Source organism: Stenotrophomonas sp. 2201_Sma, assembly GCF_056486685.1.
Map to the genome: position 1 here is coordinate 2,250,233 of NZ_CM151329.1, position 55,193 is coordinate 2,305,425.

The 55,193-nt window shown below is 62.5% G+C and carries 56 protein-coding genes (1 of these 56 cut by a window edge); 24 read left to right on the forward strand and 32 right to left on the reverse strand.

What is annotated here, in order from left to right:
- Positions 1-17: 17 nt before the first annotated feature.
- The 5 genes from merD (at position 18) to ACZLIF_RS10545 (ending at position 5,308) form a co-directional block, all read left to right on the forward strand.
- On the forward strand, positions 18-383 hold the full coding sequence (gene merD / locus ACZLIF_RS10525; RefSeq protein ID WP_000995360.1) for a mercury resistance co-regulator MerD: 366 nt from the start codon (positions 18-20) through the stop codon (positions 381-383).
- Entirely contained in the window at positions 380-616 is a 237-nt protein-coding gene (gene merE / locus ACZLIF_RS10530; RefSeq protein WP_003132004.1) for a broad-spectrum mercury transporter MerE, read from the forward strand. Before merD ends, merE begins: the two co-directional genes overlap by 4 nt.
- Positions 613-1,602: a DUF3330 domain-containing protein gene (locus ACZLIF_RS10535; protein ID WP_003132006.1), complete on the forward strand. Its 990-nt coding sequence runs from the start codon at positions 613-615 to the stop codon at positions 1,600-1,602. Before merE ends, ACZLIF_RS10535 begins: the two co-directional genes overlap by 4 nt.
- Before the next feature lie 175 nt (positions 1,603-1,777).
- Entirely contained in the window at positions 1,778-2,338 is a 561-nt protein-coding gene (locus ACZLIF_RS10540) for a recombinase family protein (RefSeq protein ID WP_010921730.1), read from the forward strand.
- A gap of 3 nt (positions 2,339-2,341) precedes the next feature.
- Positions 2,342-5,308, forward strand: a complete 2,967-nt coding sequence (locus ACZLIF_RS10545; RefSeq protein ID WP_128989310.1) for a Tn3-like element TnAs1 family transposase — start codon at positions 2,342-2,344, stop codon at positions 5,306-5,308.
- Here the strand turns inward: ACZLIF_RS10545 and ACZLIF_RS10550 are convergent.
- A complete protein-coding gene (locus tag ACZLIF_RS10550; RefSeq protein WP_032966765.1) occupies positions 5,305-5,505 on the reverse strand; it encodes a hypothetical protein in 201 nt (66 codons plus the stop codon). The genes ACZLIF_RS10545 and ACZLIF_RS10550 overlap by 4 nt on opposite strands.
- Before the next feature lie 61 nt (positions 5,506-5,566).
- Between ACZLIF_RS10550 and ACZLIF_RS10555 the strand changes: the two genes are divergently transcribed.
- The 3 genes from ACZLIF_RS10555 to ACZLIF_RS10565 all read left to right on the forward strand — a co-directional run bounded on the left by ACZLIF_RS10555 (position 5,567) and on the right by ACZLIF_RS10565 (position 7,708).
- Entirely contained in the window at positions 5,567-5,827 is a 261-nt protein-coding gene (locus tag ACZLIF_RS10555) for a hypothetical protein (protein WP_049401600.1), read from the forward strand.
- 436 nt (positions 5,828-6,263) lie between these two features.
- Complete coding sequence (locus tag ACZLIF_RS10560; protein ID WP_395760189.1) at positions 6,264-6,791, forward strand: DUF6988 family protein; 528 nt, start codon at positions 6,264-6,266, stop codon at positions 6,789-6,791.
- Positions 6,792-7,033: 242 nt separating this feature from the next.
- Positions 7,034-7,708: a helix-turn-helix domain-containing protein gene (locus ACZLIF_RS10565; protein ID WP_005413401.1), complete on the forward strand. Its 675-nt coding sequence runs from the start codon at positions 7,034-7,036 to the stop codon at positions 7,706-7,708.
- 314 nt (positions 7,709-8,022) lie between these two features.
- Here ACZLIF_RS10565 and ACZLIF_RS10570 read toward each other — a convergent pair whose 3' ends face one another.
- From ACZLIF_RS10570 to ACZLIF_RS10590, 5 genes are all read right to left on the reverse strand, one after another.
- Positions 8,023-8,652, reverse strand: coding sequence for a cyclin-dependent kinase inhibitor 3 family protein (locus tag ACZLIF_RS10570; protein WP_306341171.1), 630 nt, complete (start codon positions 8,650-8,652; stop codon positions 8,023-8,025).
- 1,099 nt (positions 8,653-9,751) lie between these two features.
- Positions 9,752-10,183 carry an NIF family HAD-type phosphatase gene (locus ACZLIF_RS10575; protein ID WP_031269101.1) on the reverse strand — a complete coding sequence of 144 codons (432 nt, stop codon included), beginning with the start codon at positions 10,181-10,183 and terminating at the stop codon, positions 9,752-9,754.
- An 88-nt stretch (positions 10,184-10,271) separates the two neighbouring features.
- Positions 10,272-10,904 (reverse strand): hypothetical protein, encoded by a 633-nt coding sequence (locus ACZLIF_RS10580; RefSeq protein WP_021201832.1) that lies wholly within the window; start codon positions 10,902-10,904, stop codon positions 10,272-10,274.
- 172 nt (positions 10,905-11,076) lie between these two features.
- The gene (locus tag ACZLIF_RS10585) at positions 11,077-12,018 is read right to left on the reverse strand and encodes an SseB family protein (protein ID WP_049401588.1); all 942 of its coding nucleotides are present in this window, start codon (positions 12,016-12,018) and stop codon (positions 11,077-11,079) included.
- Between the two features lie 2 nt (positions 12,019-12,020).
- Positions 12,021-12,314, reverse strand: coding sequence for a BPSL0761 family protein (locus ACZLIF_RS10590; RefSeq protein ID WP_223224794.1), 294 nt, complete (start codon positions 12,312-12,314; stop codon positions 12,021-12,023).
- A 315-nt stretch (positions 12,315-12,629) separates the two neighbouring features.
- Between ACZLIF_RS10590 and ACZLIF_RS10595 the strand changes: the two genes are divergently transcribed.
- From ACZLIF_RS10595 to ACZLIF_RS10615, 5 genes are all read left to right on the forward strand, one after another.
- On the forward strand, positions 12,630-12,872 hold the full coding sequence (locus ACZLIF_RS10595; protein WP_224482004.1) for a heavy-metal-associated domain-containing protein: 243 nt from the start codon (positions 12,630-12,632) through the stop codon (positions 12,870-12,872).
- Positions 12,873-13,009: 137 nt separating this feature from the next.
- Positions 13,010-13,405: a hypothetical protein gene (locus ACZLIF_RS10600; protein ID WP_005413404.1), complete on the forward strand. Its 396-nt coding sequence runs from the start codon at positions 13,010-13,012 to the stop codon at positions 13,403-13,405.
- Positions 13,406-13,484: 79 nt separating this feature from the next.
- Positions 13,485-14,783 carry a TolC family protein gene (locus tag ACZLIF_RS10605; protein WP_024957398.1) on the forward strand — a complete coding sequence of 433 codons (1,299 nt, stop codon included), beginning with the start codon at positions 13,485-13,487 and terminating at the stop codon, positions 14,781-14,783.
- Positions 14,780-16,294 carry an efflux RND transporter periplasmic adaptor subunit gene (locus tag ACZLIF_RS10610; protein ID WP_005413406.1) on the forward strand — a complete coding sequence of 505 codons (1,515 nt, stop codon included), beginning with the start codon at positions 14,780-14,782 and terminating at the stop codon, positions 16,292-16,294. Before ACZLIF_RS10605 ends, ACZLIF_RS10610 begins: the two co-directional genes overlap by 4 nt.
- Positions 16,291-19,431 (forward strand): efflux RND transporter permease subunit, encoded by a 3,141-nt coding sequence (locus ACZLIF_RS10615; RefSeq protein ID WP_005413407.1) that lies wholly within the window; start codon positions 16,291-16,293, stop codon positions 19,429-19,431. The genes ACZLIF_RS10610 and ACZLIF_RS10615 overlap by 4 nt, the downstream gene beginning before the upstream one ends.
- A gap of 104 nt (positions 19,432-19,535) precedes the next feature.
- On the opposite strand, the gene ACZLIF_RS10620 is transcribed toward ACZLIF_RS10615, so the two are convergent.
- Positions 19,536-20,366: a DUF4198 domain-containing protein gene (locus ACZLIF_RS10620; protein ID WP_005413408.1), complete on the reverse strand. Its 831-nt coding sequence runs from the start codon at positions 20,364-20,366 to the stop codon at positions 19,536-19,538.
- Between the two features lie 26 nt (positions 20,367-20,392).
- Entirely contained in the window at positions 20,393-20,722 is a 330-nt protein-coding gene (locus tag ACZLIF_RS10625) for a TonB-dependent receptor (protein ID WP_223025135.1), read from the reverse strand.
- A 46-nt stretch (positions 20,723-20,768) separates the two neighbouring features.
- Here ACZLIF_RS10625 and ACZLIF_RS10630 point away from each other — a divergent pair, with 46 nt between their 5' ends.
- Positions 20,769-20,957: an arginase family protein gene (locus ACZLIF_RS10630; RefSeq protein ID WP_187756563.1), complete on the forward strand. Its 189-nt coding sequence runs from the start codon at positions 20,769-20,771 to the stop codon at positions 20,955-20,957.
- A gap of 29 nt (positions 20,958-20,986) precedes the next feature.
- Here ACZLIF_RS10630 and ACZLIF_RS10635 read toward each other — a convergent pair whose 3' ends face one another.
- From ACZLIF_RS10635 to ACZLIF_RS10695, 13 genes are all read right to left on the reverse strand, one after another.
- Positions 20,987-21,538 carry a DUF305 domain-containing protein gene (locus ACZLIF_RS10635; RefSeq protein ID WP_031269107.1) on the reverse strand — a complete coding sequence of 184 codons (552 nt, stop codon included), beginning with the start codon at positions 21,536-21,538 and terminating at the stop codon, positions 20,987-20,989.
- A 74-nt stretch (positions 21,539-21,612) separates the two neighbouring features.
- Positions 21,613-21,888 (reverse strand): hypothetical protein, encoded by a 276-nt coding sequence (locus tag ACZLIF_RS10640; protein WP_005413412.1) that lies wholly within the window; start codon positions 21,886-21,888, stop codon positions 21,613-21,615.
- Positions 21,889-21,916: 28 nt separating this feature from the next.
- Complete coding sequence (locus ACZLIF_RS10645) at positions 21,917-24,052, reverse strand: copper-transporting P-type ATPase (RefSeq protein ID WP_024957401.1); 2,136 nt, start codon at positions 24,050-24,052, stop codon at positions 21,917-21,919.
- Positions 24,053-24,299: 247 nt separating this feature from the next.
- The gene (gene copD / locus ACZLIF_RS10650; protein ID WP_017354978.1) at positions 24,300-25,229 is read right to left on the reverse strand and encodes a copper homeostasis membrane protein CopD; all 930 of its coding nucleotides are present in this window, start codon (positions 25,227-25,229) and stop codon (positions 24,300-24,302) included.
- A 10-nt stretch (positions 25,230-25,239) separates the two neighbouring features.
- Positions 25,240-25,623, reverse strand: coding sequence for a copper homeostasis periplasmic binding protein CopC (gene copC, locus ACZLIF_RS10655; protein WP_005413416.1), 384 nt, complete (start codon positions 25,621-25,623; stop codon positions 25,240-25,242).
- Positions 25,624-25,801: 178 nt separating this feature from the next.
- Positions 25,802-26,152, reverse strand: coding sequence for a four-helix bundle copper-binding protein (locus ACZLIF_RS10660; RefSeq protein WP_012480213.1), 351 nt, complete (start codon positions 26,150-26,152; stop codon positions 25,802-25,804).
- A 70-nt stretch (positions 26,153-26,222) separates the two neighbouring features.
- On the reverse strand, positions 26,223-26,747 hold the full coding sequence (locus ACZLIF_RS10665; RefSeq protein WP_012480214.1) for a DUF411 domain-containing protein: 525 nt from the start codon (positions 26,745-26,747) through the stop codon (positions 26,223-26,225).
- A gap of 14 nt (positions 26,748-26,761) precedes the next feature.
- Positions 26,762-27,271, reverse strand: coding sequence for a nuclear transport factor 2 family protein (locus ACZLIF_RS10670; protein WP_031269112.1), 510 nt, complete (start codon positions 27,269-27,271; stop codon positions 26,762-26,764).
- Positions 27,272-27,290: 19 nt separating this feature from the next.
- Positions 27,291-28,061, reverse strand: coding sequence for a c-type cytochrome (locus tag ACZLIF_RS10675; RefSeq protein WP_005413420.1), 771 nt, complete (start codon positions 28,059-28,061; stop codon positions 27,291-27,293).
- 12 nt (positions 28,062-28,073) lie between these two features.
- Positions 28,074-29,342 carry a copper-binding protein CopB gene (locus tag ACZLIF_RS10680; RefSeq protein WP_005413421.1) on the reverse strand — a complete coding sequence of 423 codons (1,269 nt, stop codon included), beginning with the start codon at positions 29,340-29,342 and terminating at the stop codon, positions 28,074-28,076.
- Positions 29,339-31,207: a copper resistance system multicopper oxidase gene (locus ACZLIF_RS10685; protein ID WP_012480217.1), complete on the reverse strand. Its 1,869-nt coding sequence runs from the start codon at positions 31,205-31,207 to the stop codon at positions 29,339-29,341. Before ACZLIF_RS10685 ends, ACZLIF_RS10680 begins: the two co-directional genes overlap by 4 nt.
- Before the next feature lie 113 nt (positions 31,208-31,320).
- On the reverse strand, positions 31,321-31,740 hold the full coding sequence (gene copL, locus ACZLIF_RS10690; protein ID WP_012480218.1) for a transcriptional regulator CopL: 420 nt from the start codon (positions 31,738-31,740) through the stop codon (positions 31,321-31,323).
- Positions 31,741-31,914: 174 nt separating this feature from the next.
- Entirely contained in the window at positions 31,915-32,265 is a 351-nt protein-coding gene (locus ACZLIF_RS10695; RefSeq protein ID WP_043033515.1) for a helix-turn-helix domain-containing protein, read from the reverse strand.
- 123 nt (positions 32,266-32,388) lie between these two features.
- Here ACZLIF_RS10695 and ACZLIF_RS10700 point away from each other — a divergent pair, with 123 nt between their 5' ends.
- Positions 32,389-33,147 (forward strand): hypothetical protein, encoded by a 759-nt coding sequence (locus ACZLIF_RS10700; protein WP_223224790.1) that lies wholly within the window; start codon positions 32,389-32,391, stop codon positions 33,145-33,147.
- Positions 33,148-33,167: 20 nt separating this feature from the next.
- Here ACZLIF_RS10700 and ACZLIF_RS10705 read toward each other — a convergent pair whose 3' ends face one another.
- Positions 33,168-34,220, reverse strand: coding sequence for a DNA-binding protein (locus ACZLIF_RS10705; RefSeq protein ID WP_021201903.1), 1,053 nt, complete (start codon positions 34,218-34,220; stop codon positions 33,168-33,170).
- A gap of 274 nt (positions 34,221-34,494) precedes the next feature.
- On the opposite strand from ACZLIF_RS10705, the gene ACZLIF_RS10710 reads away from it, so the two are divergent.
- Both ACZLIF_RS10710 and ACZLIF_RS10715 read left to right on the forward strand, forming a co-directional pair.
- Positions 34,495-36,075 carry an ATP-dependent nuclease gene (locus ACZLIF_RS10710; protein WP_026070029.1) on the forward strand — a complete coding sequence of 527 codons (1,581 nt, stop codon included), beginning with the start codon at positions 34,495-34,497 and terminating at the stop codon, positions 36,073-36,075.
- Complete coding sequence (locus tag ACZLIF_RS10715; RefSeq protein ID WP_043033512.1) at positions 36,053-37,150, forward strand: UvrD-helicase domain-containing protein; 1,098 nt, start codon at positions 36,053-36,055, stop codon at positions 37,148-37,150. The genes ACZLIF_RS10710 and ACZLIF_RS10715 overlap by 23 nt, the downstream gene beginning before the upstream one ends.
- Before the next feature lie 15 nt (positions 37,151-37,165).
- On the opposite strand, the gene ACZLIF_RS10720 is transcribed toward ACZLIF_RS10715, so the two are convergent.
- The 7 genes from ACZLIF_RS10720 to ACZLIF_RS10750 are packed head-to-tail and all read right to left on the reverse strand — an operon-like array spanning position 37,166 to position 45,871.
- On the reverse strand, positions 37,166-37,441 hold the full coding sequence (locus ACZLIF_RS10720) for a hypothetical protein (RefSeq protein ID WP_019184735.1): 276 nt from the start codon (positions 37,439-37,441) through the stop codon (positions 37,166-37,168).
- Positions 37,438-40,629: an efflux RND transporter permease subunit gene (locus ACZLIF_RS10725; RefSeq protein WP_128989306.1), complete on the reverse strand. Its 3,192-nt coding sequence runs from the start codon at positions 40,627-40,629 to the stop codon at positions 37,438-37,440. The genes ACZLIF_RS10720 and ACZLIF_RS10725 overlap by 4 nt, the downstream gene beginning before the upstream one ends.
- A gap of 8 nt (positions 40,630-40,637) precedes the next feature.
- Positions 40,638-41,588, reverse strand: a complete 951-nt coding sequence (locus ACZLIF_RS10730; protein ID WP_021201906.1) for an efflux RND transporter periplasmic adaptor subunit — start codon at positions 41,586-41,588, stop codon at positions 40,638-40,640.
- A complete protein-coding gene (locus ACZLIF_RS10735; RefSeq protein ID WP_043033510.1) occupies positions 41,585-42,862 on the reverse strand; it encodes a TolC family protein in 1,278 nt (425 codons plus the stop codon). The genes ACZLIF_RS10730 and ACZLIF_RS10735 overlap by 4 nt, the downstream gene beginning before the upstream one ends.
- A gap of 55 nt (positions 42,863-42,917) precedes the next feature.
- Positions 42,918-43,274, reverse strand: coding sequence for a hypothetical protein (locus tag ACZLIF_RS10740; RefSeq protein WP_012480228.1), 357 nt, complete (start codon positions 43,272-43,274; stop codon positions 42,918-42,920).
- Complete coding sequence (locus ACZLIF_RS10745) at positions 43,271-43,888, reverse strand: cation efflux transmembrane domain-containing protein (protein ID WP_005413376.1); 618 nt, start codon at positions 43,886-43,888, stop codon at positions 43,271-43,273. The genes ACZLIF_RS10740 and ACZLIF_RS10745 overlap by 4 nt, the downstream gene beginning before the upstream one ends.
- 24 nt (positions 43,889-43,912) lie before the next feature.
- The gene (locus tag ACZLIF_RS10750; protein WP_478461933.1) at positions 43,913-45,871 is read right to left on the reverse strand and encodes an FTR1 family protein; all 1,959 of its coding nucleotides are present in this window, start codon (positions 45,869-45,871) and stop codon (positions 43,913-43,915) included.
- A gap of 90 nt (positions 45,872-45,961) precedes the next feature.
- Between ACZLIF_RS10750 and ACZLIF_RS10755 the strand changes: the two genes are divergently transcribed.
- The 3 genes from ACZLIF_RS10755 to ACZLIF_RS10765 are packed head-to-tail and all read left to right on the forward strand — an operon-like array spanning position 45,962 to position 50,661.
- Positions 45,962-46,375, forward strand: coding sequence for a MerR family transcriptional regulator (locus ACZLIF_RS10755; RefSeq protein ID WP_012480230.1), 414 nt, complete (start codon positions 45,962-45,964; stop codon positions 46,373-46,375).
- Entirely contained in the window at positions 46,372-47,643 is a 1,272-nt protein-coding gene (locus ACZLIF_RS10760) for a site-specific integrase (RefSeq protein ID WP_005413373.1), read from the forward strand. The genes ACZLIF_RS10755 and ACZLIF_RS10760 overlap by 4 nt, the downstream gene beginning before the upstream one ends.
- 24 nt (positions 47,644-47,667) lie before the next feature.
- On the forward strand, positions 47,668-50,661 hold the full coding sequence (locus ACZLIF_RS10765) for a Tn3 family transposase (RefSeq protein WP_043033507.1): 2,994 nt from the start codon (positions 47,668-47,670) through the stop codon (positions 50,659-50,661).
- 43 nt (positions 50,662-50,704) lie between these two features.
- Here the strand turns inward: ACZLIF_RS10765 and ACZLIF_RS10770 are convergent, their stop codons facing one another.
- Complete coding sequence (locus ACZLIF_RS10770) at positions 50,705-50,983, reverse strand: hypothetical protein (protein ID WP_033835997.1); 279 nt, start codon at positions 50,981-50,983, stop codon at positions 50,705-50,707.
- Between the two features lie 94 nt (positions 50,984-51,077).
- On the opposite strand from ACZLIF_RS10770, the gene ACZLIF_RS10775 reads away from it, so the two are divergent.
- Both ACZLIF_RS10775 and ACZLIF_RS10780 read left to right on the forward strand, forming a co-directional pair.
- Complete coding sequence (locus ACZLIF_RS10775; protein ID WP_043033505.1) at positions 51,078-51,323, forward strand: helix-turn-helix domain-containing protein; 246 nt, start codon at positions 51,078-51,080, stop codon at positions 51,321-51,323.
- 470 nt (positions 51,324-51,793) lie between these two features.
- Positions 51,794-52,168, forward strand: a complete 375-nt coding sequence (locus tag ACZLIF_RS10780) for a helix-turn-helix domain-containing protein (RefSeq protein WP_080334755.1) — start codon at positions 51,794-51,796, stop codon at positions 52,166-52,168.
- A gap of 123 nt (positions 52,169-52,291) precedes the next feature.
- Here ACZLIF_RS10780 and ACZLIF_RS10785 read toward each other — a convergent pair whose 3' ends face one another.
- On the reverse strand, positions 52,292-53,200 hold the full coding sequence (locus ACZLIF_RS10785; RefSeq protein WP_043033504.1) for a DMT family transporter: 909 nt from the start codon (positions 53,198-53,200) through the stop codon (positions 52,292-52,294).
- A 97-nt stretch (positions 53,201-53,297) separates the two neighbouring features.
- Here ACZLIF_RS10785 and ACZLIF_RS10790 point away from each other — a divergent pair, with 97 nt between their 5' ends.
- Positions 53,298-54,101, forward strand: a complete 804-nt coding sequence (locus ACZLIF_RS10790) for an AraC family transcriptional regulator (RefSeq protein WP_043033503.1) — start codon at positions 53,298-53,300, stop codon at positions 54,099-54,101.
- Here ACZLIF_RS10790 and ACZLIF_RS10795 read toward each other — a convergent pair.
- Positions 54,061-54,969: a LysR family transcriptional regulator gene (locus ACZLIF_RS10795; RefSeq protein ID WP_033835999.1), complete on the reverse strand. Its 909-nt coding sequence runs from the start codon at positions 54,967-54,969 to the stop codon at positions 54,061-54,063. The genes ACZLIF_RS10790 and ACZLIF_RS10795 overlap by 41 nt on opposite strands.
- A gap of 93 nt (positions 54,970-55,062) precedes the next feature.
- On the opposite strand from ACZLIF_RS10795, the gene ACZLIF_RS10800 reads away from it, so the two are divergent.
- Positions 55,063-55,193, forward strand: partial view of a lactoylglutathione lyase family protein gene (locus ACZLIF_RS10800; protein ID WP_033836000.1) — the 5' portion only. The gene runs 379 nt beyond the window's last position; only the first 131 of its 510 coding nucleotides appear in the window; the start codon lies at positions 55,063-55,065; its stop codon lies off the right edge, out of view.

Consider the following 55,193-nt stretch of genomic DNA (forward strand, 5'->3'; position numbering starts at 1 on the left):
GAAAAAGGAGGTGTTCAATGAACGCCTACACGGTGTCCCGGCTGGCTCTTGATGCCGGGGTGAGCGTGCATATCGTGCGCGACTACCTGCTGCGCGGATTGCTGCGCCCGGTGGCGTGCACACCAGGCGGCTACGGCTTGTTCGATGACGCCGCCTTGCAACGGCTGTGCTTCGTGCGGGCGGCCTTCGAGGCGGGCATCGGCCTCGACGCGCTGGCGCGGCTGTGCCGGGCGCTGGATGCGGCGGACGGCGACGAAGCGGCCGCGCAGCTTGCCCTGCTGCGTCAGTTCGTCGAGCGTCGGCGCGAAGCGTTGGCCGATCTGGAAGTGCAGTTGGCCACCCTGCCGACCGAGCCGGCACAGCACGCGGAGAGTCTGCCATGAACAACCCCGAGCGCTTGCCGTCCGAGACGCACAAACCGATCACCGGCTACCTGTGGGGCGGACTGGCTGTGCTGACTTGCCCCTGCCACCTGCCCATCCTCGCTGTCGTGCTGGCCGGCACAACCGCCGGTGCTTTCCTCGGCGAGCATTGGGTCATCGCGGCGCTCGGTTTGACCGGCCTGTTCCTTCTGTCCCTGTCGCGGGCGTTGCGGGCATTCAGGGAAAGAGAATGAGCGCTTTCCGGCCGGATGGATGGACGACGCCGGAACTGGCCCAAGCGGTCGAGCGCGGGCAGCTTGAACTGCACTACCAGCCCGTCGTCGATCTGCGCAGTGGTGGGATTGTCGGCGCGGAAGCCCTGTTGCGCTGGCGTCATCCGACGCTTGGACTATTGCCACCGGGCCAGTTCCTGCCCGTGGTCGAATCGTCCGGCCTGATGCCTGAAATCGGCGCTTGGGTGCTGGGCGAAGCCTGCCGCCAGATGCGTGACTGGCGAATGCTGGCATGGCGACCGTTCCGGCTGGCCGTCAATGTTTCGGCGAGCCAAGTGGGACCGGACTTCGACGGGTGGGTAAAGGGCGTGCTGGCTGATGCCGAGTTGCCCGCCGAGTATCTCGAAATCGAGCTGACCGAATCGGTCGCGTTTGGTGATCCGGCGATCTTCCCCGCCCTGGACGCCTTGCGGCAGATCGGTGTGCGCTTCGCCGCCGATGACTTCGGGACGGGGTATTCCTGTCTGCAACATCTGAAGTGCTGCCCAATCAGCACGCTCAAGATCGACCAATCGTTTGTCGCCGGGCTCGCCAACGACCGCCGCGACCAAACCATCGTGCACACCGTGATTCAGCTTGCGCACGGGCTGGGCATGGATGTGGTGGCTGAAGGCGTGGAAACATCGGCGAGTCTTGATCTATTGCGACAAGCGGACTGCGACACAGGACAAGGCTTCCTGTTCGCGAAGCCAATGCCGGCGGCGGCATTCGCCGTCTTCGTCAGTCAATGGAGGGGTGCCACCATGAATGCAAGTGACTCGACCACCACCAGTTGCTGCGTGTGCTGCAAGGAAATCCCGCTCGATGCCGCCTTCACCCCGGAAGGCGCGGAATACGTCGAGCACTTCTGCGGGTTGGAGTGTTATCAACGCTTCGAAGCGCGTGCCAAGACAGGGAACGAAACCGATGCCGATCCGAACGCCTGCGACTCGCTACCGTCAGATTGAGGCATACCCTAACTGGATGTCAGGCAGGGCCGCGCCGCTTAGTCAGAATAGAGTCATCTTTCGCATTTTTTGACACATGCCTGCGAAGGTCATAGATTTCAGCCTGACAGAAACGGGGTTTGAGGCACAACGGAACAGAAGGAGCACTTAAGCCGCCTTCAACCAAGGAGACATCGTGCAGGGGCACCGCATCGGCTACGTCCGGGTCAGCAGCTTCGACCAGAACCCGGAACGCCAGCTGGAACAGACACAGGTGAGCAAGGTGTTCACCGACAAGGCATCGGGCAAGGACACCCAGCGCCCCCAGCTCGAAGCGCTGCTGAGCTTCGTCCGCGAAGGCGATACAGTGGTGGTGCACAGCATGGACCGGCTGGCCCGCAACCTCGATGACCTGCGTCGCTTGGTACAGAAGCTGACTCAACGCGGCGTGCGCATCGAGTTCCTGAAGGAGGGCCTGGTGTTCACTGGCGAGGACTCGCCGATGGCCAACCTGATGCTGTCGGTGATGGGGGCCTTCGCTGAGTTCGAGCGCGCCCTGATCCGCGAGCGGCAGCGTGAGGGCATCACCTTGGCCAAGCAGCGTGGCGCGTACCGGGGCCGCAAGAAAGCCCTGTCCGATGAGCAGGCTGCTACCCTGCGGCAGCGAGCGACGGCCGGCGAGCCCAAGGCGCAGCTTGCCCGCGAGTTCAACATCAGCCGGGAAACCCTCTACCAGTACCTCCGCACGGACGACTGACACATGCCGCGTCGCTTGATCCTCTCGGCCACGGAGCGGGGCACCCTGCTCGCGTTGCCAGAAAGCCAGGATGACCTGATCCGCTACTACACCTTCAACGACTCCGACCTGTCGCTGATCCGTCAGCGGCGCGGCGACGCCAACCGCCTCGGCTTCGCCGTGCAACTCTGCCTGCTGCGCTACCCCGGCTATGCGTTGGGCACTGACAGCGAGCTGCCCGAACCGGTCATCCTGTGGGTGGCCAAGCAAGTCCAGACCGATCCGGCGAGTTGGACGAAGTACGGCGAGCGCGATGTGACCCGTCGCGAGCACGCCCAGGAACTGCGCACCTACCTTCAACTGGCCCCGTTCGGCCTGTCCGACTTCCGCGCCCTGGTGCGCGAGCTGACCGAACTGGCCCAGCAGACCGACAAGGGCTTGCTGCTGGCCGGCCAGGCGCTGGAGAGCCTGCGGCAGAAGCGACGCATCCTGCCGGCGTTGAGCGTGATCGACCGGGCTTGCTCGGAGGCCATTGCACGGGCCAATCGGCGGGTCTACCGCGCCCTGGTTGAACCGCTCACGGACTCGCATCGGGCCAAGCTGGACGAGCTGTTGAAGCTCAAGGCCGGCAGCAGCATCACCTGGTTGACCTGGCTGCGCCAGGCACCGCTGAAACCCAACTCTCGGCACATGCTTGAGCACATCGAGCGGCTGAAGACATTTCAGCTGGTGGACTTGCCCGAAGTCCTGGGCCGGCACATCCACCAGAACCGCCTGCTCAAGCTGGCCCGCGAGGGTGGGCAGATGACGCCCAAAGACCTCGGCAAGTTCGAGCCGCAGCGGCGCTATGCGACCCTGGCCGCCGTGGTGCTGGAGAGCACTGCAACCGTGATTGATGAGCTGGTGGATCTGCACGACCGCATCCTAGTCAAGCTGTTCAGCGGCGCGAAGCACAAGCATCAGCAGCAGTTCCAGAAGCAGGGCAAGGCGATCAACGACAAGGTGCGCCTGTACTCCAAGATCGGCCAGGCGCTGCTGGAGGCCAAGGAAGCCGGCAGCGACCCCTATGCCGCCATCGAGGCGGTGATCCCCTGGGACGAGTTCACCGAGAGCGTCAGCGAAGCCGAGCTGCTGGCCCGGCCGGAGGGCTTCGACCACCTGCACCTGGTCGGCGAGAACTTCGCCACCCTGCGCCGCTACACGCCGGCTCTGCTGGAGGTATTGGAGCTGCGCGCCGCCCCGGCCGCGCAGGGCGTGCTGGCAGCCGTGCAGACGCTGCGCGAGATGAACGCCGACAACCTGCGCAAGGTGCCGGCCGATGCTCCCACCGCCTTCATCAAGCCGCGCTGGAAGCCACTGGTGATCACCCCGGAAGGCCTCGACTGGCGCTTCTACGAAATCTGCGCCCTGTCCGAGCTGAAGAACGCCCTGCGCTCCGGCGACATCTGGGTCAAGGGCTCGCGGCAGTTCCGCGACTTCGACGACTACCTGCTGCCGGCCGAGAAGTTCGCCGCGCTCAAGCGGGAACAGGCCCTGCCGCTGGCGATCAACCCGAACAGCGACCAGTATCTGGAAGAGCGCTTGCAGCTGCTGGACGAGCAGTTGGCCACTGTCGCCCGCCTGGCCAAGGACAACGAGCTGCCCGATGCCATCCTCACCGAGTCCGGGTTGAAGATCACCCCGCTGGATGCGGCGGTGCCGGATCGGGCGCAGGCGCTGATCGACCAGACCAGTCAGTTACTGCCGCGCATCAAGATCACCGAACTGCTGATGGACGTGGACGACTGGACGGGCTTCAGCCGCCACTTCACCCACCTGAAGGACGGGGCCGAGGCCAAAGACCGGACGTTGCTGCTGTCCGCGATCCTCGGTGATGCGATCAACCTCGGGCTGACCAAGATGGCCGAGTCGAGCCCCGGTCTGACCTACGCCAAGCTGTCCTGGCTGCAAGCCTGGCACATCCGCGACGAGACCTATTCGGCGGCCCTGGCCGAGCTGGTCAACCACCAGTACCAGCATGCCTTCGCCGCCCACTGGGGCGACGGCACCACCTCATCCTCCGATGGCCAGCGTTTCCGGGCTGGCGGCCGGGGCGAGAGCACCAGACACGTCAACCCGAAGTACGGCAGTGAGCCGGGACGGCTGTTCTACACCCATATCTCCGACCAGTACGCGCCGTTCAGCACCCGCGTGGTGAATGTCGGCGTGCGCGATTCCACCTATGTGCTCGACGGCCTGCTGTACCACGAGTCCGACCTGCGGATCGAGGAGCACTACACCGACACGGCCGGCTTCACCGATCACGTCTTCGCCCTGATGCACCTGCTGGGCTTCCGTTTCGCGCCGCGCATCCGCGACCTCGGCGAAACCAAGCTGTACGTGCCGCAGGGCGTGCAGACCTACCCGACGCTGCGGCCGCTGATCGGCGGCACCCTGAACATCAAGCACGTCCGCGCCCATTGGGACGACATCCTGCGCCTGGCCAGCTCGATCAAACAGGGCACCGTCACTGCCTCGCTGATGCTGCGCAAGCTCGGCAGCTATCCGCGCCAGAACGGCCTGGCCGTGGCCCTGCGCGAGCTGGGCCGGATCGAACGCACGCTGTTCATCCTAGACTGGCTGCAAAGTGTTGAGCTGCGCCGCCGCGTGCATGCCGGCCTGAACAAAGGTGAGGCGCGCAACTCGCTGGCCAGGGCGGTGTTCTTCAACCGCCTTGGGGAAATCAGGGATCGGAGCTTCGAGCAGCAGCGCTACCGGGCCAGCGGCCTCAACCTGGTGACGGCGGCTATCGTGCTGTGGAACACGGTGTACCTGGAGCGCGCCACCCAGGGGTTGGTCGAGGCCGGCAAGCCGGTGGACGGCGAGCTGCTGCAATTCCTGTCGCCGCTGGGCTGGGAGCACATCAACCTCACCGGCGATTACGTCTGGCGGCAGAGCCGCAGACTGGAAGACGGGAAGTTTCGGCCCCTACGGATGCCCGGAAAACCTTAGCGTACGATTTTTTCCGAATTCTGCGAGCCCCCCAGGAAGAATTGCGTAGACCCGCGCGCAGCAAGCACTACGTTGTGCTGAGGGATCAGCAGCAGCTTTGCCCCCGCGGAATACGCCCCTGTGAGAGCATCCTCTGCCAGGGTATCCGCTGCGACGACGAGGTGGTCACGAGTGAGGAGAACGTTGAGGATGCTCATTGCGGGATCGTCTAGACGTTTGCAGACTATCGCCTTCCCCTCCCCTCCTGTCCAGACTGCTATGGCCTCCGCGATCACACAAATTCTTGGTCGCCCCAATGCTTGCGAGAACGCACTTGAGATACGCCGCGGCTACCTCAAGGCGATGGAAGATGCGCTGCGGGTTTCGCTTCTGATCCACCAAGATCCAAGGCTTCTGTTCGACACGTGGGCCAGACTGCTCCCCTTGATCGCTCAAAGCCACGAGAGTGACGGCAGCCAGCCATTTGCGACCGGGATCGTCCGCTCGCGCGATCATGGATCCCGGCGGTTGGCTGGCTGAGCGTATGGTTGCAATATAGGAAGCAATCGCGCGCGGACCAGAACGCTGTTCATCGCAGACATTCTTAGGGTGCCATTGCAGAGATTTCAGCTTTTGAGGAATAAAATTTCAGTGCAAGACGGTCCATTGCAGAAAAATTTGACTTGCGACTGACGCAACGCAGAAATTGCTGATGCACGGATGATGCAATGCAGAGATTACCGGCTAACAGATGCTGCAGCCCAGCCGGCCAACTGAGGGCTTTGCCCGATGGACGAGCCGTTACTCTTGCCTGCAGATCACGATTCTAGGATGACTTGTGCCTCAATCGGCTGACCAGGATCGGGCGTCTGTGCTGGAGGGCTCCTTAGAGCTCTTGGGTGAAATTCGAGCCGCTTGGATGGAGATAGAGCATGGACGTGACCGAAGATCGACGGCGGTGGCGGCACTTTGCCAGATGTCCCTTGATCACGCCGTGGCAGTACAGTCCCTGATCGCTACTCTGCCCCAGTCAGCAATCTCGCTGGTCCGGCCCCAGTATGAGGCCCTCGTGCGTGCAACCTGGGCATGTTATGCAGCTACCGACACCGACATCGAGAAGCTTCTTGCGCCCCTGACTCTGGAGAGTCAGCAAGCGGCAAAGAGGCTCCCTGGCGTTCAGGACATGCTCGTAAAGCTTGAGTCCTCTGGGCCCCGAGGAGCATCACAGTTGTTGGGCAGAGCCAGACAATGCCTTTATGTCGGCTTGAACTCCTATCTCCATGCCGGGATTCACCCCTTGGCAAGGCAGTTAAATGGCTACCCGGGCGCGCTTCTGGCGGGGGTGGCCATGAACAGCAATGCGCTTGCCATGCTAACCCTTCTGAATCTGGCGCACCTGTGGCCAGGCGAACCAGTTCTGGCATGGATGAATGCACTGCATCATCAATTTGGGGGTGTTTTGCCAGAGTTGGAGCCATTGACCCCCCATCAGCCCTCGCCATAGAGCTGTCCCGGATCGCCTGCGCGTCTAGGGTGGGGTCTGTGGTGAGTGACTAGGCAGTTGGGCCTCGCCCCCCTCTGGGGGCACGGGGAGAACATCACGGGCGCATAAGCAGTTGCCCCGGATTTCTCGTTGGGGCAAGTCCTGGCAGTTGATCTGTGTCGGGGGCCTGTCGGGCGACTGTCATGTTTCCAAGTTCGGCACCCTCCTAATCTGGGCTCCCTACCCCTCCGGAGTTATCTTCTATGACCACCAAGACCCCGCCTCGCCTGCTTACCGCTGCTGAGGTTGGCGCCTGCATTCGCCAGTTCCGCCAGTTGCGTCATTGGTCGCAAGAACAATTGGCCGAGATCTCGGGCCTGAACGTGCGAACAGTTCAGCGGGTTGAGCAGGGTGACTCGGCCAGTTTCGACACCCGTCGCGCACTGGCGCGCGCCTTCGATTTCAATGACATCGATGCACTCAACAAGCCTTTCTCGCTGCCGACAGACGAGGAACTGCAGGCGGCGCAAGCGCAGTTTGAGCGCGACTACATCACCCTGGCGGTGTCCCCGCTTGCTGCTGGGCGCGAGCTGGCCAGCCTGATCGTTTCGTGCGACATGGATCTGTCCGAACCGGCTTTCGAGCTGTCGCGCGAGGCGGCGAGCGAGTTTGCTGCACTGGTCGACTACTACCGTGAGTATCGCGACTGCCAAGACCTGTATTCAGAAGTCGACAAGCTAGACATCTACGACGGGCTGCAGCAGCGCATTGAGGTCCTGCGGGAACTGGGAGTATCACTGTCGCACGGTCAGCGTAAGGTCGTCATTCGGATGGGCTCAGGTATGCCGATGGATGCCACGGTCCTGTACGTCGTGGCGTTTCGCCTCGGCCACGAGTGCAGTCAGATCGTAACTCCTAAGGCAGCACGCATCGGCTGAGTCAGCATTCATTAGATCGATAGTGGTGGCGATACATCTGACAGATGTCTATTGATCGCGCCGTCGCAGTACAGTCCCTGGAGGTTGCCCTGCCTTAGTCAGCGATAGCGCTGGTCCGGCCCCAGCACAAGACCCTGATTCGTGCGACAGCAAGGTTCTTAGCTTTCGAGGCAGCGAATTTTTGATGTGCCCTGAACCCTCGCGAAGATCCACTATGGAGACGCCGTCGATTTCTGGATCCAGACCTAAGAAGCCCTCGAGTTCTGGATCCACAGGCAACTCGTCCTTGAGTTCCTGACTGCGCACCTGAGTGGTCAAGCTCCGCCCGGGTGAAGGCTCTGCGCCCAGTACTCTAGGAACTCCTCTTGAGCAATCGTTTCGATTGCGCCTGGCCTGGCATGCCGCACCATGTGGATGGCATCCGATGCCCGCTTGGCCTCGCCAGACTGCAGCAAAAGCATGGCAGCGACCGTTCCCGCGCGTCCCAACCCCCCCTTGCAGTGGACCACGATCCTTTGACCGCTCAGCATGTCAGCGACGAGCTCAGCACTTAGCTGTAGCCAATCTTTGAGGAGTCTGTCGTCTGGTGCGGCTCCATCAGTGATTGGCAGTCCATGCCAAGAGATGCCCTTCCCCGCCACTATCGCCGGTAAGCTCTCGATTCGAAGGTCCTTGAGCTCCCAAGGCTCAAGCAAGGTGACTAGGTGAGTGGCACCCCAGTCCTGAATAGCCGAGACGTCCACATCTAGGTCTCTCGCCCATGCTCCAGTCATGGCGACTTCCTGGTACTTGCCTGGCGCAAATGTCACCCCTATGCCGCCTCCATGGGCTCCAACAGGCAACTCTGCAATCAGTAACGGGTGGCTAGCGCTGGTGCGCATCATTTCGGCTCTCCCAACATGCGGTAACGTTCTGCGTCGTGCGCCGGGGCGCTCCCCGCTCATTCGCTGCACGGCTAGGATATCGGATGTTCAGATATCGTTGAACTGGAGAGAACACCTAAGGGTCAATATCGGAAAGTCAGATAGACAGTCTGTGGGCAGGTTGATATCCTGACAACTGGTATCGCGATTTGAGGGCTGTGTGGCCTATGTCGTTAGCCAACCGACCCTCATCGCGCCCTGGCCAGAACTGGACAATTTCGTTCGTTCAATAGGTCCCTTTCTTGCGTGCGCGTGGTGCGCGCTAGAGCGCTCAAGAACGGCTAGTTCGCCGGTAGCTGCTGAGGGGTTGGCCTCGCAGGCACTTGACACGCTTGCGACGCTGCGCGTCCTCCATCGCGAACCAGTCGAATGTTCTCGGCTTGCCGCAAGATCTCTGTATGAGCCCCTGGCTTGGTCCTACAAATCTCCGTGGTCTCGCAGTGACTTGAACCTTGAGTCGGCATTGACCCGGTCGCTCACCCAGTGGGCGGCTGAGTGCACGCCCAGTGCGAGGCGGAATCTCGGAATTTCACTGGCATCCACCGAAGCTCGAGCGTACTTGGCAAACCTTCTGCGGAAGCATCGGTTGGACCCGAAGCTAGGCGACGGGCTTCAGTCGATTGGATCGCCTGAATGGAATGCGCTCAGCTTGGGGCGTAAGCGCTACGTGCTGTGGGCGAGCATGCGAAATTCTGCCTCGGAGTTCATACAAAGCGGTTTGGATGAGCATGCCGCGAGGCGAGCACTTGATCGCGAGATAAAACGCAGATGCATCTGGTTAGCTGGACGCGAGCAAGCTGGAACCCTCGCCCGGAAGGATTTTTGCTTCTTGCCTGGTCAGGGTTGGCGTCAGCCGTTGATCCTGGACGTTGCAATGGAGACTTTCCTGCCGCTGGGCATGGCGTACTGGCTGGAACCTAGCGGCAGTTGGCAGCTTTAGCTTCTAGTCTGAGTAGACCGACCAGCTGCCACGGGTCCATGAGATGGTTTGAGGGGGCTCAGGACTCTATCGCGGTAAACGCCCCCCCCAGGTCTATATCGACGGTTCTCCAACGAAGCGCTGGACCTTGGTTGACCGGCGAGCCTGTGGCCCATTGGACGCTGGCCAAGAGATGGCCCTCTAGTACTCGTTCAGTCGCTTACGGATTGCCTCGATGGCATCGTCCAGTCCCGCGTCGTCCTCGGGGTAAGGAGAACAAAACAGTTGAACCGGGACCCAGCAATGTTCCTGTCCCGGTTGTACATAGGGGGCGTAATCATCTAGTAGCCATGCAGAGCCGATGGGCTGGGAAACGTTGGCAAGATCCTTCGTCGGCCCAGTCCAGTCTATGTATGGCAAGCGGGCAAACCAACCCGGGGCCGCTCCTTCGCAAGCCAATAGGTCGGCAATCTCGCGAAATCTAGGCTCCGGAACTGTGGTGAAGATGACTAGACCCTCAAAGAGCGACTTTGCCGACTCCAGAAATTCGTAGAGGCCCGGGCGCGGGATCTGGCTTACAGCGTTGGAAATCAGCGTTCCTTCTAAGTCCAAGGCGAGGATGGACGGGCGCATTGTGTAATGGTCCTCTTTGGCGGGGGTGAACGTCGGTACCGCTACCAAGCCCCGCCGGAGGGTGATCCGCCGGCGGGGCTTGGTAGCATCAGACATCTTCGAACTCGCTCGCTTGCTTGAGTTGGTTCTCAAGGAAATCAATGCGCTTCTGAAGATCGGCACTTAGATAGGCTTTGTCCGTAAAGTCCATTGCTGTCTCAGGGATCATCTCCAGCTCGACGCGTGTGGATGTAGCTTGACGAATTGCCAAGGTGGTCCAGGCCTTATCGCCCTTGACGAATCCGACAGTGAATCGAGCCGTAACATGGTGTTCGGGCTTGAGGCCTTCGATGGAACGGAAATCGCTGCGCACCTTCGACGTGGCTACAGGCTGTACATCGCCATTGATGTACAGCGCCGCATTCCAGCTCGCTTCGCTCAATGGCAGTGTTGAGCGGTTGATGATGCGGGCGGTGATGACTGGCTTGGGCCCAAAGAAGCTGTTTTCCATCCGGAACTCTGGATCAACCGCACTGACCCTCTTTAGCTCGGCGATAGTAGGAAGTTGATCGTTGGCCTCCTGTCGTAGCGCTTCTATCTCCTTGGGATTGCTATCCCTGATGTGCTTAACCTGCCCTCTCACCACCTGCCTTACGGAAGCGTTTGGGTAGGTCTGGTTCAGTTTTTCAAGAAGGTCGGCAGGGATTCGTGAGAAAAACAGCCGAATCGTCTCTAACACCATGATTCAACGAGGAAACACCCCTCGACGTCAGGCAGTTCGTGGATTACAGACCTAGGCTTGATTGAACCAGAAGCCGCGTGACACAGGCATTCCTGGAGTACTGCTCAGGCACGCGTGCCCTTCTTGAATATTGGATTCAAGAGTTTCCACGCTCCTGACCCAACGGAAACCTTCAAGAAGGCTCTGACCGTCGCCTGATCCATTGCAGTAGTTCCTCGTGCGGGATCGTACGTCCAGCGTCGACGTCGGCCATACCCTCGCGGGTCCGCCGTTCCTTCTCTTCCTCGGTCAATCCCGGAAGGAGTGCTAGTAGCTTATCTTCAGGGCTCATAGGCCGATGAGCTGTGCTCAAGTTGGCTTGATTCTCGTGAAAAAATATGGGCAGGATCTGGGGATCATCCAAGCCCGCCGGCAAAGGCAGCGATACGTCGTGGACCGCCAAGTCGATGATGACGTCCAAATCTGAGCATAAGGGCTGTATGGCGGTGGTCACCAGACGAGCCGCCCGCTCGGCGAAAGCCAGGTCCACCACCAGCCAGATCAACAGACCGGGAGGCTGTTCGACGCCCCCTGACGAGTGAGTTTCCAGGAGATAGGCCGACGAGACGAAGTCGGCGTGCTCAAGGCTGCCGCTGATGGCCGGAGCGAGCCAAGCCGGCGCGGCCTGGGCAGGTCTCACCGCGAACTCCGCCGGCGCCAGACGTTCCACCCTGGCCAGAAAGCCCGTATCCAACAATGTCGCAACCTCTTCCGGGTACAGGACAACGCCGCCGTAGTTGGGATTGAGCATCAACGTCGCGCCGCGAGTACCGGTTAGCAGCTCACGGCCTGAAACTCCCAGAATTCTGACAGCAGACGAGCTGGCCGCCTGCGCCTTGTCGAGCGAGGTAAAGAAAGGGATCGCATCGAAACCGTCAGGATGGCGGAACTGGACCAGCCGCAGTGTCTGCGCGTCGTCCGAGATGGGCGCATGCACGTACACGATCGCATCCATCAGTCGCTTGAAGAATGCGCGTTCCTCGGCCGCACTGTCGCGGGCCCGTTCAAAGGAAGCCTCCAGCGCTGTCTCCGCAGACGTAGTCCCTCTTCCACGCGGCCTGCTCGGTTGCTTCATGGTCAGATGCGATGAGGGCCGAGCGGGTACCCGGAGAACCAATCCGCCTCGATCTCGCTGCTCAGGTAGGGTCGTACGAAGGCCGACTGGGTCAGCGCTCGCAGCCGCTCTTCGTGCTCAGCAATCGCCTCGATGTCGCTGACGGTTGGATAGTGCCGCAGCAGTCGATATGCCTCTTGCCGCACCTCTTTAGGCACGGCTTGGCTGGCCGCTAGCTGCCTGAGGAACGCGCCCGCCTGCAGCACATTGCGGGTGCGCTCAGATGGCATCGTCATGACATCAAGAATGACTAGCACTAAGGAATGCTTAGCTTATCGCGTTTGTGGCCGGCCAGGGCACGGTGCAACTACAGACCTTGCGATTCCTGTATTAATGTAATATAATCAATAACTTAATTCGCATAAGTGAGCGTTATGTCCATGGAGTGAGGGCCAATAGGAACGAGCAGGTAGCCTGAGCCTTCCCATGATGGGAAGGTCAACAACGCGGGACGGATTACCACTCAACTTGCCTGTCGTTTGACCTTCCCACCGTGGGAAGGCTCATCGTCACGCCGTCGGCAAACCGCCGATGCTTTTGGAGGGTTGTCCATGAATCTCGTTGTTGAAGGTATGACCTGTGGTCACTGTGTCCGAACGGTCACCCAAGCCATTCAGGCCCTTGACCCCCACGCCCAGGTGGACGTCGATCTGGGCAGTGGCGTGGTCAAGATCGAGGGCCTGCTTGCCGTAGAACAGGCGGTTGAGGCTATCCAGCGGCAAGGCTATGTGATCGCTGCGGTGCTCCCTTCTGAGGCTGGTACGCCGGCCGCCCCGGCCGTCGCATCCTCCTGCTGCGGCGGATGCCACCGCTGAGTCCGCGCGAGGGCTTGATCCTGATCAATGACAGTCGGCCCCAAGAGGGCTAGACTGGCCATCATGAGAGCTCGCACGTCCCCTGCCCTGATCTGCCCAGCGTCCGCAGGCGCTGCTTCGGGCGTGCGGGAGCTGTCATGGTGAGGCTGCTGAGGCGATGGCGGCGACCCCGTTCTCGTGCCCGACTGGCATGGCTGGGACTGTGGGCGCTGCTGCTGCAGCAACTCGCGCTGGTGGCTTACGCCTGTCCGCTGGAATCGGTGGAAGCTGGACAAGCGACCCTGATGGTCGGTTGCGAAGAGATGTCCACGCCGGATCCCGATGCTCCGGCGTTGTGCGACCAGCATTGCCAGCGCGATCACATCGCCACGGCCGATGCGAAGGCCCCTCAAGTGCCTTACCAGCCCGCGCTGGCCGCCTTCGCGCTGGTGCAGGCTCTGTTGCCACCGGTACACGCGCAGTTGTATCGGGATGTTCCGGTGTGCGTGTCCGATCCGCCTCCCCTGCAGCGCTTCTGTAGCCTGCTGATTTAAGCCCCCTCCTGGATTGACCCGTGCTCGTGCTGCATGCGTTGCAGCGCGCTCGTTGTCGTTTCCCGGAGGTCTTATGGAGATGTCTTTCTTCTTGCGTGCAAGGCGCAAGATGGCGTGTGGGTTCGTGTTTGCCCTGGCGCTCAGTGGTCCTGTGCTGGCGGCATCGCCCGCTATCCCGATCAGCTACACAGAAGCCCTACAACGGGCGCTTGCTAACGCCCCAACCCTGCAGGTGCGCCGATCGCAGATCGATGCCAGTACCGAAGAAGCCGCGCGTGCTGGCGCGCTTCCCGACCCACGTTTGATCGTGGGGCTGGCGAACTGGCCCGTCAGCGGACCCGATGCCTTCAGCTTGCGGGCCGATGAGATGACCACCCAGCAAATCGGTCTGATGCAGGAGTTTCCTGCGCGTGCGAAACGACGTGCCGAGCACGCGTTGGCGCAAGCGACGCTGGCGCAAGCGCGCTCACTGTCGATGGCCGAACAGCAGATGGTGGCCCAAGCGGCCGCGCTGGCCTGGATCGAGCTGTGGAGTACGCAGCAAGCCGTAGATGCGTTGGAAGGTCTGCGCGAGCCGGCCCGTATAGCCGAGCGTGCGGCGCGTGCTCGCTTGGCAGGCGGCACGGCCGGGGCCAGTGATGTGCTTGCCGCCCAGGCCGCCCTACTGCAGTTGGACAATCGCCTGGAGCAGGTACATGCGGAGCACGCCGCCGCGCAGGCCGGCCTGGCGCGGTGGTTGGGTATTGCACCAGAGGCGATCTTGGCCAGTGGTGCGGCACCGGATTTTTCGCAGTTGCCATTGGAGCCCACCCAACTGCTGGCCAAACTGGACCAACACACGCCACTACTGGGCTGGGAGGCACGCGAGAGCTTAGCCCAGGCCCAGGTGGATGCGGCCGTGGCCGAAACCCGCCCGGATTGGAGTGTGGAGCTCACCTACGGACGTCGCGAGCGCGCACCCGACGGCATGGCGCGCAGCGACATGCTCATGGTGGAAGTGGGTGTGGGCCTGCCGCTGTTCCAGAAGAACCGCCAAGCACGAGGCATCGCGGCACGGCGGGCCGAGCTGGAGGCGGTGTCCGCAGAGCGCGATGAGGCCCGGCGCATCCAAGCCGAGTCGGTGCAACGCGCGATAGCGCGATGGCGCGGGTTAACCGGCCAGTTGGAGCGCCAGAACACGCAGAGCCTGCCTTTGGCGCGCGATCGTGCACGCACGGCGTTGGCCGCCTACGGCGCCGGTGCCGACCTGCAGCCGTGGCTGGAAGCGCGGCGCGATGAGATCGAATTGCACCTGGAGAACGCCCGTCTGCTGGGCGAACAGGGCCGTGCCTGGGCGGCACTGGCCTATCTGCTACCCCATGAGGAGAACACGCCATGAGCCCGACCAAGACGCGTCTCACACAGCTCGCCGTGGCCCTCGGGTTGCTGGCGCTCGGCTTTGCCGGCGGCTACGCCTGGATGACTCGAACCTCTGATACCACCCCGCCCCCCGGCACGAGCGTCGCAGATCAAGCACGCAAGGTGCTGTACTGGTACGACCCCATGGCGCCGGAGCAGCGATTCGACAAGCCGGGCAAATCTCCGTTCATGGATATGGAGTTGCTGCCCAAATACGCAGATGAGGCCATAGGGGGCGGAACGCAGATCGATCCGCGCCTGCAGCAGAACGTGGGCATACGCACTCAGGAAGTGACGGTAGAGTTACTAGGGACTGCCGTACGCGTGCCGGGCACACTGACGTGGGATCTGACCCAGGAAAGCGTGATCAGTGCGCGCATGGAAGGCTTGATCACCCACGTGCAGGTAAAGGCGCCGTTTACCGAGGTTCGTCGTGGTCAAACGCTGGCCACCGTGCAGGCCCCGGCATGGAACGCGGCCATCGCCGAAGCACATGCCCTGAGCCAAGCTCAGTCCGCGGGCGCGCGTGAGCTGCAGGGTGCGGCGCAACAACGGTTGCGTTCGTTGGGTGTTCCTTCTGGCGCCTCGGCCAGAAGTGGCGTCGTGCTTAGCGCAGACCACAGTGGTGTCGTGACCGAGATCCTGGCACGCGAGGGACAGACGGTGATGCCCGGTACGCCACTGTTCAAGATCAATGGGCTGGACACGTTGTGGCTGGAGGCCTCGGTACCCCAGGCAGCGCTGGGCACCTTGCGGCCGGGGACCTCAGTGCAGGCCACGGTCAGTGCCTGGCCGGCAGAGCGCTTTGCCGGACAGATCCAGGCGTTGCTTCCCCAGGTCGACATGGCTAGTCGCACGCAGCGGGCGCGAATTGTGCTGCGCAACCCGCAGCGTCGGCTGGTGCCGGGCATGTTCGCCGAGGTTCTGGTGCAGCCCGACGCCGAGCAGGCCCTGCCAGTCGTTCCCACGGAGGCGCTGATCGCCACCGGGCGGGACAGCCGGGTCATCGTGCAGGATCCGGACGGGAGCTTCCGGCCAGTGCGGGTGAGTGTGGGACGTAGCGTGCAAGGGCGCACGCAGATCGTGGCAGGCTTGGCCGGTGGTGAACGCGTGGTCGTCTCGGGTCAGTTCTTGCTCGACTCCGAAGCCAGTCTCTCCGGTGCGTTGGAGCGCCTGGGTGCTGCACAACCGACACGCCCTGCCAGCGCATCAGGTGTGCACGAGCGCCATGACGCCGGGCACGAACCACGCACTGTCGTGCCGTCACCGTCCAGACAGCCGGCGCCTGTCGCGCCAGACACCTCCACCTCTACGCCGCCGCGCTGCCCGGTGCAGTACTGGTATGACCCGATGGTGCCGGAGAAGCATTTCGACAAGCCGGGCAAGTCACCGTTCATGGATATGCAGTTGGTACCCAAGTTCGGCCCCGCCGCAGCCGCTGATTGCCAGGCAAGCGAGGTCATGTCCGAAGCGATGGAGGGCACACCATGATCGCGCGCCTGATCCATGCTTGCATCGCCAATCGCGTGCTGGTGCTGGTTGCCGCCGCGCTGCTGGCGGTGGTCGGTATCTGGTCGGTAAAGAACACGCCGCTGGATGCGCTGCCGGACCTGTCCGATACCCAGGTCATCATCCGCACGCAATGGGCGGGGCAAACCCCGCGCATCATCGAAGACCAGGTCACCTACCCGTTGGCCACCACGATGTTGTCCGTGCCGGGCGTGAAGGCGGTACGCGGCTTCTCCTTCTTCGGTGATTCATTCGTCTACATCCTGTTTGACGATGCCACTGATCTTTACTGGGCGCGCTCTCGAGTGCTCGAGTACTTGAGCCAGGTACGCGATCGACTTCCGCCGAATGTGAATCCGGCGCTGGGTCCTGATGCGACAGGACTGGGCTGGATCTACCAGTACGCCTTGGTGGATCGGACAGGTCAACGTGATGTGGGGCAGCTGCGTGCGTTGCAGGACTGGTTTCTTCGTTATGAGCTAAAAACCGTGCCGGACGTGGCTGAAGTAGCCAGTGTGGGCGGTGCGGTGCGCGCCTGGCAGATCCAGCCCGATCCGCAGGCGTTGGCGGCCCGTGGACTGACGGTGGCCGAGCTCATCGAGGCGGTGGATGCGGCCAACGGCGCTACCGGGGGCTCGGTGATCGAACAAGGCGAAGCCGAACTGATGGTGCGCAGCGAAGGCTACCTGCGCACACAGGAGGCGTTCGAACAGGTGCCGGTAACCGGCAACGACGGCATCCCCGTCCTGCTCGGCGAGGTGGCCACGATCAGTCGCGGGCCGGTCTTCCGTCGTGGTATCGCAGAGTTGGATGGTCAAGGTGAGGTGGCCGGCGGCGTGATCGTCCTGCGGACCGGCAAGGATGCCTTGGGGGCCATTCGGAACGTCAAAGCGCGACTGCAGGCGTTGCAATCCAGCTTGCCCGAGGGCGTGGAAGTGGTGCCGGTGTACGACCGCTCCGAGCTGATCCAGGATGCGGTACGCAACCTCACCCACAAGCTTGGCGAAGAGTTTCTGGTCGTAGCGCTGGTATGCCTGCTGTTCCTGTGGCACCTACGCTCGGCGTTGGTGGCCGTCATCACCCTGCCTTTGGGTATCCTGGCGGCCTTCATCGTGATGCACGCCCAGGGGATCTCCGCCAACTTGCTGTCATTAGGCGGCATCGCCATCGCCATTGGTGCGATGGTCGATGCAGCGGTGGTGATGATCGAAAATGCACACAAGCATCTGGAGCACTGGCGGGAGGCGCACGGCCGGGAACCTCAGGGTGAGGAGCGCTGGCAGCTGATGGCCCGCTCGGCGGCCGAGGTCGGACCGGCCCTGTTCGCCAGCTTGCTGGTCATCACCCTGTCTTTCGTGCCGGTTTTTGCCCTGCAGGCGCAGGAAGGGCGATTGTTCTCGCCTCTGGCCTACACCAAGACCTACGCGATGGCCGCCGCAGCAGGGTTGTCGGTGACCTTGATCCCCGTCTTGATGGGCTACCTGATCCGCGGCCGCATCCGCCCGGAACAGCAGAACCCCATCAATCGCATCCTGATCGCTGGCTATCGGCCCATCCTGCTGTGGGTCCTCAAACATCCCGGTGTCACCTTGCTGCTCAGCGGCCTGCTGCTAGTGCTCACCTTGATCCCCTTTAGCCGGTTGGGCAGTGAGTTCATGCCGCCCTTGGAAGAAGGCAGCCTGTTGTACATGCCCACGGCCCTGCCCGGCCTGTCCGCCGACAAGGCCCGTCAGTTGCTCCAGCTCTCGGGCCGGATGATCAAGACCGTACCGGAGGTTGAGCACGTGTTCGGCAAGGCGGGCCGTGCCGAAAGTGCGACCGATCCGGCACCGATCGAAATGTTTGAGACCACCGTGACCTTCAAGCCGCGGGATCAATGGCGCCCGGGCATGACCCCCCAGAAGCTACGCCAGGAGTTGGACGCAGCGGTCAAGATTCCCGGTCTGACCAACCTATGGGTCCCGCCCATTCGCAATCGCATCGATATGTTGGCCACCGGCATCAAGAGCCCGATTGGGATCAAGGTCTCCGGACCCGATGTGGAGCAGATCGAGCGCCTGAGCCAGCAGATCGAGCAGGTGGCCAAGACTGTGCCCGGCGTGAGTTCGGCACTGGCCGAACGCGTCACGGGTGGGCGCTATGTCGATGTACAGGTGCGCCCGGAAATCGCTGCACGTTACGGATTCACTCAAGGCCAACTCCAGCAACTGATTGCCACGGTCGTTGGCGGTGATCCAATCGGGGAAACGATCGAGGGGCGCGAACGCTATCCCATCGTCTTGCGCTACCCCCGTGGCCAGCGTGACTCGTTGCAGGCCTTGCAGGATCTGCCGCTGATCGCGCCAGGCGGTGTGCAACTGACCTTGAGCCAGGTGGCGGAGCTGTCAATCAGCCCAGGCCCGCCGATGCTCAAGAGCGATAACGGCCGGTTGGTGGGCTACATCTACGTGGATGTGGCCGATCGCGACTTGGGATCGGTGGTCCAGGACCTGCAAGCCGCGGTGCAGACCCAGGTGAGTTTGCCTGCCGGCTATGGTCTGGCGTGGTCGGGGCAGTACGAGTATCTGCAACGGGCTTTGGCACGCCTGCAATGGGTGGTGCCCGCGGCGTTGGCGATCATCTTCCTGGTCATCTGGATGGTGTTTCGCCGGCTTAGCGATGTATCCATCATCCTGCTCAGCTTGCCCTTGGCGTTGGTGGGCGGTTTCTGGTTGATCTGGGGGCTGGGCCATGCGATTTCGGTGGCCAGCATGATCGGATTCATCGCCCTGGGCGGCGTTGCGGCTGAGTTCGGCGTCATCATGCTGCTGTACCTGCGTCATGCCTGGGAGCAGCGCTTGGCCAGCGGTGCGCCGGAAGATGTGTCTACCCTGCAAGAGGCTATCTACGAAGGCGCCGTGCAACGGGTGCGCCCGAAGGCGATGACGGTAGCCGTCATCCTGGCCGGGTTGTTTCCGCTTTTCGTCGGTGCCGGTGCCGGCTCGGAGGTCATGCAACGTATCGCCGCGCCGATGCTGGGTGGCATGCTCACCGCACCGGTGCTCTCTATGGTGGTGATTCCCGCAGCGTTCTATCTAGTGCGGCGACGTGGATTGCGCGCGGCGCGGGGCGACCAATGAGAGACAGACTGAGCACTTGAGGTAAGTCCCCACAAAAAGACGCCAGTCATGGAAGAAGTCATGACTGGCGTCAAAGGGGAGAGTACCGCCTACATGCTTACTTATCAGTGCCCGGCGTGCGGGGAAATCTCAAAGCTCAGCGACGCCCGATCCGACACAAAATCCAAACCCTTTTGTGTAGAGGGCACAATGTGATTGGTGTGGATGTACCAGGTCTTGGCGGTGGTCACCTGGAAACTGGCTTGGCCTTGGGCATCGGTGCGCAGGAGCGTAGCGCTACCGTGCCCACCCTTGACCGGTGCGTCAGCACGATGACCGACGTACACGCGTAGGTTGGGCACTGGCGTGCCCTGCTGCAGCACCTGGAACGACAGCTGTTCGCCGACCTTCACGCTTCCAGGATTGCGGGCCAAGCGGATCTCCAGCGGATAGCCCAGCGAGGCAGCGAAATCGTCGGTCAGTTTTGTGCCCACCTGTCCAATGGTACGAGCATGCTTGGTATAGCTATAGGTGACCCCTTTGGGAAACTTGCTCGCATCATAGGTGGCCAGGGTATCGGGCAAGTCTTCCAACTCCAGGTACTTGCCGAACTCGCTGGCCGTACGCGTGCTGGTGGAGGCCATCGTCGAGACCCCCAGCAGATAGGTGCCCTCGCCCGCCGGATGCACGGTGAGCTGGCTCTGCTTGCCGACCTCTTTCCAACTGGCCAAGTCCGGTGCAGCCTTAGCGCCGCCCTGACTCAGCGAAACGTCCTGTAGACGCGCTCGGGTGACTGCACCTGCACTTTCATCGAAGGTGCCATTGTTCACCAACGCTGTGTTCGCCTCGCCCGCTGCGGTGCCAGGCTTGGAGAAAGCGACAAACAGGTCGTGCGCACCGGCACTGCCGGCCACAGCGAACAGCAGTAGTGTGGCGGATAGTTGCGTGTTTCTCATGATGTGTAGCTCCTCGTGATCGTGGCTTACCAGTGGTAACCAAAGCGGACATTCCAGCGACGACCCAGCAAGTCGTACGTCATGGTGTCGGTGTCGGTGTTGGGGTTGTTCTTCACGAACGGCGCCTTCTTATCGAGCACTTTTTCAACGCCGGCGGAGATATCCCACTTCTTCTTGATGCCGTAGCTCAGTTGCAGGCTGTGGTACACCACGCTGGACACATGCGAGCCGATCGTGTCGGGCACGGCGATGATGTCGTCCGCGCTGCCGATGTACTGCGCCGAATAGACGCCGGTCCAACGGTTCTTGCCCATACGCAGTGAGCCCAAGCCACGCCACTGGGTGTAGCTACCCAAGCCGCTGGTGATCTTGCCGGCGTACTCAATGGTGGTGGCCCCGGGCGTGAGCGCCCCCAACCCACGCGGGGTGAGTCTGGAGGTCCTGGAAGCCCTGCTGGATCTGGTCATGGCCTCGGGCAAGGTACGTGTGGTCGACGTGGCGGAACTGTGTCCGCCCCTGGATCCGGATCAAGCCACCGCACGTGTGGCCGCGCGTTTGATCCACCGAATGGTCAGTGCGCAGGCTCAGTGAAGTGATATCGGCTGGCAAAAGGCAGTGAGCTAATGGGAACGCTCAGCCAGCAACTGCTTCATTTGCGCGATCTCCTGTGTCTGCGAGGTAATAATGTCCTGGCAGAGCTTCACCAACTCAGGATCCTTCAGACGATTCTCCTCACACATCAGGATGGCGCCAGCGTGGTGGGGAATCATCGAACGGATGAACTGTTTGTCAGTGACCGCTGCTTGAGTGCGAATGCCCCACCAGCAGAACAGCATGAACGCCACCGTCAGACCAGCCAGAATCAGATTGCGTCGGCGATCGGGGTACATGCTGGACATTAGCCACAGCTCGATCAGCAGCATGGGAGCGGCCATCAGGCCCGCCATGTAGAACTGGTTCACGTTGTTATAGACGTTAGCCCACTGATCGACCATTGCGTACATCAATGCGTACATGGCCACGAAAGACAGGCCCATCATCAACAACAGGCGGCCGTAATGGCCTTGATGCCCTTGTTGTGCCTGGTGGGCAGGTTGGTGTGAGGCGTGCGGTTTTGCGTGCTGGGACTGCGGGTCTTGCGCGTTTTCGTGCGTACCGTGCGAAGAGGACATAACAATCTCCGTGGGAATGGCAGAACGGCGGAAGAACCCGCGAACTGTTGGAACAGCTCCCGGGCTGAGAACACTTACATACCCTTGCCGGCAGCGAATTCCTGCGGGCTCAGCTTGCCATCTTTGTTGCTATCGAGCATGCCAAAGTGCGGCGCCAGCTTGTGCTTGGCCAGTTCTTCCTTGGACAGCGAGCCGTCCTTGTTGGCATCGAGCTTGGTGAAATCGGCATCGGCCGCCGCCGGCTTGTGCTGACCGTGGTCGGTGGTGGGCGTGGTGGTCTGGCCGCCGGCGAAGGCCGCGCCCGCCATCAGGAACAAGGCCATCATCGAGAGGGAGGCATAACGCTTCATTGCAGTACTCCTTGTGGGATATGAGCCATCAGTGACAGGAATGGCCGCGCGCAGGCTCATCGGCGCGGTCAGGGTGGGGGGTGGCAACAACGGTGGAGCCGGACAAACGCAGGGCATTGGTGACCACCGAAACCGAGCTCAGGCTCATGGCCAGGGCCGCCATCATCGGACTGAGCAAAAGGCCGAAGCTGGGATACAGCAAGCCGGCGGCGATAGGCACGCCGATGGCGTTGTAGACGAAGGCGAAGCCCAGGTTCTGCTTCATATTGGCCACCGTCAAAGACGAGATGGCACGGGCTTGCACGATGCGCCTCAAATCACCCTTGACCAGGGTGAGCTGGGCGCTGGACATGGCCACATCCGTGCCCGTCCCCATCGCGATGCCCACATCGGCTGCCGCCAGGGCCGGCGCATCGTTGATGCCATCGCCAGCCATGGCCACGCGACGACCCTGGGCTTTGAGTTGCTGGACCAGGTCGGCCTTGTCCTGCGGCTTGACGCCACCACGCACATCCTCGATGCCCAGCGTGCGCCCCACGGCCTCGGCCGTCGCCTGTGCGTCACCGGAGGCCATCACCACGTGCAGGCCATCGGCACGTAGCAGGTTCAAGGCAGGCAAGGTCGTGGCTTTGATGGGATCAGCCACCGCAATGGCGCCGGCCAACCGACCATTGACCGCCAGGAACATCACGCTAGCGCCTTCTTTCCGAAGACGCTCGGCGCTGCTTTGCAAAGGTGCTACATCGGCGCCAACCGACGCCATCAGGCTTTGGTTGCCGAGCACGACATCCTGATCGGACACGCGCCCGCGGACGCCTTGGCCGGTGAGCGAATCAAAATCTTGGGCGGCCACCAGGTTCAAGCCACGTCGCTGGGCTTCAGCCACGATGGCCTCGGCCAAGGGGTGCTCACTGCCCTGCTCCAAGCTGCCGGCCAAACAAAGGATCTGATCGGCGTCGAAGCCGGCGTTGGAGAGCGTGTCGCGAAAGGCTGGACGCCCCTCGGTCAACGTACCGGTCTTGTCCACGATCAACGTGTCGATCAGACGTAGCTGCTCGATCGCCTGAGCATCGCGGAACAGGACCCCGACCTGCGCAGCGCGGCCAGTGGCGACCATGATCGACATGGGGGTAGCCAAACCCAAGGCACACGGGCAAGCAATGATCAGAACCGATACGGCATTGAGGACGGCAAAGGTCCAGGACGGTTCGGGTCCAAACAGACCCCATCCGAAGAACGTGAGCACCGCCGTGGCCAGCACGGCCAGGACAAACCAGTACGCCACCTTGTCCGCCATACGCTGCATCGGCGCGCGGGAGCGCTGGGCTTGGGCTACCAACTGCACAATCTGCGCCAGTACCGTCCCGGATCCGACTTTGTCCGCCCGGATGACTAAGGCGCCCGTCCCGTTGAGCGTGGCGCCTATAACGTGATCACCGACAGCCTTCTCCACCGGAATGGGTTCACCGGTCAGCATCGACTCATCGACACTGGCGCGGCCTTCGATGACTTCCCCATCGACCGGCACCTTCTCGCCCGGTCGTACGCGAAGCAGATCACCCACGTGCACGTGATCCAGCGCAACGTCCTCTTCGCCCCCATCGGGTTTGACGCGGCGAGCCGTCTTGGGCGCCAATCCCAGCAGGGACTTGATGGCCGCCGAGGTTTTGGAACGCGCCCGCAGTTCCAGCAGCTGTCCGAGCAGGGTGAGCGAGACGATGACCGCTGCCGCCTCGAAGTAGACCCCTACCCGTCCATGCTCGCGGAAAGAGTCCGGAAACAGGTCCGGTGCCACGGTGGCCACCACGCTGTAGCCAAACGCGGCGGCCACGCCGATGCCGATCAGCGTCCACATGTTGGGGCTGCGATTGCCGATGGACTGTAGGCAGCGCTCAAAGAAAGGCCACCCCGCCCAGAGCACCACCGGGGCGCTCAGCACGAGCTCAATCCAGGTGCGCGCCTGCGTGGACAAGCCGGGCAGACGGTGTCCCAGCATGGCCAAGACCAGGACGATCAACGTCAAAGGCAACGTCCACCAGAACCTTCGGGTGAAATCGCGTAACTCTGGATTGTCGTCCTCCTCCAGCGAGGGCATCTCCGGCTCCAGCGCCATGCCGCAGATCGGACAGGTGCCGGGACCTGGCTGACGAATCTGCGGATGCATCGGGCAGGTGTAGACCGTGGCGTGGGTACCGCTGGGTTGGGCCACCGCTGCTGGGGCGGTCACTTCAACTTGCTGGGGAGCATCGTCCGTATAGCGGACGGGATTGGTGATGACCCGTCCATCCGCAGCCTCGACAGGGGCTGCGCCTGCAGAATGGTGATGGTCATGGGACGACGGTGAGTTCATGCCGATGCTCGCTTTAGTGGGGATGGACTGCCAAGGCAGTGTGCCATTGCGGGTTACACAGCTATTCGGGGCTGAGCGTCCCGAGCACTGAAACAACAATCAGGATCAAGATGGCCAGCGCGGCCTCAGCCGTAACACTCTGCCGCAAAGCCCGCACCTCCTGCGCGGGATCTCCGCTGGTCAGCGCTCGTTCCAAGCGCGGCACCAGCGTCCATCGGTGCAGCGCTCCCAAACCCAGCATTCCAGCGAACAGGGCCAGTTTGAAAAGCAGCAACTTCCCGTAGGTGCTCTGGAACAGGGCCGAAAACGACCACGCGGTGAGATCCCCGTAGTGCGCGATGCCGGACACGATGAGCGCACCAACGAAGATCGTTCCCAGCGTCGAAAAACCATGCAGAAAGTCATGCGTTGATCGCAGACGCCCGCTGCCGTTCGTCTCTTTGCCGCGCAGCAGCATGGCAAGGAACATCAGGACCGCTGCGATCCAGCCGCCTGCCGCGAGAAGATGGACGATGCCTGCAGCAAGCCGGACCGCGCCTGCCAAGCCCTCGCCAGCGGCGGCGTGGCCGTTCCACGCCAGCGAAGCGAGTGCGCCGCCCGCCAGCATCGCCCCCAGCGGGAAGGCGGTCTCCACCTTCCCGCGGCGACGATGCCATCCGAGCACGAACATCAGGGCGACCAGCAGCGCGCCTCTCGCCATGGCTGCCCGGCCCGCGGACGTCTCGAGCAGATACCAGCCAAGCGATGCGCGATCAACCTCGGCAAGCGGCATTCCCATGATGCCCGCGGTCTTGAAGACGACATCGAGCCCGGTGAGCACGAGACCGGCTACGGCACCCGCCAATAGAACGCCCATGAGTGACCACCCGGCCAAGGCGTCGGCGAGTGCCGATCGACGCGACCCGTACCAACCGAAGAGTGGAACCCCGAAAAGAACCATGATGACAAGGTATTCCAAGAATCTCAGTGCATAAGCCGACAGGTCGAACATTCGCGACTCCTCAGCGCACCGTGAAGCTGAAGCTGCCCGGCATGGGGTGGTTGTCACCACCGACGGCGCGGTATTCCACGGTATAGACGCCCGGAGCCAGCGGTCCAGGCAACTTGGCACGCAGGGTCTTGCCGTTGTTGACGATCTCGGTCGTGAAATTCTCGATCGGCATGGTGGAACTGCCGTGCTTCATGAGCAACTTGAGACGCGACGCCCGCGGAATCAATGTCTCGTTGAACACGAGATCGATCTGGCCTGGCGAGGCCACCACCGCATTTGCCGCCGGTGTGGACTGCTGCAGCGCGGCGTGGGCGTGCGCGACCTGCAGCGAAAACTGCCCGGCCGCGATTGCGAGGACGAGCGCGAAGGAGCGAATGACGTTGGACGACTTCATATGGATAAATCCTCATTGGAATGTGATGCAAAGCCCGTTCGGGAGGGGCCGCGCTGTGTTCGATGCGACAAGCGTTAGATGTCGGACTGTCACTGAAACCACGATTTGTCGGATTTTCTTGATACTTCCGCTTTCGCGAGACGAGGATCCCACCGGCTCAGGCGGGATCCTCGACGCATTACGCTGCCATGGCGCTGCAGCTTTCCGCGCAGCGGCGACAAACTTCGGCGCAGCGCGTCATCTCAGGGTCGTTCATGGCGTCGCATGCATCGGCGCACTGGCGGCAGATCTCCGCGCAGGCACCGCAAACCACGTCGTGAACGCTGGCACCGCGCAGCATCGCGTCGGCACTGGTTGCGCAGGTATCGGCACACGTCGCCAACAGGGCGATGTGCTCCGGGGCCGCGTGAACACCTCCTTTGGTCAGGCAGTAGTTGATGGTCTCCAGGCAGATCGCATGGCATTGCGTGCAGTTGTCGATGCACTCGTTCATGGCCTGGGGCCGGTGTGCTGCGGAATGGTGAGTCATGTAGTTCTCCTTCTTCCTCGCGGGCGAGAATCGGCGCGCCCGCAACACCGTCCCCTGTTGCTGCGACGGATCAGTGCTGTGCGAACGGTTCAGTGGTTCCGTCGCGATGTATCAGCTCGACCGTGAACGGCTGCTGGCGTCCCTCCGGGACCTCCATGCCCGGAGAACCAAGCGGCATCCCTGGGAGGACCAGGCCGCGTGCGTTCGGCTTTTCTTCGAGGAGACGCTTGATGTCCGCGGCCGGAACGTGGCCTTCGATGACGTATCCGCCGATCTCGGCCGTGTGGCAGGAGCCCTTTGCATAGGGGACACCCAACCGCTCCTTGACCAGACCCAGGTCATCCATGTCGTGCACATCCACGGTGAATCCCGCCTTCTGCACGTGGTCGATCCAGACACCGCAGCACCCGCAGGTCGGGGTCTTGTGGACGGTCATGCGTGGCAGGGCTGCTGGAGTCGCGTCGGCTGATTGGACGACAACCTGTGCGGAGGGCGAGGTTGTGGGTTGCGCGGATGAAGCATCCTGGGTGCAAGCACCCAGACCAGCCACGGCAAGGACCACAAAAGTCAGACGGTGCAATGTGAGCGTAGTCATTTCAATCTCTCGACTCAGCGCTTGGTCCGCGAGGACCAGTGGATGTGGACGATCCGCCAGCCGTCCGCGGTCTCCTTCAGCACCATCGTCTCGTCGCTCTGGACGGTCAGTGGCTGGCCGTCCTTCTGGGCATGCAACTCGCTTTCGGTTCCGACCCACGCGAACTCGCCAGCGGCTCGTGCGCGCTGACGGAGCAGCTGGCGATGGGCGCCCTTGAGGAACGCCGCATCGCTGACTGCGTGATGGCCCATGTATTCCTCGCGGCTGCGTTCGGCGCCCCCGGACTCGAGGATGAGAACGTCGGCAGCGAGCAGGGCTTCGACCGTGGCCAGATCGCCGCTAGACAGGGCCCTGTTGAAACGCTCCGCTACGGCGACCGCGGCCTCTGCAGTGACTGGGACGTCGACGTCCGCAGATGCCGCGGCAGCGGGGTGATGTGCGTGCGGCTGTGTCGCCTGCGCCATTGCGGGGGACACGACGGCCAGTGCCAGTGCGAGGGTGAACGAGATTGCTGTTGCGTTCATTGCGTGGGCTCCAAGAAGATCAATGGGGGTGCGCATGGCCGTCATCGGCCACGGGCGTGTGTGGTGCAGGGTGCGACTCCACCTTGCCGTCGGGATGGCCGTGGCTCACCAACCCGACTTCCGTGTCGCTGGGTGTCGGGCCGTGGTGATCGTCGTCCACGCCCGGCGGGTGCGCATGCGGCATGGAGTTGTTGCCCGGCTCGAATAAGGCAGGGTGATCCTCGGCCTTTTCGTCGTCATGGTGGCCTTGCGTCTCGCCGCCGCCATGCGAATGGCCCTCGCTGCTGTCGACAAGTTCCTTGTACGCAGTCGCGTCCAGCGTGGGCAACTTCTGCAGGAAGGCCGACATGTTCCATATGAACTCATCGTCCATGCTGCCGCCCCAAGCGGGCATGCCGCTGGCCTTGATGCCGTGCTTGATCACCCAGAACGCCTCAGCTGGAGCGACCGGCTGTTTGCTTAGGTTCGGTGGCGCGGGGTACAGGCCCTTGCTCATCTCGGTGGCCGCCGCGTCTGGTGAAAGATGGCAGGTCACGCACATGGCGTTGTAGTTGCCCGCACCCTGGCGGATACGCTCAGGATCATCAAGGTTCGTGGGTAGCTGAAGCTTGGCGGCGCGCACCTCAATGGAACGCTCGCGCGCCGTTTCAAGTAGCGCATACACCGGGCGACTATGCGGATCGTCGGCGGCCACGTTGTACACGCCCAGAGAGAGCGTGGCGGTTGCGACCACCGCAACCAATGCCACGCCGGCACCGAGCCATACCCACATCTTTTTGTTGGATTTCATTGTCAGTTCCCCTTAGAACCAGGTACGAAGGCCGATGACCAAGCGCGTGTCTTCAAAGGACTCGCCATGCTCGCGTCGCATGTCTGCGGTATTGCCAAACGCGCGCTCGTACACCACGCCGATGTAGGGAGCGAACTTTCGGGTGAACTCATAGCGAAGTCGTAGCCCCGCCTCAGCGGCACTCAGACCCGAACCTATCCCGCGCAATGGATCGTTCTTGCCATAGGCGGTGACTTCCACCAGCGGCTGCAAGATCAGCCGGTTGGTTAGCAGCAATTCGTACTCGGCCTCGACATTGGCGGCAGTCTGGCCCCCTTCGCCGAGATAGGCTGTGGCGGACACTTCGAACTTCATCGGCGCCAAGCCCTGTACACCGATAGCGGCGAAGTTCTGCGATGCCCCAGGCTTGAAGTCATGACGCACACCGGCCACCACATCCCACCACGTGGAGATACTGCGGCCGTAAAGCACTTCCAGATCAGCCGACTCGGTCTGACCATCCGTGCGTTCGCCTTCACTGCGGAGCCAGACGCGATTGAGGTCCGTACCGATCCAGCCCTGGCCCTCCCAGCCCAGCCCGGTGCCCGGATCGGCATCCCAGGTTTCCAGGCGATTGAGCAGCACGTAGCTCTTGATCGAGTTGTCATGCACCGGATGCGCGTGTTCCGGCGCGATGGCCGCCTTGCGATCCGCGTCCGTCACCGCGGGAATCGGGGTGCGCGGCTGCGTTGGCGCTGCAGGCCCGTGTCCCATCTGACTGTGGTCCATGCCCTCCATCGATTGCATTCCCGCTTCTGGTGTAGCGGGCGCGGGCGAATCATGGCCCATCTGCGAATGGTCCATCCCCTGCATCGCAGGCGTGGCCGTGCCGGAGGTGTCGGCTGCAGCGGGCTGTGCCATCTGACTGTGATCCATGCCCTGCATCGACTGCGCCTGCGCTGTGGGCGCCGCAGGTGTGCTCGCGGGCGAGCCGTGCCCCATCTGCGAATGGTCCATGCCCTGCATGGCAGGCTCGGCTGCGTTAGCCTGCGGCTCGGCGTGGCCCATCGCCGCATGATCGATCGTCGCTTCGCTCGTCTTGGCCGGTGTTGCAGGCTTTTGGGCTGGCGCAGGTTTTGATGTCGGTGCCTGATGTGCAGAGTGATCCTGAGTCTGGGTCTGCGCGCCCTGCTCCATCTGCATGGAGCCGTGCTGCATAGATTGGGCGCTGGCCGCATTGGCCAGGGCCAGCGAGATAGCCGTCAGCGCAGTCAGGGTGGTATCGCGTCTATTGATGTTCATTCGTCGACCCTCACCGTGCGCATCATTCCGGCTTCCATGTGATAAAGCAGGTGGCAATGGAACGCCCAGCTGCCCAACGCATCGGCACGCACGCGATACGTGCGTCGGCTACCTGGCGGCATATCCACCGTGTGCTTGCGCACCATGAAGTTGCCGTTGTCGTCCTCCACGTCACTCCACATGCCGTGCAAATGGATGGGATGGGTCATCATCGTGTCGTTAACCAATACGATGCGCATACGCTCGCCGTAGTTCAGCCGCAGCGGCTCGACATCGGAAAACTTCTGACCGTTGAAGCCCCAGGAGAATTTCTCCATGTGTCCGGTCAGATGCAGCTCGATCTCGCGACCGGGGTCGCGTCCGTCAGGGTCTTCAAAGGTGCTCTTGAGCATGGAATACGTCAGCACATGACGGCCGTTATCGCGCAGGCCATTGCCCGGATCATCCAAGCGCGAACTCACGCTCATGGCTTGGTTGTCCAACAGGGGATTGTTGGTCTCGCTAGCAGGGTGTGATTGCATGCCCCCGTGCTGCATGCCTGCCATGGCACCATCGCCGGCGGCGGGCATCGCATGGCCTGCATGGGCCGAGGTCGCGTTACCGCTGACAGGTGGGGTCATGCCAGGCATGCCCATGGCCGCACCACAGCCGCCTTCCATGCCCTTGCTGCCGCCAGACATATCCATCGACCCATGATCCATGCCCATGTCTGCCATCGTCAGCAGCGGCCGGGGATCCACAGACGGAACGGGCGCGCGTAATCCTTCGCGCACAGCGAGCGTGCCGCTGATGTAGCCGGTGCGACCGGAGTCTTGGGCAAAGATGGTGAATGCGTCCTGCCCGGAGGGCTCCACGATCACATCGAAGGTTTCTGCTACCGCGATGCGGAACTCGTCGACGGAAACCGGATGGACATACAAGCCATCTGCCGCCACCACGGTCATCTTCAGCCCCGGAATACGCACATCGAAGTACGTCATGGCAGAGCCATTGATGAAACGCAGGCGCACCTTCTCGCCACTGCGGAACAAACCGGTCCAGTTGCCCAGTGAGGTCGTGCCGTTCATCAGGTAGGTGTAGGTGTTGGCGTTGACGTCGGACAGGTCCGTGGGCGTCATCCGCATCACGCCCCACATCTTGCGATCTTCCAACGTGGCCGACAGGCCGTTGCGCTTCACATCGCGCGCAAAATCGCCGACCGTGCGCTTGTAGTAATTGTCATGGCCCGGCATCTTCTTCAAACGATCGAACAGGGCCGTCGGGTCCAGGTCTGTCCAATCGCTCAGCATCACGACGTAGTCGCGATCGAAACTGAAGGGCTCCGGCTCCAATGGGTCGATGACGATCGGGCCATAGAGCCCGGCTTGTTCCTGGAACCCTGAGTGGCTGTGGTACCAGTAGGTTCCGCCCTGATGCAGGGTGAACCGGTAGTGGTAGGTCTCACCACGTCCGATACCGTCAAAGCTCAGACCCGGCACGCCGTCCATGTTGGCCGGCAAAATGATGCCGTGCCAATGGATGGAGGTGTCCGCGCCATGGATGGAGTTAGCGGGCAATGCATTAGAGACGCGCAAGTTGACCGTGGTGCCTTCCCGCCACCGCAGCAACGGCGCCGGAACAGACCCGTTGACCGTGATCGCGGTGCGGGTCTTGCCGGTGAAGTTCATCGGCGTCTCGCCAATGGTCAGGTCAAACTCAGTGCCCGATAGTACGTTGGGTTGTCCCGGCCCCTTGAGCGCCCAACTGGCTTTGGGCCAGAAACCTAATCCTGCGACTGCGCCTCCCAAGGCCAAGCCTTGGACAAATCGCCGCCGCGAAGGCAGCAGCGGTCCACCGCGTGGACCACGAAAATCATCATGCGACATGAAAATGCTCCAAGCGTCGTGTTGCCACCGGCGGGCGGTGGTACAGAGCGGGCGGCTGGCCTAAACAGGCATGCAAGCCACACCAACGGCGCCATTGCGGCGCCTAGGGACGCTTAGCCGATCGGTGGTCGGATCAGATGAGGCAAGGCAGGTGCCGCATGCCCTAGGGGCAGCGGCATGACATCCAGGCCCAAGGCCAGTTGCACCGAAACATGCAGGCGCGCAGGAAGTGCGCTCGCGCAAGCGTGTACGCAGGCGCACCGGCACGCAGAAGACTTGCAACAGTCGGGACCGGCATGGTCGCCATGCCCAGTGCCAGCCTTTTCAATCGATGTGGCATCGGGATGATGCTCAGCACTGTGATGGGCGAAGCAGTCTTCGTCGACTTGCACCGCGGCAGCCACTTCGCTGGCCTGCTCTTCCATGACCGGGTTCATACTGACGGACGCAAACGCCGACCACGCGCCGTTAAGCACGAGCATGGCGATCAGGAACAGTCGCAGTAGAAGTGAGGAGGCTGACACGGGCGACATGGTATATCACTTTAGACAAGGCGCGTGTGTATCGGTCGTGAACAAAATCTCAAGTAAGCCTGAGATGTCGCGACTTGTCAGTCGCACTAGCCGCGGACACTGCAGCTCCCTCCAGAAGCGCCCAAAGGGCGGGTTGAGGCGAAGAGTTGCCCATAGGGCGAGCGCTTGTTCGGTTTACTTCTCGGGCGTGGCCTCGATCAGCTTCACCAACTCGCGCTTCTGCTGCTTGCTTAGCGAGCCCCAGCGCAGGAGCAACTTGGCCAGCAGATCATCGTCGGTGTAAAGGAAGGCGGCGGGGATCCCCAACGCTTGGGCCAACCGCTCAGCAATCTCCAGCATGGGCTCGTGCTTGCCACGCTCGTACTGGTTGATTCGGGGGCTGGCCACGTGAGGATCCAGACCGGCCCGGATGCCCAACTCCTTCTGCGACAAACCCGTGTGCAGGCGGGCTTGTTTGAGGCGTCGAGCGAAGGTCGGTGTTGAGTCGACGGACAAAGTCACGCGCGCACCCCATGGAGACCCCATAAGGATGGCGGATGTACCCAGCCTTGCATACTAAGATATTCTTAGCTTTGAGGCAACCGGCGACACCGGTAGCGCCGCCCCCCCCCCCAGGAGCCACGCCGCTCCCTCATCCCCGGAAACCGCATGCCCGGAACCTCGTCAATGACGCCATCTGGGGTCGCCAGCATCGAGGAGTTGGGCCTTCGTGGCACCCTTTTCCTAGCCGCACTGTTAGCCGCGCAGCTACGACGCCTACCGGTGGCGCCCACACGCCGCTCCACCTTGCTGGTGCTGGACACGCTGCGAGACTTGGCCTTGATCCAAGTTCCCTGGCCAGCGGATCGATGGCAGATCCGCCCCGATGCCGAGGTCACGCCCATCGAAGATCTGCAATGGGCTTTCGCCTGGTCTACCCACGAGCGCAGGCACCTGCTCCCGGTGCTGGAAGACCAACTCGGCGATATGGCACACGATGTAGACTTGGCGGACGCGAAACTGGAGCTGTGGGATGAACTTGCACTCTGGGAGACCGAGCAGTTTCTGGAGCAGCAATTGCTCAAACATCACTTCGACCCAGGCTGGGCACGTGATGTGGGGTTCGTCTTTCAATCCGGACCGCGGGGCTTGCCGATCGCGCGGTGGCGTTACTGCTGCTGGGCGGCGGTACGCCAAGGTGCCTCGGTGGCGATGCGTCTTGGCGTGCACGACAGCGCCCATGTGCGGGAAGCCATCTTTCAGGAGGTCCAGAAGCGCCTGCGCTACCTGATGACCAGTTCGCCCGAGCAAGGCATGTTCAAGCCCTATCATTTGGCACCGGAGTCCTCAGTAGCCAAACTGTTTGTAGATTGGGTCGTCCCTATGGAATGGGCGTACTGGACAGGTGAGCGCCACCCCAGCCGCTAGCAGACAAACGAGCAGCCTCGTCAGTCGGCTCCCCCATCTTGCGCATGGCCGCGCCGAGTTTTCTTCACCGCATTTTGTGCTGGCGTCAGTTGATTCAGTAGAGGCTCTAGCGCTTCAAGACGTGCATTGGCACGCAACGCATCGGCTTCAGCGCTCTCGCGGCGCTCACGCTCCCGCGCAAGGGTGTCTTGAACTTGAGCTAGCTCGTTGCGCATGGTATCCAAGGTCTTGGCGTCAGTCTTCCAGCGCTCCTGCAGTGCCAAATAGTCCGTCGCGGTCTGGCGCAACGCCACGACCTCGCTGTGTTGGCCTTCGTGGGCCTGTCGTAGCTGGGCAAGCTCACGCTCAATCCGCCCGTGGCGCTCCAGCCATTGACCATTGTCGCGGTTCAGCACCAACAGCTCCTGATTCTTCGCGCCCAAGGCTTCATTGGCCTGACGTAAGGCTACTTGCAGCTCTTGGACCTGATGCTCGTGACGGCGAAGCTCTTGCTCACGCTGCTCTTTGGTTGAAGTGCGGTAGTGCTCAAGCGCTTCCCGGGCATGGGCATGCTTGTCCTCCAGAGAACGCGTATGCGCCTCATGATCAGCCAGCCGCACCGTCATGCCAGCGATGCGCTCGTTCAACTGGGCGATTTCCGCGATCCTGTCACCTAGATTCTGTTGAAGGAGGGCGTGAGCAGCTTGCTCTTGGTGCAGGCTTGCTTCGGTGCGCTGCAGCCGACTGCTCAAGGCGGCAGCCTCCTCTTGGGCACCGGAAAGCGCCTGTTGCCGACTGTGGAGCTCAGCCTGATGGCGCTCACGCTCCTGGGTGAGGATGGCCTCTGCTTCCTCCTGGAGCCGCGAGGCCAAGCGCGCAACCAAGTCCTGCAAAGCATCACTAACGGCTACCGTCCTCGCCGGACCGCCGCCTTCCTCTCCTTCCAGTTCACGCAAGTAGCGGTGGATCGTGGTCTTGGAGCCCGTGTTGCCCAAGGCCACTCGCACCGCGTCGACTGACGGCTTCTTGCGTTGGGCCAGCAGCGCGTCGCGCGCCTTCTGGACGTCACTCTTATAGAGTCCTGCGCGCGCCATCGTGCCACCTCACTTTATTTCGTAATGTATTACATACCATGTAATTACATACTATTAAAGCAGGTAGACGACCGCTCGTCGGCGAAAATAGTTATACGGGATAATATTGAATTATCCCGCGTAAGGCGGATTCTGACCCTTCCCGGCGTCCCAAGCAGTACGAAACCGCCCAGGGCCGGCGATCGCTGGGTAGTATGGCCCAGAGCGGAAAGGAGGCCAGCCAGGGTGCAGGCAGGCTCCGCCACCGAGCCCGTTGGCCATCATAGGACTGTGCATGCCGATCGAACGTATCGTCATCGACAACTTCAAGTCGTTTCGCCATCTGGACCTGCCCCTCAATGCCCACATGAACCTGGTGGTGGGCGACAACGAGGTCGGTAAATCCACCCTGCTGGAGGCCATCCACGCGGTGGTCACCGGCCAGCTGCATGGGCGCAATCTTGCCTACGAGCTCACGCCCTACCTGTTCCACCAGCCCACGGTGCAGGAGTACTTGGGAGCGCTTGCCACGGGCACGCCGGCCTCGCCGCCACGGATCTCCATCGAAGCCTATCTGGGCGCCGACGCCGCGCTGGCGTCGTTACGCGGCACCAACAACTCCCTGCGTCTGGATACCGCCGGCATCCGGCTGCTGGTCGAGCTCAACGACGACTACCGCGAGGAGTTCAACGCCTACCTGCAGCAGCACCAGGGCGCGGTCAGCCTGCCGGTGGAGTACTACACGGTGCGCTGGTACTCCTTCGCCAACAATGGCGTCACCGCCCGTAGTATTCCGTTCGACTCGACCATCATCGACACGCACGGCATCAAGACCTTGTCCGGTGCCGATCGCTATATCGCCGGCATCATCGAGCAGGCACTGACGCCTGCGCAGCGCGTCTCGCTGTCGCTGAGCTTCCGCCGCATGCGGCAGAGCTTTTCCGAAGAAGCGGATGTGGCAGCGATCAATGCCTACTTGACCGAGCACACCGGGGACATCAGCCACAGGGCATTGACGGTAGGCGTGGACACATCGCCGCGCTCAACGTGGGAAACCAGCCTGTCACCCTACCTGGATGAGCTCCCGTTCACCCAGGCCGGCAAGGGCGAGCAAAGCGCGGTGAAGATGAAGCTGGCGATGCACGCGGCCGGCGCGGCTCACGTGCTGCTGATCGAGGAGCCGGAGAACCATCTGTCCTATTCCAGCATGACCCAGCTGATCGACAAGATTGCGGCCCTCTCCACCGCCCAGCAGGTGATCATCGCCACCCACAGCAGCTTCGTGTTGAACAAGCTGGGCGTGGACAACGTGATCCTGTTCAGCGCGCAAGGCCAGATGAAGCTGGACCAGCTGCCCAGCGATACCCACGACTATTTCATGAAGCTGCCGGGCCACGACACGCTGCGGTTGATCCTGGCCAAGCAGGCGATCCTGGTGGAAGGCCCTTCCGACGAACTGATCGTGCAGCGTGCCTACAGTGACCATCACGGCGTGGCGCCGATGGCTCACGGCGTAGACATCATTTCGGTCAAGTCGTTGGCATTCAAACGCTTCTTGCAGATTGCCGATCGACTGAGGATTCAGGCCAAGGTGATCACCGACAACGACGGTGATATCGCAGTTGTGCAAGAGCGCTATGCCGAGCACATCAACGCGATCTATTACGATTCCGACGAGAGCGCCCCTTCGCTGGAAGAGCAGCTGATCAAAGCCAACTCGCTGGCCGAACTCAATACCGTGCTGGGCAAGGCCTTTGCCGATGAGGTGGCGCTGCTCAAGTACATGAAGGGCCATAAGACCGATACGGCCTTGGCGATTTTCAATAGCCCGCACTCGATCAGGTTCCCGGACTATGTCCAGCGTGCCATCACCTAACCGGGTCCTGCTCTCGGCAGCCGGCTCGGGCAAGACCACGTTGCTGGTCCGGCAGGCCTTGGAGCGACCTGAGCGCCGCATCGCGATTGTCACCTACACGCTGGAAAACCTGGAAGAGATCCGGCGCTCGTTTGAGGCCCACGCAGGCGCGGTCCCCGCGCATGTCACCTTGCACAGCTGGTATGGCTTTCTGCTGCGCCAGTGCATTCGCCCGTACCAGGCTGCGCTTTGCCCTGAGCCTCGCATCGAGACCATCCTGTTCGTAGAAGGTGTCACCAACAACCGCGCCCCACGCACCCAGGTGGCGCGCCACTACCTGGCGGGCAACCGGATGTATTCGGACCGAGCGGCCGATTTCGCTGTGCGCTGCGATGAGCTGACCCAAGGCCAGGTCGTGGCGCGATTGGCGGCGATGTACGACGAGCTCTACATCGACGAAGTCCAGGATCTGGCCGGCTTTGATCTGGATCTGGTCGAACGGCTGTTGAAGAGCGAGATTGCCATCACGTTGGTAGGCGATACGCGCCAAGCCACGTATGCGACCAACTATGCGCAAAGGTACAGCCAATACCGTGGTCCGAATCTGGCAGCGCTGTTTCAGATTTGGGAGGCCGACGGCTTATGCCGGCTGGATCACCGCCTCACCAGTCTGCGCTGCGTCCAGGCCCTGTGCGATATGGCTGACACGCTCTATCCGCAGATGCCGCGGACCCAATCAGGCAATGGCGAGGTCACCGGACACGATGGCATCTACCTCGTCGCTCCAGGGGATGTGGCCGCGTACATGCAGGAGTTCGCCCCCACCGTGCTCCGGCATGACCGGCGGCAGGCGTGCGACGGACTGCCGGCGGTGAACTTTGGGCAGTGCAAGGGCCGCACCTACAGTCGGGTCCTCATCTTTCCGAACGGGCCGTTGACGCAGTACCTGCGCACGGCCGATGCAGCGCGTATCACCGCGCCGCCGAAATACTACGTGGCCTTCACCCGGGCGCGGCAAAGCGTGGCCTTTGTGTATGCCGGCGCGTGCGCGTTGCCGGGTCATCAGCTCTATGCGCCTGCCAGCGCAGACGCATAGAGCCAGGGGCTGCGATCACATCTTCTTTAACGGCGCCGCGGTGGGCGGCGGCGGTACCGGGCCCGGGTCGTTGAAACACAGCATGATCTGATCGATGCCGAATTGATCGGCCAGGACCTGGGCAATCACAGCATGCACCAGGTCCAGGTCGACCGAGGGCGCCGCGACCGTGATGGTGGCCGCGATCGCACGGCCATGCTCACCGGCGACCAGGCGCAGGTCGTCCACCGCTTTCACGCCCGGGTCGGTAAACATCGCCGCACGGACCTGTTCCAGGTTGAGCTCGTTCATGGGGACTCCAAAGCAGTGCTACCGGCGCGGGGAGCTCGGTCGCGATGCAGCCAACGATAGAGCACCGGCAGCACCAACAAGGTCAATGCGGTGGATGAGACGATGCCGCCGATGACGACAGTGGCCAGCGGCCGCTGCACTTCCGAGCCAGCACCGACATTCAAGGCCATGGGTAGGAAGCCCAGCGAGGCTACCAGGGCGGTCATCAACACCGGTCGCAGGCGTCCAAGGGCGCCGTCGCGCACAGCGTCGTCTAGCGGATCGCCCTGTTCGCGCAGACGGCGGATGAAGGCGATCATGACCAGCCCGTTGAGTACGGCCACGCCCGACAGCGCGATGAAGCCCACGCCGGCAGAGATCGACAACGGAATCCCGCGCAGAGCCAGTGCCAGCACACCGCCGGTCAGCGCCAGCGGCACGCCACTGAACACAATGGCCGCATCCTTGGCCGAGCCGAAGGCCATGAATAGCAGAGCGAAGATCAACGCCAGTGTCACCGGAACGACCACGCCCAGGCGTTGGGTGGCCGAGATCAGCTGCTCGAAGGTGCCGCCGTAATCGATCCAGTAGCCCTCTGGAAGCGCGATATCCTGGCCGATGCGTGTGCGCAACTCGCCGACGAACCCGCCCAGATCGCGCTCGCGCACGTTGGCGGTGATCACCACGCGGCGCTTGCCGTTCTCGCGGTTGATCTGATTGGGCCCGCGCTCTACCTGGATCTTCGCCACTTCCCGCAGCGGCACCGTGCGAGGCCCCCCATTGGCGCCGGCGGCCAGACGGCTGGACTCATCGACACTGGTGCTTGCCGGCAGCGGAATGGGCAGATCTGCCAGCACAGCGGGGTCTTGGCGCTGCGCTTCGGGCAGGCGCACGACCAGGTCGAAGCGGCGGTCGCCCTCGATCAACTGGCCGGCAACACTGCCCCCAATGGCGGTGGCCACCGTTTCCTGCACATCGCCCGGGTTCAGGCCATACCGTGCCAATGCCGCCGGATCTGGCGTGATGGTCAGCAGCGGCAGGCCGGAGACCTGCTCGGCCTTGACGTCTTCGGCGCCGGGGACGCTACGCATGACCCGCTCGACCCGGCTGGCCAGGCGCGTCAACTGGTCAAGGTTGTCGCCGTAGACCTTGACCGCCACGTCCGAACGGACGCCGGAGATCAACTCGTTGGTGCGCATCTGGATGGGCTGGGTGAACTCGTAGTTGCTGCCCGGGATTTCCTTGGCCGCCGCCTCCAGCTCTTCCACCAGCTCGGCCTTGGGCTTGCGCGGGTCGGGCCACTGGTCGCGGGGCTTGAGCATCAGGAAGGTGTCGGCCATCGACGGCGGCATAGGATCGGTGGCCACCTCGGCGGTGCCGATCTTTGAGAAGATGTTGGCCACCTCCGGGAACTGGGCCAGGCGCTTCTCCAGCGTTTCCTGCATGGCCACCGACTGCTCCAAGCTGGTGCCGGGAATACGCATGGGCTGCAAGGTGATGTCGCCCTCATCCAGGCTCGGCACGAACTCCGAACCCAAGCGGGTGGCCAGCACGCCACAGCCCACCACCAGCACGGCCGCGCCGGCCAGCACCACCACGCGCCGACGCAGGGCCCAATCCAGCAGCGGCGTATAACGGGCACGCGACCAGCGCATCAGGCGGTTGTCGTGCTCAGCCACACGGCCGCGCAGGAAGCTGGCGATCGCCGCCGGCACGAAGGTCAGCGACAACACCATGGCGCCGGTCAGGGCCAGCACCACCGTGATCGCCATCGGGTGGAACATTTTTCCTTCTACCCCGGACAGCGAGAAGATCGGCAGGTAGACCGCGGCGATGATGCCCAGGCCAAACAGGCTGGGACGGATCACCTCGGCGGTGGCCGAGGCGGTCAGGTCATAGCGCTCTTCATCGTTGAGCTGGCGGCCTAGCGCGTGCTGCGCCTCGCCGAACCGGCGCAGACAGTTCTCGATGATGATCACCGCCCCGTCCACGATCAGGCCGAAGTCCAGCGCGCCCAGGCTCATCAGGTTGCCCGACACGCCGCCACGCACCATGCCGATGATGGTGAACAGCATCGCCAACGGGATCACCGCCGCGGTGATCAACGAGGCGCGCACATTGCCCAGCAGCAGGAACAGCACCACCACCACCAGCAGCGCGCCCTCGATCAGGTTCTTGGACACCGTGCCGATGGTGCGATCCACCAGCGCGGTGCGGTCATAGACGGCCTTGGCATGGACGCCGGCAGGCAGGCTGGCGTTGGCGGCATCCAGCTTGGCCGCGGCCGCCTGGGAGACTTCCCGGCTGTTGGCGCCGAACAACATGAAGGCGGTACCGACCACGACCTCGTGGCCATTCTGGGTGGCCGCGCCCGTGCGCAGCTCCTTGCCTTCGCCCACGCTAGCGACGTCGCGCACCCGAATGGGCACGCCATCGCGCCGGTCCAGCACGATGTTGCCGATTGCCTCCAGATTGGCTAGCTGGCCCGGCACGCGCACCAGGAACTGCTGTCCGTTGCGCTCGATGTAGCCGGCGCCGATGTTCTGGTTGTTGCGCATGACCGCGGCGACCACGTCGTTCAACGTGAAGCCCAGCGCCACCAACTGAGCTGGATCGGGAGTGATGTGGATCTGCCGCTCGAAGCCGCCGATGGTGTTGACCTCGGTGACGCCGGGCGTGGTGCGCAGCTGCGGCCGGATCACCCAGTCCTGCAGGGTGCGCAGGTCCGTGGCCGTGTACGGGGTGCCGTCGGGCTTGCGAGCGTTGGGCTCGGCCTCCACGGTGTACATGAAGATCTCGCCCAACCCGGTGGAGATCGGCCCCATTTCCGGGTCCAACCCTTCGGGAAGCTGGGAGGCGATCTGCTGCAGGCGCTCGGCGACCTGCTGGCGGGCAAAGTACAGGTCGGTGCCGTCCTTGAAGACGACGGTGACCTGCGAAAGCCCGTAGCGCGACAGCGAGCGGCTGTAGTCCAGCTTGGGCAGACCGGCCATGGCCGTTTCGATGGCAAAGGTGACCCGTTGTTCGGCCTCCAGCGGCGAGTAACCCGGGGCCTGGGTGTTGATCTGGACCTGGACGTTGGTGATGTCGGGTGTGGCGTCAATGGAAAGGTGACGGTAGCTCCACACGCCCAGCGCAACCAGCGCAGCGGTGAGCACTAGCGTCAGCCAGCGATGGCGGATGGACAGCCCAATGAGGCGTTCGAGCATGGCGGGCCTCATTCTTCTTCCACGGTGGACTTTTCGATGTCGGCCTTGATCAGGAAGCTTTGGGCCACCACCACCTGTTCACCGGCCTTGAGGCCTTCCAGCACTTCGGCGCGTTCGGCGTCGCGGCGCCCCAGCTTCACCGGCCGGGTGTGGTAGGTTTCGCCCTGCTGCACGTAGACCACGTCCTGGTCTTCTGCGGTCTGCAGCGCCGTGATCGGCACCACCAACGCTGCCGATTGGCGATCCACGGTGACCCGCGCCTTGACCGCCGACCCCGGCCGCCACAGGCCATCGGTGTTGGCCACCGTGCCGCGCGCAATGGTGCTTTGGCTGGCGGTGGCGGTGCCGGGCAGGACGCGCTCCAAGGTGGTCTGTGCGGTGACGCCATCGCTCAAGCGGGTAACCGTCACCGGCACGCCAGCACCGATGTGCTGGGCGTCGGCGCCGAAGATGTGCAGGTCCACCCACAGCGTGGACAGGTCGGCGACCTCAAACAGCGGCGCGCCCTCAGCGGCGGCCATGCCTACGGCGGCCGTGCGCGCCATGACCACGCCACTGATCGGCGCGGTGACGGTATAGGTGGTCAGGCTCAGGTTGCTCTCTACCGTGGCCAGTGCCTGGCCGGCCCGTACCTGATCACCCACGCCCGCACGCACGGAGCGGACCGGTCCGGGGAAGCGTGCCGTGACCTGCGCGATGCGACCGTCAATCGGGGTCAACAGCCCTTGCACCTCATGCTCGTCAGCAATCTCACCGGGGCCTGCCGGTGCGACCTGGATACCCGCTGCCTGCGCAGCTTTGGCGGCAATCTTGGTTTCCAGCGGCGCTTCCTCGTGCTCGCCGTGCTCTTCGCCCTCAGCGGCGGCGCCGCCTTCGGACGCTTCGTTGGGGGCCGACGCGTTGCAGGCGGCCAGCATCATCAGGGCCATGCCCAGTGCGGTCCAAGAAAAGCGATTCATGGGGTCTCTCCGGTGGAAGCAGCCGCCGGCGGCGCGACAAGCGCTTGGCCGGTCAGGCGTTGAATTTCGATCAGGGCGCGCTGCGCATCGAGCGCCACGTCCAGCTGCTGCTGGGCCATGGCCGTGCGTTCGGACTGCAGCTGTGCCCATTCCAGGTAGCTGATCGCGCCGGCGCGATAGGCGCGCTCGGCGGCCTTCTCAGCCCGGGCCAACTTCGGCAGCACCTCGCCTTGCAGCCGTGCCACCTCGGCCTGCGCCACGGTGTAGCGACCATGGGCTTCGACCAGCGTGGAATACAGCGACAGGCCCTTGGCCTCGCGCTCGATCGTCAGAACCTCCAGCTCGGCTTCGCCGGCGCGGATCTCCGGCTGCGCGCGGCTGCGGCTGCCCAGTGGCATGGACAGGCTGGCCACCAGCGCGGTGTCGTCAGTCTCCTGCAGGCGGCGCACGCCCAGCTGCCACGACAAGTCCGGCGAGGCCGCCGAACGCGCCAGCTGCAGTCGTGCCTGCGCGATCCGGCGGGCATCGGCAAACTGCGCCAACTCGGGAGTGCGCTCCAATTCCTCGGCCAGCGACTGCATGGACGCGATCGCCGGCAGGGTCATGGGATCCGCCGCGGCCACCTCGAAGCTCGGAGCACGTTCGCCCCAGAGGGCAGCAAGGTGCTGCCGGGCGGCAATGCGCTGCTGCTCGGCCCGATCACGGGTCAACTCTGCTCTCGCCAGTGCTGCTTGTGCGGTGAGCATCACCGATTCGGGAGACGCGCCAGCCTGCAGGCGCTGCCGGGCAGCGGCGACGGTCCGCTGGCGCTGGCCGACATCCATGTTCGTCAGGCTGCGTTGCCGGTCGGCACCGACAACGGCCAAATAGCGCTGCGCCGTCTCGGCGAGCAGGTCCAGCCGCCTGGTCTCGCGCTGCACGGCCAGTGCATCAATCCGGCTTTGGGCCAAGGTGCGGCGGGCGTCGAGCTTGCCGCCGCGCTCCAGGACCGAGCTCAGGCTCAAGGTCAACTCCGCGCTGTCCAGGCCACGGGCCGCGCCCGTGCCCAGCGCATTTTCAACCTCCGCCCCCAACGTCCACGGTGGCCGCTGCACGGCCTGGTCGCGCTCGGCAGCGAGCACCGTGGCTCGCGCATCGACCAGGCGCAGCTCGGGGTGGGTTTGGGCCACGCGTGCAAACGCGTCGTCCAAGGTCATCAGCTCTTCTGCTGTCGCCGGCGTTGCCGCCGCGCTCAACAGTAGCCACGCGGCCAGGGCCGCCAATCGCACATGCATGAAGTACTCCAGAATTTTCGATAGCCAACAGGGATCCGGCGCACGCCGGCGCGCATCACCCTGCGATCGGCGGCCGGAACGGCGCGAGCAGGTGCTCATGCCGATATCTGTCCGCATGGGCTGTCGCCGACGGCCAATGCCGGCCGATATGAGCAATGGCCAACACTATTTCTGGAGCCGGCGCGGCCTGGCTACAGCACAGCACCAGCTGCTGTAGCCGGTGCAGCGCGGCGTCTACGCCACGCTCGGAAGCTGGTGATGCCACTGCCGGGTCATGGTCGGCCGCGGCCAGATGGGTTTGAGCATGGAGCTCGCCAACCACTGCCAGCACCGGCTGCGTCACAAGGCCCACGGCCAAGTGCGCCAGCAGCAGCCAGCGCAGGCCACAGCTCAGCCGGCCAAGCGCTGTCATGCAGGCGTTTTGCGCGCGTCGGCACGCGCCCGGCGAGCATCACCCAAGATCTCGAAAGCCTCCTTGATCACATACAGGCCGATCAGGGCGCCGATCACGAAATCCGGGTAGGGGCTGGCCAGCCACCACACCAACAGGCCGGCCAGAATCACCCCAACGTTGGCCACCACATCGGCGCGGGTAAACAGCCAGGTCGCTCGCAGATGCACTTCGCCAGACTTCAAGGGGGCGAGCATACGGAGCACCTTCAGGTTCACGGCCAGCGAGACCAGAGCGGTACCGATCATCCAACCGCTGACCGGCTCGGCGCCGTACATCACCCGGCGGCCGACTTCGACCAGCACGCCTACGCCCAGCACCAGCAGCACGCTGCCACTGACCCACGCGGCGTTGGCCTTGAAGCGCGCCGTGCGCCCGATAGCGACCAGGCCAATGGCATAGGCGGTGGCGTCAGACAGCATGTCCAGCGCGTCAGCCAGCAGCCCGGTGGAATGGGCAATCCAGCCGGCAATGCCGCCGATCACGGCCATCGCTGCATTCAGGACCAAGGCGATCCAGAGGATGCGTCGCTCCTCCTTGTTCTTGGCTTCGTGGTGGCACCCGCAATCACTCATGTCTTGGTCCTCTGCTGTGTTGTTTCATTGCTTGTTTGCGCCTGGCTGTCTACGCACACCGGAACGGGCATTGGCGAGGAACGCCACGATGGCGGCGGTGCCTACCAATACCTGCGCCAGCAGCGACTGCCAGGTGGGATACAGGCCGATCCACTCGATGCGCGGCAACGCGAGCGGTGTTTGAGAGATCCAGCCCGCTTCCTGCAACGCGGCCACGCCTTTACCGATCAGGATGACCGCCATCACCGCGATGAGAATCGAGCTGATCGAAAAGAACCGGCCAATCGGCAGCCGCCTGCTCATGCGCAGCATCCAGTACGCCACCGCAGCCAACACCGCGATTCCCGCCGCCAGGCCTGCGAGGATGGCGGTGGACGCCTGATCGCTCCACATCGCGATGTAGAACAAGATCGTCTCAAACACCTCGCGGTACACCGCGACAAAGGCCAGCATGAACAGGAAAACAGCCGAGCGCCGTGTCAGCGCAGTCGTCAGCTTGGCGTGCAGGTACTCCTGCCACCGCCCTGCAAGGCTCTTTTGGTGCATCCAGATGCCTACGCTGAGCAGGACAGCGGCAGCGAACAAGGCCGAGACGCCCTCAGTGACTTCCCGGTTCGCACCGCTGATATCAACAAAGTAAGTGGCCACCGCCCAGGTAGCTGCGCCTGCCAACAACGCGCAGATCCAACCCGCATGCACATACGGCAACACATCAGACCGCTCGGCTTTACGCAAGAACGCCACGATACCAATCACGATCAGCAGCGCTTCCAGTCCTTCGCGTACCAAGATGGTAAAGCTGCCTAGAAACGCGGTGCTGGCGCCTATTCGGGTGTCCTGCAGCGCCACGTCCGCGCGATCAAACAGCTGGGCAATTTGCGCTGCCTGCCCGGCAACGTCAGCCGCGGGCGCATGCTGATCCAGCTGCGCGCGGTAGCCTGCCATGGCCGTCTCGATCTCTCGCAGCAATGACGGATTGCGCGTGGCCAGCGTGGGTTCAAGCGGCTCTACACCATCCAGATAGGACGAGAGCGCAAGCTTTTTGGCTTGAGCCAGGTCCTCATCAGCGTAAGCGCGCTGGCTGGCGGCCAGTCGCTGCCGCGCCACCGCAAAGCGATCGGCTCCTGGTACCGCTTCGTTTACTACCTGTGGCTGCGAACGCAGGTAGGCGATGATCGCGTTTGCCTGATCGGCGGGCATCGTGGTGGCAAGATCGGCCTCTCGCGTGCGTGTCAGCGCTTCGAGCGAGGGAATGTGCGTATGGGCCTCGGCACTGGTGCGCCATAACGCCTCACCTTGAGCCTTGGCTTGCGAGGAGTACCCCAAGCTGCCCACATAGAATGCCAACGCCCAGCGATCACTTTCTGACAGCCCAGAGAAGCTGACCATGCCGGTACCCGGCACACCCTGGGAAATGACCTCGTACAACGACAGCGGCGTTCGCTGCGCGGCGCGAGTGGCATCGGTGAACGCGATCGGCGGCGGACTTAACGCTTGCGCGGCGGGGCCATCACCGTGACCTGTGGGGCCGTGACAGGCCGCGCACTGCTGGCTGTAGATGGACGCGGCCTGGGAGGTCTTCGGCGCGCTCGCCGGAACAGCGCCGATCGGGTAGCGGGCCAACAGCGTCGTGCCGAGCCCGCGCGCCAACGTTGCCACTTGCGCCGGGTCGGCCTTCTCTGCCACCGCCTGGACCAGGCGGTCGGCCTGGGCCGTCAGCTCCTGCTGGTTCTGGCCACTGGGCAATGCTGCCAGCTGACTGCGCACGGCGCCGGCAAACTCGCTCATTTCGGCGTATTCGTTGGGGGCAATTACGCGACCGGCCTGGACCGCGCCGGGGTAGTCGACCGCGATGTAATCGAGCATCTGCCAGGTTTGGCGCAGGTCTGCTGCGGCAGGCTCCGCCTGAGCAGAAGCGGGCAGAACCCAGCCGATCAGCAAGGCAATCAGGCAGTAGCGAATCAAGGCGATGGGCAGTGGCATGGTCGTCACATGCAGCGCCGCGGCCGGAGTGGCGGCGGATACGGGTTCAGCGTAAAGTCCGTAGCTACTACGGAGTCAAGCGTACTACGAATGAAAATCAGTGAGGCTGCCGACGCCAGCGGATGCCACTTGGAGACGATTCGCTATTACGAGCGGATCGGGTTGCTGCCGCGCCCGGGGCGCACGGGCAACGGCTACCGGGTCTATGGCCCGGCCGACATCGAGCGGCTGCGCTTCATTGCGCGTGGCCGGGACCTGGGCTTCAGCCTGGAGGAGGTCCGCAGCCTGCTGCAGCTGGCCGGCGATGAGGAGCTTTCGTGCGGGGACGTGGACCGGTTGGCCCGCAGCCATCTGGCCGACGTGCGCGCCCGCATGGCCGACCTGCAGCGCATGGCCAGCGAGCTGGAACGGGTGATTGCCAGTTGCCATGGCGGGCAGCGGGCGGAATGCACCATCCTGTCGACGCTGCGCCAGACGACCTCGGTGGAGGCCACGCGCCAGTGACCGAACTGGACCGCTACCTCGATGCGGCCACGCGCCAGAACACGGTGCGCAGCTATGCGTCGGCGCTGCGGCACTTCGAGGTTGAATGGCAAGGCCACCTCCCAGCGACACCTGACAGCGTGGCCCGGTACCTGGCCGCTTATGCGCAGACCTTGGCGACCAGCACCCTCCGCCAACGTCTGGCGGCCATCGCCTCTTGGCACCGCGACCACGGCTTTGTCGACCCGACCCGATCGCCGCTGGTGCGCAAGGTGCTCAAAGGCATCCAGACCCTGCACCCGGGCCAGGTCAAGCAAGCCGCGCCGCTCCAGATTCGGCGGCTGGTCGAGCTCGATGACTGGCTGGCCGCGGCGATCGCTGCGGCACATGCCCGGGGCGATGGGCCGGCGGCGCTGCGCCATCAACGAGACCGAGCGCTGGTGCTGCTCGGGTTCTGGCGGGGATTCCGTGGCGATGAACTGCTGCGTCTGGACGTGGCCCATCTCACGCTGGTGCCGGGACAGGGGATGACCTGCTTCTTGCCACGCAGCAAGGGTGATCGCCAAGCAGCCGGCGTCACCTACAAGGTGCCGGCGCTGTCGCGGTTATGTCCGGTGGAGGCGACCCAGGCGTGGCTGCAGGCGGCCGACCTGCAAGAAGGGCCGGTGTTTCGGGCAGTCAACCAATGGGGCCAGGTGAGCGCCGAAGGCCTGCATCCCAACAGCTTGGTGCGCCTGCTGCGCGAGTTGCTGACCAGTGCAGGCTTTGCCGATGCGGGGCTCCACAGCAGCCATTCGTTGCGCCGCGGCTTTGCCAGCTGGGCCAACGACCAAGGCTGGGACATGAAGGCCTTGATGGAGTACGTGGGCTGGCGCGATGTGCAGTCGGCCATGCGTTACCTGGACGGGCGTGACCCGTTTGCCCGGGACCGCATTGAAGCAAGCCTGCCCAGTCCAACCGTGCCGGTACCGGCGATGGCACTGCCGGCGCCGGAGGGCAAATCGGCCCTGCAGCTGCGCCTGCGCATGGTGCTGACCCCGTTTGCCCGCACGGGCCGCGGCGCGGCCAAGGCCCGAGGCCGAATTGAAGAGATCTGCTTGGCCCCGTTCCAGGCTGTGCGCCTGAACACCGCCAGCAGCGAGTACCAGTTGACTGCTCCCACCGATCCCGAAAGGGATCTGGATGAAATCCTGGCCACGTTGCTCGATGACATGCACCGCATGGCCGATACGCACCAGTGCTTCCTGGAAGCGTCGCTCAGTACAGACGACGGCCGGCACTGGGACTGATCCCCCTCACACCCTCCGGATCCAATGGCTACCCTTCACGAGACCGCCTACCCGCGACTGAAGCCTGATCCCACCGCCAAGGAACTGGAGGAGATCTATACCCCGACCGCCGCTGAGATTGCATTCGCCAAGCAGCTGACCACCCAGCCGGGTCCGCAGCTGGCGGTACTGATTCATCTCAAGCTCTTCCAACGCTTGGGCTACTTCACGCTGTTGGCCGACGTACCCGAGCGGATCCGGAAGCACATCGCCAAGGCCGCCCGACTCGGGCGCGTATTGGACACCGACCAGCTCGAACGCTACGACGCTTCCGGCAGCCAGCGCCGGCATATGCCGCAGCTTCGGCAATTCATCGGGGTACGTCCCCTGGATAAATCGGGCTTGGCTTGGCTGGACACAGTGGCCACCGGAGCAGCCCAGACCAAGCACACCATCCCGGACATCGTGAACGTCCTGCTCGAAGAGCTGGTGCACCATCGCTACGAACTGCCCGGTTTCCGCACTCTGGAGCTGGCCGCCATCGGCGCCCGTGAGCGGGTCAATCTGGGCTACTACCGCAGCATCAGCCACGCGCTGACGCCTGCCACGCGCACGCTCATCGACGAACTGCTGCGCGCACCGGAAGGGTCCAGGTTCACCGGCTGGCAATCACTCAAGCGCGAGCCCGGCCGGCCCACCAACAAGGAAGTTCGGTTCTACCTGCAGCACATCCGCATGCTGCAGCAGTTGGCCGACCAGCTGCCTCCCATCGATGTGCCGGTGCCCAAGCTCAAGCAGTTCCGTGCAATGGCTCGGGCCTATGACGCCAGCGAGCTGGCCGAACTGGCTCCGGACAAGCGCTATGCGCTGGCCACCATCTTCATTCGCGCCCAGCATGCCAAGACACTGGATGATGCAGCCGAGTTGTTCATCAAGCAGGTGCGCGGGCTGGAGAACACGGCCCAGCAGAAATTGCTGGCCTACCAGCTCGAACATGCCAAACGGGCCGACTTCCTCATCGGCCAGCTCAAGGAAATCCTGCAGGCCTATCAGCTAGACGGCAGCGATAGTCAGCGCGTGGATGCCATCGACAACAGCCTGGAAGCGGAAGTGTCGACCTTGCTGGCCGAATGCGAAGAACATATGGCCTACGCCGGGAAGAACTACCTGCCTTTCATGCTGCAGCCCTATGGCGCGGTCAGGCCGCTGCTGTTCAATGGGCTGGAGCTGATGAAACTTCGGGCGACCAGCCACGACGCCGGCATGGAGCCGCTGATCGCAGCGGTGCTCTCGCTGCGCAACCAGCGCCGTGAGCTGATCGAGGTCGCCTCCCTCGGTTTGGACCCGGAAAAGGACTTTGACTGGATGTCCAAGCTCTGGTGTCAGCACGTGTTCGGCAAGCGGGCCAGTGCAGCCGGCGCCGGCTGGATGCACCGTAAGTACTTCGAGCTGGCCGTGCTGGTGCAGGTCAAGGACGAACTGAAGTCCGGAGATCTCTTCATTCCCAGCAGCGAACGGTTTGATGACTACCGTGAGCAGCTGGTCGATGAAGCCACCTTGGCCCAGGAACTGGAAGCCTACGGCCAGGTGTCAGGCCTGCCCACCGACGCCGAGTCTTTCGTGGCGGGATTACGTGCACAACTGACCTCCCTGGCCGATGAGGTCGACGCGCGTTTCCCGGAGAACGTACATGCGGACATCCTGGATGGGCGCCTGGTGCTGCGGAAGGGGCAACGCGCCGAAGTCTCCAGCGCGATTACCACGGTGGATCGCCTCATCGCCGAACGGCTTCCAGAATCCAGCATCGTCGATGTCCTGATCGATGCCAGCCAATGGCTGGATCTGCACCGTTTCTTCCGCCCGATCGCCGGCACCGAGAGCCAGGTCGAAGATCTGCCCCGACGTGTGATCACCACGCTATTCTGCTATGGCTGCAACCTGGGGCCGACGCAGACGGCGCGGTCGATCAAGGGCTTCAGCCGGCGCCAAGTCGCTTGGCTCAACCTGAAATACGTGACCGAGGATGTGCTTGAGAAGGCCATCGTGGAGGTCATCAATACCTACAACAGATTCGACCTGCCTGGCTATTGGGGCAGCGGCAAGAGCGCATCAGCTGATGGCACGAAGTGGAGCGTCTACGAGGACAACCTGCTGTCGGAGTATCACATCCGCTACGGCGGCTACGGTGGCATCGGCTACTGCCACGTGTCCGACAAATACGTAGCGCCGTTCAGCCACTTCATTCCCTGTGGCGTGCACGAGGGCATCTACATCCTCGACGGTCTGTTGGCCAACACTTCCGACATCCAGCCTGAGATCGTCCATGGCGACACGCAGGCCCAAAGCTATCCGGTCTTCGGCCTGGCCCACATGCTGGGCATCCAGCTGATGCCCCGGATCCGGAACATCAAGGACCTGACATTCTTTCGGCCCGAACCGGGTAGGGCTTATAAGAACATCCAGGCACTGTTCGGGGACAGCATCGACTGGCAACTGATCGCCACCCATCTCCACGACATGCTGCGGGTGGTGATCTCAATCCGATTGGGCAAGATCACCGCGTCCTCGATCCTGCGCCGGCTGGGCACCTACAGCCGGAAGAACAAGCTGTACTTCGCCTTCCGGGAACTTGGCAAGGCCGTTCGAACGCTGTTCTTGCTGCGCTACATTGATGACAATGAGATCCGCAAAACGATCCATGCTGCCACCAACAAGAGCGAGGAATACAACGGCTTCGTGAAATGGGTGTTCTTTGGCAGCCAGGGGATCATTGCTGAGAACGTCCAACACGAGCAGCGCAAGATCATCAAGTACAGCCAGCTGGTGGCCAACATGATCATCCTCCACAACGTGGAAGGCATGAGCCGGACCTTGGCCGAGATGAGGAAGGAGGGGATTGAACTGACGCCCGAGATCCTGGCCGGCCTGTCGCCTTATCGGACCAGCCACATCAATCGCTTCGGCGACTACCACCTGGATCTTGAAAGGGAAGTGGCGCCGCTGAGCTACACAGCCAAGGTGCTTGAACAGACCCCATAGATGGGGAGAACCTGATCGAGAGACGAGCAATCAACTTTGAAATTCAGTCGCTTAGGCAGCTTTTGGCCCTGTACGTAATGATTCCCTGCCGACCCTCTTCAAGGTTCATCCCAGCGACTGCCCAGTTGAAGGCCGCTCTTTCGTGGGCATTGAGTTCCGCGTCGATAGCGTCAATTGACTGCCGGTATTGCTGCTGGGTTCCATTCGTAACCATCTTCTTGTCTGTCGGACCGCTGCAGGCAGCTAGCAGTGCTGATGCTGCCAGGATCAGTGTTGCTCTGCTTCTGGCCGCGGTGATGAAGCGGTATGGCTGTTCGCTCATGCGTCCCCCTGTCAATGAAGAAGACAGAATATCTGGTTTTTAGATATCGGAGAACTGGATATAGCTTTCTAGGCCGCTCAGCCAAGGCGCGGTCGTGTCGAAGTCCATCCATCGAAAAGAGTACGCTGCCCTCATTGAGGCTGTTCGCGAGGCGCGGCTAGCTGCCGGTCTGACCCAGGCCCAGGTGTCCAGCATGCTGGGCCGCAGCCAGTCATTCATCAGCGACGTCGAAACAGGCAAGAGAAGGGTTGATGTGGTGGAGCTGAGAGATATCGCCCGCCTGACAGGCCTTTCGCTGGGCAAGTTGATCACAAACTTTGAGAAGCGAATCAAAGACTAAAGCCCCTTAGGGTGTAGCGGTAGGTTCGCGCTTCTTGCCGGCCGGTCGGGACCAGGCGCACACGCCAGTGACAGACGGCCAACCGGATGGAAGGGGCACGCCCTGCCGGAAATCCGTGACGTAGATCGGCCTCGGCGTGCCGGGTCGAAACTTTAGGCTGTTTTGTGGAACCGTGGGGTCTGAACCCTCGTGTAGATCCGGGTGAAGCGACGTCTTTACAGTTGTTGATGTGAAGACATTTCTCCGGCCCACTCCACAGCAGCTCCACAGGTCGCTAAAGCGAACCCCTAAATGCCTCCGATGGGCTTGTCGCGGGGCCTATACCCTTTCGGCGCGACTGTCTGACGTGGAGGATTGCGCCCTACACAAGCTTCGAGACGCAAAGGCTATCGCTTGGCGGCGGCAGCGCAAGATGCGCAGCTGGGCCGCGAAGCATCCCCGGTTCCTACTGTTAGCCTTTCCGCTTTGGGGTGATCCCCGGTCATTCGCTGAGTTACCGGAACAGAAGCTTTGGCCGCGCATTCTTGGCGTTTTCGCGCTTGTTAGCCCCCATCATCGATGCGCTACAAGCCGATCCAGGAAGTGGCCAGTCACTAGTTCAATGGGCAGAAGTTGCTGGCGTATCCTCTCGGACTCCTGCAAGACGCTGGGTTGCCGCTACTGGCCTGGGATGTTGTGAGTGGCGCCAGAGGCTGAAGCTTGCTGCGTCCCTCCCTCTCCTCCAGAGCGACTGCAAAGTTGGTGATGTTGCCAAGCGGCTGGGCTATAGCGGCCCCTCCCCTTTTATTGCAATGTTTCGCCGACTAACCGGCATGTGCCCAACTCAGCTGAAGAGCGCTGTCTAGATGCAACTTCACCTTGAGGAGAGGGCCCTTTGAACCTGGCTAGCCGAAGAAGCGTTCCCCGAACAAGGAGAACGGGCCTCAAGCGGCCCGTTTTCATTTGAACTGCAGCTATGCAATTGTCTTTCAGCGCTTGGTCGAGGTGTCATCCACGACCATGACCTCGTCAGGCTTCTTGCGAGCTGCGTACTCCGCCAGTACCACACCAAATACTGCCATCAAACCGCCACCCACGACCCAGGTGCTCAGAGACTCTTTGAGGACCACCACCGCAAGCAATGCAGTGACGATCGGGACGAGATTGAAGAACCCGGCCACGCGAGCAGAGCCCAGCCGATGCAGGCCGGTCATCCATGCCAACGGTGCCATGATCGAAGCGCCGATTGCTGCGAATGCAATGCAGCCGATGGCTGCGCCACCCTGGACGCCAGTGCCTGCGACAAGGAAAAGAGGTAGCAGCAGGATCGTTGCAGACATGGCTTGAAGAAACAGGGATTCGATCAGCGTTACGGGAATGCGCCACTTGTGCATCAGCAAATTGTAGGTGGCAAAAGCCAAAGCGCCCAGCAGCATCAGGGCGTCACCTTTGTTGATTCCATGGGAAACCAAGGCTTCAAAGTCACCATGGGACACTACCGCTATCACCCCAACCAAGGAGATGATCGAACCAATCACTGCGCCACCGCGGACTGCGTGACCCATGAAGATGCGCGACAAGGCAAGAGCGATCAACGGGATGAGTGCCTGGATAACGCCCATGTTGGTCGCAGAAGTGAAATGTGCGGCGTAGTACGCCAGGCATTGGAACATGACACCGCCCAAAGCACCGAGCACGAGGAAGCGTGCCCAATTGGCTTTCAGGACCGCTAGGTTCGACTTCAGGCGCGGCAGGGCGAATGGGAGCAAGATGATGGCCGCAGCAAGCCATCGCCAGAAGCTAATATCGACCGGGCCGACGGTCCCTGCAGCGAGCTTTGTAACGATGGTGTTGGCGCCCCAGAGAAGGCAGGCCAGGAGGGGGAGCAGGTAGTACATGGCATCCTCAGATACTGGATATCAACAGCCAGTAGCGTAGACTTGGCGGAATTTCGTTACATCCATAATTTGCGCCAATCTTCATCTTGAATGCGACATGGCAATGGACCCCGTCCCCTCGTTCAGCTCCATCCCTGGAGACATCTACGTTCGGCAAGGGACTTTGCCTCCCTCCGACTGGGATGCTCGTGTGCATCCGTGGGGGCAGTTCAACTATGTTGCGCAGGGTGTCATGGAGTTACAGGTAGGCGAGGACTGGATGGTGTCCCCTACCCACTATGCGATATGGATTCCGCCTGGTGTTCACCACTCATCCCGAAACCGTGGTGCGGTTGCTTATCGATCCGCATACCTTTCGGTCGGCGCGTCGGCGCAGATGCCCAGCATTCCGACTGCGTTAGCGGTTAGCTCGTTGCTTAGGGAGATCTTGGACGAACTGGCCCGTCGTGACATCGGCGAGGCCGTTAAGCCAGAAGACCGGCGACTCTCCGCGGTCGCCCTTGACCTGATTCTGGCCGCGCCGGTGATGTCGAGCTTCCTGCCGCTGGCCAGCGGTGACGTGCTAAAGCGGATTCTGAGCTATGCCGAGACCTCCCTTCAGGACTCTCCGTCGGCACTTGAGGTCGCAGAGCGCCACCACATTAGTGTTCGATCACTTGAGCGCTTGGCAAAGCGCGAGCTAGGGATGGGGTTCGGAGAGTGGCGCAGTCGGCTTCGTTTTCTGAGGGCAATTGATGCCTTGGGTTCAGACCGATCAATTACGCAGATTGCAGACGATCTGGGCTATGCAAACTCAACGTCTTTCAGTGAGATGTTCAAGCGACACTCTGGCCGGACCCCAGACCAGTATAGAAGGGGCCTCAGTCCGCTCCAGCGAGAGGTGGAGCCCTCCTCCCGCTGAATCGAGGCAGGCCTCGAAGCTGTTGGGTCAACCATTTAGCTGGCCCAGACAGTGGCCATTCGGATCGATGGATCATCCAGAGGGTGTCAACCACCGGAGATCCACAGTCAACCACCTCAATTGCGTCTTGCCGAGCGAAGGATTCACGGGCGTGTCGCGGAATGACAGTGAATCCCAGCCCGAGCGATACCGGCTCAAGGATGAGCGCAACCTGATTGGTGAAGCCGTGTATAGGAAGCGCGCGTACGCCTGGATTTCCTGGGAACTTGCGGGCGAGAAGGCGGGTGGCCATAGCCTGGCCATCTGGATGATCAACGAAACCCAACTTTTGAAGATCCGCCCAGCTGTCCGCGCAGGCACCTCTCGGAACTACCAGCTCAAGCGCCTCCTCGGTGAAGGGCTCAGCCCGCAGCCGAGGGTCATCCGGCCGAAGTGCAAGTAGACCCACCTCGTACTTCTTCTCCAGTACCGCCGATAGGATTTCTGGGTCCGGCGAGAAGCGATGACGAATGATCAAGCCGGGATGGGTGCGCTGGAAGTCCAGCAACACCGGGTAAAGAGCAAGGCCAACACTCCCGGGGGTTATCAGCGCAAACTCCCCCTGATCGCTGTCCGCGCTCGCGAGCTTGGCTTGAAGCCGGCGATCGGCCGAATCCATCTCTTGGCAGTACTGCAATAGAGCCATTCCCGCCGGCGTCAGCTCAATAAATCGTGGTCTGCGCAGAAACAGGGCACCCAGCTGTTGCTCAAGATGACGTACATGCTGACTGACCGCAGCCTGGGTGAGCTGCAGCTGGCCTGCGGCCCTGGTAAAGCTCCCGACCTCTGCGATAGCCCGAAAGGATCGGAGCCAATGCTCATTCAGCATAAGAATATTTTATCAATCTGATAAAAATGGATCAGATCATGGTTGAGTTGCAGGGTCTAATCTTGCGGCTACCCCTCTCTTCAGTGGTGTGCCGTGCCTGCCCTACCCCCTCCCTACCCTCGCGCCTTCTCCCACATCGGCCTGTCTGTTACCGATCTCGATGCCGCGGTTTCCTTCTATACAGAAGTCTTGGGCTGGTACCTCGTCATGCCGCCGACCAGGAT

Excerpts from the sequence above, each read along its gene's own strand:
- merD (WP_000995360.1), top strand. The coding sequence starts at position 18 with ATGAACGCCTACACGGTGTCCCGGCTGGCTCTTGATGCCGGGGTGAGC.
- ACZLIF_RS10645 (WP_024957401.1), bottom strand. The coding sequence starts at position 24,052 with ATGCATCCGCAGATTCGTCAGCCAGGTCCCGGCACCTGTCCGATCTGC.
- ACZLIF_RS10765 (WP_043033507.1), top strand. The coding sequence starts at position 47,668 with ATGGCTACCCTTCACGAGACCGCCTACCCGCGACTGAAGCCTGATCCC.
- ACZLIF_RS10665 (WP_012480214.1), bottom strand. The coding sequence starts at position 26,747 with ATGACTACGCTCACATTGCACCGTCTGACTTTTGTGGTCCTTGCCGTG.
- ACZLIF_RS10670 (WP_031269112.1), bottom strand. The coding sequence starts at position 27,271 with ATGAACGCAACAGCAATCTCGTTCACCCTCGCACTGGCACTGGCCGTC.
- ACZLIF_RS10695 (WP_043033515.1), bottom strand. The coding sequence starts at position 32,265 with ATGGGGTCTCCATGGGGTGCGCGCGTGACTTTGTCCGTCGACTCAACA.
- ACZLIF_RS10675 (WP_005413420.1), bottom strand. The coding sequence starts at position 28,061 with ATGAAATCCAACAAAAAGATGTGGGTATGGCTCGGTGCCGGCGTGGCA.
- ACZLIF_RS10680 (WP_005413421.1), bottom strand. The coding sequence starts at position 29,342 with ATGAACATCAATAGACGCGATACCACCCTGACTGCGCTGACGGCTATC.
- ACZLIF_RS10735 (WP_043033510.1), bottom strand. The coding sequence starts at position 42,862 with ATGCATGTGCGATTGGCGGCCCTGGCCGCGTGGCTACTGTTGAGCGCG.
- ACZLIF_RS10725 (WP_128989306.1), bottom strand. The coding sequence starts at position 40,629 with ATGCTCGAACGCCTCATTGGGCTGTCCATCCGCCATCGCTGGCTGACG.
- copC (WP_005413416.1), bottom strand. The coding sequence starts at position 25,623 with ATGAAGTCGTCCAACGTCATTCGCTCCTTCGCGCTCGTCCTCGCAATC.
- ACZLIF_RS10570 (WP_306341171.1), bottom strand. The coding sequence starts at position 8,652 with ATGAGCGGGGAGCGCCCCGGCGCACGACGCAGAACGTTACCGCATGTT.
- ACZLIF_RS10580 (WP_021201832.1), bottom strand. The coding sequence starts at position 10,904 with ATGGTGTTAGAGACGATTCGGCTGTTTTTCTCACGAATCCCTGCCGAC.
- ACZLIF_RS10700 (WP_223224790.1), top strand. The coding sequence starts at position 32,389 with ATGCCCGGAACCTCGTCAATGACGCCATCTGGGGTCGCCAGCATCGAG.
- ACZLIF_RS10745 (WP_005413376.1), bottom strand. The coding sequence starts at position 43,888 with ATGAGTGATTGCGGGTGCCACCACGAAGCCAAGAACAAGGAGGAGCGA.
- ACZLIF_RS10790 (WP_043033503.1), top strand. The coding sequence starts at position 53,298 with ATGGCAATGGACCCCGTCCCCTCGTTCAGCTCCATCCCTGGAGACATC.
- ACZLIF_RS10715 (WP_043033512.1), top strand. The coding sequence starts at position 36,053 with ATGTCCAGCGTGCCATCACCTAACCGGGTCCTGCTCTCGGCAGCCGGC.
- ACZLIF_RS10565 (WP_005413401.1), top strand. The coding sequence starts at position 7,034 with ATGACCACCAAGACCCCGCCTCGCCTGCTTACCGCTGCTGAGGTTGGC.
- copL (WP_012480218.1), bottom strand. The coding sequence starts at position 31,740 with ATGTCGCCCGTGTCAGCCTCCTCACTTCTACTGCGACTGTTCCTGATC.
- ACZLIF_RS10545 (WP_128989310.1), top strand. The coding sequence starts at position 2,342 with ATGCCGCGTCGCTTGATCCTCTCGGCCACGGAGCGGGGCACCCTGCTC.
- ACZLIF_RS10740 (WP_012480228.1), bottom strand. The coding sequence starts at position 43,274 with ATGACAGCGCTTGGCCGGCTGAGCTGTGGCCTGCGCTGGCTGCTGCTG.
- ACZLIF_RS10555 (WP_049401600.1), top strand. The coding sequence starts at position 5,567 with ATGGCCTCCGCGATCACACAAATTCTTGGTCGCCCCAATGCTTGCGAG.
- ACZLIF_RS10710 (WP_026070029.1), top strand. The coding sequence starts at position 34,495 with ATGCCGATCGAACGTATCGTCATCGACAACTTCAAGTCGTTTCGCCAT.
- ACZLIF_RS10660 (WP_012480213.1), bottom strand. The coding sequence starts at position 26,152 with ATGACTCACCATTCCGCAGCACACCGGCCCCAGGCCATGAACGAGTGC.
- ACZLIF_RS10685 (WP_012480217.1), bottom strand. The coding sequence starts at position 31,207 with ATGTCGCATGATGATTTTCGTGGTCCACGCGGTGGACCGCTGCTGCCT.
- merE (WP_003132004.1), top strand. The coding sequence starts at position 380 with ATGAACAACCCCGAGCGCTTGCCGTCCGAGACGCACAAACCGATCACC.
- ACZLIF_RS10730 (WP_021201906.1), bottom strand. The coding sequence starts at position 41,588 with ATGAATCGCTTTTCTTGGACCGCACTGGGCATGGCCCTGATGATGCTG.
- ACZLIF_RS10770 (WP_033835997.1), bottom strand. The coding sequence starts at position 50,983 with ATGAGCGAACAGCCATACCGCTTCATCACCGCGGCCAGAAGCAGAGCA.
- ACZLIF_RS10605 (WP_024957398.1), top strand. The coding sequence starts at position 13,485 with ATGTCTTTCTTCTTGCGTGCAAGGCGCAAGATGGCGTGTGGGTTCGTG.
- ACZLIF_RS10705 (WP_021201903.1), bottom strand. The coding sequence starts at position 34,220 with ATGGCGCGCGCAGGACTCTATAAGAGTGACGTCCAGAAGGCGCGCGAC.
- ACZLIF_RS10785 (WP_043033504.1), bottom strand. The coding sequence starts at position 53,200 with ATGTACTACCTGCTCCCCCTCCTGGCCTGCCTTCTCTGGGGCGCCAAC.
- ACZLIF_RS10610 (WP_005413406.1), top strand. The coding sequence starts at position 14,780 with ATGAGCCCGACCAAGACGCGTCTCACACAGCTCGCCGTGGCCCTCGGG.
- ACZLIF_RS10560 (WP_395760189.1), top strand. The coding sequence starts at position 6,264 with ATGTCCCTTGATCACGCCGTGGCAGTACAGTCCCTGATCGCTACTCTG.
- ACZLIF_RS10550 (WP_032966765.1), bottom strand. The coding sequence starts at position 5,505 with ATGAGCATCCTCAACGTTCTCCTCACTCGTGACCACCTCGTCGTCGCA.
- ACZLIF_RS10600 (WP_005413404.1), top strand. The coding sequence starts at position 13,010 with ATGGTGAGGCTGCTGAGGCGATGGCGGCGACCCCGTTCTCGTGCCCGA.
- ACZLIF_RS10755 (WP_012480230.1), top strand. The coding sequence starts at position 45,962 with ATGAAAATCAGTGAGGCTGCCGACGCCAGCGGATGCCACTTGGAGACG.
- ACZLIF_RS10575 (WP_031269101.1), bottom strand. The coding sequence starts at position 10,183 with ATGCGCCCGTCCATCCTCGCCTTGGACTTAGAAGGAACGCTGATTTCC.
- ACZLIF_RS10585 (WP_049401588.1), bottom strand. The coding sequence starts at position 12,018 with ATGAAGCAACCGAGCAGGCCGCGTGGAAGAGGGACTACGTCTGCGGAG.
- ACZLIF_RS10595 (WP_224482004.1), top strand. The coding sequence starts at position 12,630 with ATGACCTGTGGTCACTGTGTCCGAACGGTCACCCAAGCCATTCAGGCC.
- ACZLIF_RS10620 (WP_005413408.1), bottom strand. The coding sequence starts at position 20,366 with ATGAGAAACACGCAACTATCCGCCACACTACTGCTGTTCGCTGTGGCC.
- ACZLIF_RS10795 (WP_033835999.1), bottom strand. The coding sequence starts at position 54,969 with ATGCTGAATGAGCATTGGCTCCGATCCTTTCGGGCTATCGCAGAGGTC.
- ACZLIF_RS10535 (WP_003132006.1), top strand. The coding sequence starts at position 613 with ATGAGCGCTTTCCGGCCGGATGGATGGACGACGCCGGAACTGGCCCAA.
- ACZLIF_RS10615 (WP_005413407.1), top strand. The coding sequence starts at position 16,291 with ATGATCGCGCGCCTGATCCATGCTTGCATCGCCAATCGCGTGCTGGTG.
- ACZLIF_RS10640 (WP_005413412.1), bottom strand. The coding sequence starts at position 21,888 with ATGAAGCGTTATGCCTCCCTCTCGATGATGGCCTTGTTCCTGATGGCG.
- ACZLIF_RS10720 (WP_019184735.1), bottom strand. The coding sequence starts at position 37,441 with ATGAACGAGCTCAACCTGGAACAGGTCCGTGCGGCGATGTTTACCGAC.
- copD (WP_017354978.1), bottom strand. The coding sequence starts at position 25,229 with ATGTTCGACCTGTCGGCTTATGCACTGAGATTCTTGGAATACCTTGTC.
- ACZLIF_RS10750 (WP_478461933.1), bottom strand. The coding sequence starts at position 45,871 with ATGCCACTGCCCATCGCCTTGATTCGCTACTGCCTGATTGCCTTGCTG.
- ACZLIF_RS10635 (WP_031269107.1), bottom strand. The coding sequence starts at position 21,538 with ATGTCCTCTTCGCACGGTACGCACGAAAACGCGCAAGACCCGCAGTCC.